Raw genomic sequence first — 40,403 nt, forward strand, 5'->3', positions numbered from 1 at the left:
ATCATTTTTATAAAGAAATTGATTTTTATCGATATCCCAGTGATATTATAACATCTAAATTGTAATAATTTGTGGGTTTATCGGAATGACTAAAGTGCATTTTTTGCACATTGCTTTTTTTTGTAAGCTCGTTCTCTTTAAAAATATTATTTAAATGTCTGGTTATTACCGATCTATCTCTGTTGAAAAGGTCTGAGAGTTGATTTTGATTCAGCCAAACATTATCATCTTTAAGATTAACTTCAATCTTTGATGAACCATCTGAAGTACTATATATAATTATTTCTCCGGATTCTTTCATGAACCGCTTATAACTTTAATCGTCTTTTTAACTTCCTCGGCAACGCGTCGTGCTTCATTCAAATCTTCATTCACAATAGTAACGTGGCCCATTTTTCTAAAAGGTCTGGTTTGTTTTTTGCCGTAAATGTGCGGTGTAACGCCATCAAAATCCATAATGGCTTCAATATTTTCATAAACCACATTGCCGCTATACCCTTCAGCACCTACTAAGTTAACCATAACCCCGCCTACTTTGCTGTCCGTTCTTCCTAATGGCAGATTTAAAATAGCCCTTAAATGCTGTTCGAATTGTGAGGTGTAACTTGCCTCAATGGTTTGATGTCCAGAATTATGGGGCCGTGGGGCAACTTCGTTTATCAATATCCCATCGTTTTGCGTTTGGAACATTTCAACAGCCAATAACCCAACATGATTAAAAGCCTTTGAAGTATTTAATGCTACTTCTACTGCTTTTTTTGCAACCCCATCTGAAATTCTAGCAGGACAAATTACGTATTCCACTTGGTTCGCTTCAGGGTGAAACTCCATCTCAACCACAGGAAACGTTTTTGTTTCACCTGATGCATTTCTTGCAACAATAACAGCCAATTCGTTTTTAAACGGAACAAACGTTTCTGCTATACATTCACCTTTTGGTAAACCTTCTAAATCTGAAAGTTTTCTAACTACTTTCACACCATTTCCATCATAACCAAATTGGGCAGCTTTCCAAACAAATGGAAATTCCAACCCACCATTATTAATGGCATCTTCAATTTCTGAAAGATATGCAAATCGCGAAAACGGTGCTGTTGGCAAATTATGGTCCACATAAAACAGTTTTTGGGTTGCTTTGTTTTGAATAATCCGTAAGGTTTTGGACGACGGATATACTTTTTTACCTTCCTTTTCAAGGGCTTCCAACGCATCAATATTCACGTTTTCAATTTCAATGGTCAGTATATCTACTTGTTTTCCAAAATTGTAAACCGCATCAAAATCCATTAAATCGCCCAAATGAAATTCATTACTGGCAATTTTACAAGGCGCTTCGTTACTGGCATCCAGAACACAGGTGTAAATATCAAACTTTCGGGTGTCGTTCAACAACATTTTGCCTAATTGTCCACCACCGAGAATACCAAGTTTAAAATTTGAAGAAAAATAATTCATAAGTTGTTGTTACTAAAAACTGTTTAATGATATGCAAAAATCAAGGCGCACCATTAAAAATATTAAGCCACGAATTTCACGAATACTTGAAAAATCCAAAGATTTTTCTATTCGTATGATCATTTTAGGACAATCATTTAACGAATTTTAAATGAGTTAAACTCATTTATTCGTGATAATTAGTGAAATTCGTGGCTAAAAATAGAGATATTGATTTTAATGCGTTTGTCCTGATACAAAAATACACTTAAATCTTAAATTAGTCTTGAATTCGTAAATCAAAAAATCGTAATTCGCCAATCTATTGATTATCTTTGCCCCTTTCAAAAATAACTGACTGTGATAAAGCTACACGACAAATATTTTAAACCATTTATTTCTTCACAAGAAATAGATGCCGCTATGCAGCGTTTGGCAACAGACATAGCTAACGATGTTGGCGACGAAATCCCCGTTTTTGTTGGTATTTTAAACGGCTCGTTTATGGTAGTAAGCGATTTTGCGAAAAAGTACCCAAAACCCTGTGAGGTAACCTTTATTAAACTGGCATCGTATGAAGGGGTTAAATCCACCGAAGACATTCAGCGTTTAATTGGCTTAACACAAGACTTAACGGGGCGCACCGTTGTTATTTTGGAAGACATTATCGATACAGGAAACACACTGGCAGAAGTACACCGTATTTTTGAAAACGAACAGGTAAAATCGTTAAAAATCGCCACCTTATTTTACAAACCAGAAGCGTACAAAAAAGATTTTAAATTACATTATATAGGTATCGAAATACCTAACAAATTTATAGTGGGCTATGGCTTGGATTATAACGGATTGGGACGGAATATACCCGAAGTCTATCAAATAAAAGAAACACAATACATGACAAATTTAGTACTTTTTGGACCTCCAGGAGCTGGTAAAGGAACGCAAGCAGAATTTTTAAAAACTAAATATAATCTGGTTCATATTTCCACGGGCGATGTTTTTAGATTTAACATTAAAAACGAAACGGCTTTGGGCATGTTGGCCAAATCGTATATGGATAAGGGCGAGTTGGTTCCAGACCAAGTAACTATTGACATGCTAAACGCAGAAGTTGAAAAAAATTCTGGTGCCAAAGGTTTTATTTTTGACGGCTTCCCACGCACCAACGCACAAGCCGAATCATTGGACAAATTGTTGGAAAGCAAAGATTCTGCTATTAGTGCCATGGTTGCTTTGGAAGTTGATGATGAAATTTTAGTGAAACGTCTTTTAAGCAGAGGAAAAACCAGTGGCCGTGTGGACGACGCAGACGAATCCATCATTAGAAACCGCATCAAAGAATATTACGATAAAACCGCTATTTTAAAAGATTACTATTCGGCACAAAATAAATATTATGGTGTTGATGGCGTTGGCAGTATCGATGAAATTACGCTGCGATTGGACGCGGTAATAAAAAACCTTTAAATCTTCACAAGAGTTTAAATATTAAACCCAAAAATGACCGAAGGCAATTTTGTTGATTATGTAAAAATGTTCGTTAGCTCCGGTAACGGAGGCAAAGGATCATCGCATTTACATCGTGAAAAATTTATTGAAAAAGGCGGTCCCGATGGGGGTGATGGTGGCCGTGGAGGCCATGTTATCCTTCGAGGGAACTCCAACCTTTGGACACTTCTTCATTTAAAATTCAAAAAACACATTCGTGCAGGCCATGGCGAGAGTGGTAGTAAAAGTAGAAGTTTTGGTGCCGATGGCGTGGATGAGTATGTAGATGTGCCTTTAGGAACCGTGGTTCGGGATACCGAAACCAACGATATTATTTTTGAAATTACCGAAGAAGGCGAAGAACGCATTATTGCCGAAGGTGGTAAAGGCGGCTTGGGCAACTGGCATTTTAGAACCCCAACCAACCAAACACCACGTTACTCACAACCGGGAATTCCGCTAGAGGAAAAACACATTACCTTAGAATTAAAAGTGCTTGCCGATGTTGGTTTGGTGGGCTTCCCGAATGCTGGAAAATCCACCCTTTTATCTGTCATTACTTCAGCAAAACCAAAAATTGCCGATTATGAGTTTACCACTTTGAAACCGAATCTGGGCATCGTAAAATACCGCGATTTCCAAACCTTTGTCATGGCCGATATTCCGGGAATTATTGAAGGCGCTGCCGAAGGTCGCGGACTCGGGCATTACTTTTTGCGCCACATTGAGCGGAATTCCATTCTGTTGTTTTTAATTCCTGCCGATGCGCCCGATATTAAAAAACAATACGATATCCTGTTGGACGAACTCCGTCGCTACAACCCGGAAATGCTCGATAAAGACCGCATCATCGCCATTTCAAAATGCGATATGCTGGACAATGAGCTAAAAGCAGAATTAAAAGAATTATTGGATAACGAGTTGCCAATTCCTTATTTATTTATTTCCTCGGTGGCGCAACAAGGCATCACGCAGTTAAAGGACACGCTTTGGAAAATGTTGAATAATTAGGGCGTTACCACAAGGGTCGGGCTATTCGTTACAATCTTTTGGTTTTTTGTCATTCCTGCGTAGGCAGGAATCCACAATCAAAGTTATAAGCTTGTTTTTTTATGTTCGGTGTCTTCCCAAAGTAAAACCAAAAGGATTTCCACTACTATCCCTAACGCAATTCCCAACAAACTTCATACTACTGGAACAATTTTTGATTAACTTTATAAAAAAAATTGGTACATGACAAAAACTTATTAACATCAAATTATTAAAAAAAGTTTCTTAAAATAATTCCTCCCCTTTTTTCAAGGGGAGAGCCTGTGCCGAATTTATTTCGGTATGCCGATAGGCGGAGGGATCAACTTTAATAGTTATTTTTATGATATAAGATTATTTTTGTCATGTAATAAAAAACAAAAAATTAAAGTTATGAGAATCTTCACATTCCTATTTTTAGCCATTCTAACAGTTTCATGTGCCCCAATTCGAGTTAACTACGATTTTGAGAAAGGTACCGACTTCAGCAAATACAAAACATATAGTTATTATGGCGACCTTCAAACAGGTTTGAGTGCGCTAGACACTAAACGGTTTTTAGATGCTTTCGATGCAAAAATGGCAGCCAAAGGTTTTACTTTTTCAGAAACCCCAGATTTTCTGGTAGATATTAAAAGCACTGAATACCAAGAAGCACAACGCAGTAACGTCGGCGTTGGTTTAGGTGGTGGCGGTGGCAACATGGGAGGTGGTATTTCCATAGGCTTGCCCATAGGGCAATCCAACATAAACCGTCAAATCACTATAGATTTTGTGGATGAGAAAGGAAAAGGTTTGATTTGGCAAGCGGTGAGCGAATCGAGTTTCAACCCGAATGCATCCCCCGAAAAACGCGAACAGGTTTTTAATGCCATAGCCGAAAAAGTGTTGACGGCATATCCACCGAAGCAGTGATAATCCAAAAACTTTATTATTATCCTAACAGAGTACATGCATCGGTTATCCCATTCATTTCGTAATTTTACAAAAAAGCAAAAACCATGACATCAATAAAAAACAAAGCAGCCTTAATTACAGGAGGCTCCAAAGGTATTGGCTACGGTATCGCCGAGGCCTTGATAAAGGAAGGCATTCATGTTGCAGTAACCAGCAGAAGTGCTGCAGGAGCACAAAAGGCGGCGGAGAAACTCAATTCCAAAGCACCATCGGGAGCAAAAGCCTTGGGTATTGAAGCCGATGTAAGAGATTATCAAAGTCAACAAAAAGCGGTTGAAAAAATTATAAATCATTTTGGACAATTGGATATTGTTATCGCAAATGCAGGTTTAGGGCATTTTGCCAACATTGAAGATTTAACCATACAACAATGGCAGGAAACCATTGACACTAATCTTACGGGCGTTTTTTATTCCATAAAGGCAAGTGTTGAAGCCTTAAAAAAGTCTAAAGGTTATTTTATTACCATATCCAGTTTGGCGGGCACCAATTTTTTTGCGAACGGTTCAGCCTACAATGCGAGCAAGTTTGGTTTAACCGGTTTTACACAAGCAGTAATGTTGGATTTACGCCAGCACGATATTAAAGTGAGCACCATTATGCCCGGTTCCGTTTCAACTTATTTTAATGGAAATATGCCCGATGAACAGGACTCCTGGAAAATCCAAATAGAAGATATTGGCGAGTTGGTAGTCGATTTGATTAAAATGAACCCAAGAACCTTGCCAAGTAAAATTGAAGTTCGGCCTACAATGCCGCCAAGTAAATAAATTATTGCGTTAGTTTTTTATAATTTTTTTACTGGCAATCCATAAATTACCACTGTAGAAATTAGTGATGTAAACGCCTTGGCTTAGGTAGCTTACGTCTATTTGTTGGGTTCCAAAATTAGAGAGCGTAACGCTTTTTACAAGTTTTCCTTCTAAACTTATTATGTCCATTTTAATAGGATTGTTTGAGGTAGTTTCCGTTGAAATGTTAAGGTAATGGGTTGCTGGATTGGGGTACATAGAGATGCTGTAATTAGCAACTTCGCCAGTAATGTCTGTAACTCCTAATATAGAATTATCAATCGTCCAAGTCACTGTATATACATGAAACGTATCGTGGTTATCGACTTTTAACATCGCAGTATCGTCATTTACCGTAACGGTTAGTGAATTCATTCCAGTAGTTAAATCAGTTTCTAAAACACTTACAACATCAACATCATTTGCAAAATTAGCGGTGTTAAGGGTCCAAGTGCTTTTTAAGGTATTCAGAACCGGTTTTATTAAATTCAAATGAAAATCGATTGGAAACGTTGGATTTGAAATACTATTTGAAGCTGGGGCATAAGCATCAATGGGCGAAACTAAACTATGTATTTTTTCAACGATCCCTTCTTTACAAACTGCACAAAAAGGATAACTTAAATAACGCATTTTGCAAGCTTGATGTGGTCTGTACCAACTGGCTGCAAAACCAGAATTATTATATTGGTAAGTACCAACACCATTGGTTCCCAACCAATTTTTCCATTTTACCAAACTTGGGCTGTTTTGTTGGGTCATGTTAATGGCTTCGCTAAAATAAATCTCATCAAGCGGAAAGTATTCATCTTTTAAGTTGAACATAGAATGTCCCAATTCGTGAATAGCAATTTCTGTAGAACTTACGCCATTGCTAACCCCTTTTGAAGCCATGGGAAATTCGCCTCCACTACCACCATAAATAGCGGAATTCACTAAAATAAGCGCTTGGTCGTAGGTTGGGAAATTATCGGCTAAAACGCTATTTATTTTAACTTCTGTATTATTCGCATAATTGCCATCTATTTCATAAAAAAGTAATCGGTGATAACCATACGAGTCAAAAGCAGCATTAAAATAAGTGTTTACCATTTTTATTGGAACAACGGGACTTAAAGTTGATTCTAAAGGTTCCATACTTGTTCCTGGATGGTCTGCACCACTGTCGTTAGATGGCACTTTTATAATATGGACATTAAAATAATTGGCATATTCTTTAAATGGCGACTGGCTAAACATAGCATTTACAAAGTTGATGGCATCCGTTTTAAATTGAGGTAATTCAGGGGTTTGATATCCTTCACTTAAAATTACCAAGTTGATTCTTTTATCATTATCACCAGAGTTTTTAATGGTCTCCGTATTAAAAATTTGGGCAGAAATATTTTGAAAACCAACCAATAAGATGATGTAAAGAAGCTGTTTCATTGTCAATCAATCTTCGTAATAATTAAAGTACGTGTATTTTGAAGCGAATCGATTATTTCTTTGATAGCAATAAACTTGGTTTGGCTGTGCAATTGCAATCTTAAAGAAAACGATGTTTTACTTAATTCTACTTTTTTGTTTTCAAAGATAAGGGAATCGTTAACAAATTCAATACGTCTGGATAATGGGTCTTTTATGGTAACCGATGTTATTTTGGTGGAATCCTTATCTAATTGAATACATTTTAAATCGCCAATTCCACCAATTTCAACATAATTATTATTGCTTTTTTGCTTTCCGTCCGTAATTTTTTTGTTTATGAATTGGATATTCTTTTTTCCGTTGTCTCCTTTGGAAATGGTGTAATTTAAAAAAACAAGTTTAGGGGGGCTTTCTTCATTAACAGTTTCAATATTTATGGTTTTTGTTGAATTACAAGCAAAAAGCATTGTTAAAATAATAGAAAGCATAGCTTTATGGAGTTTTTTTTTCATTACGTCATACATTTACTTATTGCTAATATTTATTCGCACCCCTTCACTATGGCTACTGAATTCTGGTGCATACATACTTTGAATGGTGGTGATGCCATTGCTCATATCACCTGCATTATTAACACGTAAATCGTATTCAAAAACATAAACCCCTTTTGGTAAATAATCGAAAAAGAAGTTGGTGGACGCATCTTTGGTGCTTTCATAATAACCCAAACCGTCTTGCCATTTGTACTCAGAAAGTACATTTATAGGTTCCAATCCAGCGGCGCGCATGTCTTTCATGTGAACGAATTCCATAGCTCTATCGCTGCGTAATTCGATGCGAACACGTACCAAATCGCCCACGTTTAAATGAGTTTCATCCCGATAGCTATCGGGAGTGATTTCTGAAATCTGCTCGCCCGTATCTGTATTCTTTTTAAGGAAGAGTTTTTTGTTTAATTTAAGCGGTGTTTCTGCCGATGTAATCTTATCCAAATCCTCAAAATATTGCCAGTACAAACCACCCCAAGCTATCCCGTTTCCTTTTTTGGTAAGCTGAACCGTTGCCATTTCCGGATTAATTTCTGAAGGATTCCAAGACGTTTTATAATACCCAGTTCCTGCTTCTACTTTCACGTTCTCCAATTTGGATGGCTCGATTTTCTGTCCGCCTAAAACCACATCAACGGCATCGGTTACTGATAACCAATCGCTCCCTTGAAGCAATAGTGCATATACTGCTTCGGTGGTGGCTTTAGTGGTTTTCCATTGGTTGGTTTGCTTGTTTTTTAGTAACCAGATTTTTAAATTATCGATGGTTTTGTCCCGATAGCTATCGGGGTTTTCAATTTCAGAAAAGGCTTCAATTAATAGCGCTTGCGTTTCAATAGGTGCTTGATACCAGTACCAAGAACTCGTGTTCTCTTTCCAATACATCCCTAATTCATCTGAAGTGATGCTGGTTTCTTTTAATGATTTTATGATTACAGACGACGTGATTTTATCATTATTTCTATTAGAAACCAACGCCATCAATCCTTTTGAATACAGTGAACGAGGCAACCAGTATTTTTGGATTTGTGTTTGATAGTATTGTGTGATGTCTTCAACTTCCTTAGATTTTTTAATCTCCGGATAAAAGCTTCGCATGTATAAATAGTGTAATTGGGTGTAGCTTAGATGGTCTTTGTTTAAATCGACTTTGGCATCGTATTTCCGAAGGTCTTTGTATTCTTGAATGAATTCAGTATCTAAATAGTTGATGGCTTTTTGAATCATTTTTGATTCTTCTTTGGTTTCCACTTTAAGCTGTTTTAAATGCCCAAAACCAGTGATAATATGTTGGGTAATATATCGGTTTTCTCGTCCACCATTAAACCACGCCCAAGCCCCAGAATTCATTTGATTGTTTTCCAGTTTGCGTTTTGCCGATTGCAATTCGTTGTTCATTTTATTCAAATCGAATAACAACCCGATGCGTTTTTTCTGTTCGGTTTCACTTTGTGCATCGCGCAACCAAGGTGTTTCTTGAATAAGGATGGATTTCAACTCTTCGTTCTTTTCAAGATTTGATATTAAAGCGTCTTGAGACGCCCATTGATTGAAAACTTCCTGAATTCGTGGGTTGCTATTGGCAATATGGCTTGCCAAGGCATTCGCATAAAAACGAGAAAACGTTTGCTCGTTACATTCATACGGATATTCCATTAAATACGGCAACGCCTGTACGGCATACCAAGCAGGGTTACTCGTCATTTCCAAAGTCAGTTTATGGTTTTTAAGCGTTGTGGACGTATTGTTTTTTAGTTTATCCAACGTAAAGGTTTTGGTTTCGTTGGAGCGAATCCACATCGGCAAGGTTTCAGTAACCAACATGCGGTTGCTTAAAACGGGAAGCGCGTTTTGTTCGCCATCGCTAAATGTGCCAGATTTTGCTATAATTTTGTATTGAACTGCATCGACGTTATCTGGGATTGTTAAACTCCAAGATACTTGTGTATTGCTTGAAGGTGCTACAATAAAAGCCCCCTCTAGCTCCCCCGAAGGGGGCGGACTGAGCAACTTTGCGGAGATGTCTTTTACTGAAATGGCATCTGTTAATATCAAAACCGCTTCTCCAGAAAGTTGTTTGTCCGTTAGGTTTGCAATTTTTGTGCTGATGGTTATTTCATCGCCCTGACGTAAAAATCGGGGCGCGTTGGGAATGACCATTAACTCTTTTTGAGTCACCGTTGTTAAGGTTTTAGTAGAGCTCTCCAAAGTTTTGGTATGTGCCAATAATTGCAGTTTCCATTGTGTTAAAGCTTCAGGCGTTGTAAAACTGAAACTGATATTGCCTTCTGCATCGGTTTGTAACTGCGGAAAGAAAAACGCGGTTTCATTTAGGTTTTTGCGAATTTGAACGGTATCGAAGTTTGGTTTTTCATTTATAACTCCAGAATTATTTGGCGTCGGAAGCGCATTTAAAGTTTCTTTCTTCATTTCACCATATCCAATTACTACCACTTCATCCAAACTTGCATTGTCACTAACTTTCGAAAAAGCAATTGTTTCCATGTCTTCTTCGATTGCAATTCCAGCAACTTGTCCTCTTAATGCTTTTGAAATACTTGCTGCACCTCTAATTCTTATGGAATTATTATATCCAAAATAAAACCCAAACCAATTCAACTGGTCGTATTGCTGTTGTGAATAATTATTATTTGTTCGATTATTGTAAACCCTAAAATTTCGCGTTCCAAAACTTTGGTTGGCATTGCTTCGGTTGGAAGTATAATATGTAGTTTTATCAATCGGATTAAAATCCCAAGCATGTGGTTTAAACTGGTCCAACGAGGCATCGTACATACTTGCCAATAATTCGGCAGATACTTTATCGCCCTGTGGTCCTTTAATTTTAAAGCTCCACGTTTCATCGGTTCCAGGCTGTAATTTATCTCTAAAAGTGGTGGTTTCAATATCCAAATCGGTTTTAGGATAAGGCACCAAAATCATGGAAGTACCCGATTGAAAACTATTGAAAGCAGCAAAACTATAATGTACGGCAAACCCGCCAACATCGTCATTACCAACAGGAATAGAAATGGTTTTTTTATTGTTATTAAGTTGAATGATTTCAGTTTTTACAACTTTATGATCCTTTTCAACCGTTACGGTAACATTCAAGTTTTCTGTTGCCGAAGCCAACGTAACCATAGCTGTTTCACCTACTTTATAAGTCGGTTTACTGGTTGTGATGCTAAATAATTGATTATCGGCTAAGGTGTTATCTTCTTCGCTATACAACGTGGTTTTAATTTCATCCTTTACCAATTGACCGAACTTATCCTTACTTTCCAAAATGATGATATATGCGCCCGATTCCCATTTTTTAATGTTTCCTAAAGCGAGTTCCTTTGATTTTTCGGTATCAAAAGGCTTTTCAAAAACCAATGCACCTTTTTCCCAATTGGCGGAAAGATGTTCGTTGGTATAGGCATCATGCGGAAATAAATTTTTAAAAGCTTCTTCGGTAAAATCCTGATAATCGGGTGCTGCCCAAGGTCTGGGTCTTAAAACCGAGTTCGGTGCTTGCAATTTGTAAATTTTCACAACGCCTTTAGCGGGAACAAATTCGCCATTTAGGTTTTTTGTATCGATGGCAATGGTATGTTCTTTGTTGTTTTTATCAAGTTTCTCGCCCAAAGTCATGGTAGCCACCAACGCATGGTACCCAACATTCACAATAGTTGTCGCGCTTCGGGTTTCGCCATTTAAATCGGTAACATCGGCAGTAATTTCATAGTTAAAAATAGGCAAACTGCTTTTATCGACGCTTTGGTCGGGTTGGGCTTTAAAGGTAATTTCAAAATTCCCCGAAGCGTCCGTTATGCTTTCGCCATGCGTTATTTCTTGGGGTTCGCTATAAATCCATGGACGGTACCAAAAATACCAACGTGGGTATTCTACTTTTCGGTGTACCCTATACACCACTTTGGCATCGGTAATGTTGCTGCCGGCATACGCCAATGCCGTGCCTTTAACGGTAACCGAATCATTCACTTTAAAAGTTTCGGTAACGGGATTGAATTTTGCTTCGAATTTTGGACGTTTGTATTCTTCAACAGAGAAATAATGTTCCAAATTAAAATCTTTTTTGTCGCCATCAAATTCTATGTGATATTCGCCATTTAATCCGCTATTGGGCAAAATAAATTCGCCAGAAACCGAACCAAATTCATTGGTTACAAATTTTAGTTTTTTTATTTCATCGTCATTTACATCATATAAAGTGGCATAAACAGGCTCGTTTGCCACTACTTCCGATTTTCCTTTTTCAGACTTTAATGCAATCGCTTTAAAATAAAGGGTTTGTCCGGGGCGGTAAATGCTGCGATCCGTAAATAAAAAAGCCTTGTATGTTGTTTCCTCTTTTTCGGATTTATAGTATTGGTTTACGTAATAATCGCCAAAATAAGCGGTATCATTAGCATAGGTTACTTTAGCGGAAAGATTTCTGTAACGGTCTGTATTTTTTTCTATTTTAACTTCGCCAAATTCGTTGGTTGTAACATTTTCAGTTGTTAAGCTTCGGCTGTTATTTTCATTATAGCTAAGTGCTACTTGTGCGTTTTTAATGGGTTTTCCATTGTTTCTGTCAATAATTTGCAGTGTTTTGTAATCTTCACTTTCCGTTTCAACCAAAGCCAAATCGGTGACTTGAATGGTGCTAAAGGCGAAGGTTTCCTCATTTTTTGGCGATGCAAGAATAATGTAGGTGCCATTATTTAATTGCGGCACTAAAACTTCGGTACTGTGGTTTTGGTAATCGTTTTCATTTCGAAGTGAGCTATCCCATTCCTTGGTAACCTCCAACTTTTTTATAAATGCCAATTGCTCGTCCTGTCTGTAGGTTTTATTGAATTTTTCTAATTGGTTCCGGGTTATTTTATAAATTTTAAATTGAATAAAATCCAAATTTTTATAGCTTACCAACAAACGGGCTTGTTGTTGAATGGGTAAAAAATCCTCGGTGGTAATTTGTAAAGATTGTTGTTCTATTTGCTGTTTTAAAACTTCACATTTTTCAGACCCTTTACTATTTGGAAATGTGGAAATAACGGTGTTGCAAATCTCAATGGCTTCTTTGGCTTTCCAACGGTTTTCAGTTTTATTGGATTGGTATAGGTTGCTTTGTTGGTAGTAAATCGTGGCAATTTCAAAATCGTATAATCCAGAAACTTCATGTTCTTTCAATTTTTCGCGTTCAGTTTTTAAAACTTTTAAAAGAAGTGCCTCCTTATTGCTAAAAGTCGCATTTTGGTTGACGAATTTTAAACGTTCAATATTCACATCTGCTAACGCAAAAGGTTCAGCGTTATTTATGTGAAATTGGATTAAATCCTGATAAATTTTTAACGCATTCAATTGAAGTGATGTGGAATCTTTTGAAGCAATTTTAAGTTTTGAAAACGTAACAGCATCCCCTAAAAAATCAGGATTGTCAATCTCAAATTTATAAGCAGGTTTGGTAATATTGGTTTCGCTGGTTTTATAGAAATCCAAGGCATTTTGGCTTAAAAAATCGAACAGCGTCGGTCGGTAGATCTTGGAATCTTTTTGAAGATTCAATATATCATCATACTTGCTCAACGGTTCCAATTGCAACTTGGACGCATTTTGTAGTGAGTTTTGGTAATGCACATGGATTTCATCGAACAGGGTTTGTAAATCCCAAGTCCTAAAATCTTTAGAGTCTATTTTTTCAGAAGTTTTGGTGCGGTTATAAAATTGCCATCTGTTTTGGTTAAAATACTGCCAATACAAATTAGCCAAAATACTTTCTAGGATGTTTTTTGTTGGAAACTGGCTAAGCTCTATTTGTTTGTTAAAGTCATCAATTATTTTTAATTGGGCATCTTCTTCCAAAACCAAAGCAAACTTGCTTTTAAAAAGCATTGTTTTAATAAGTTGAGGCGCATTTTTGTCTTTTTCCGCAAGTGCAGAAATCTGTTCTATCACCTTTAAGGCAGATTTTGGCAACCCTTCCATTTCGTGCTTTTCAACGGTTTTCCAAAGTGATTCGTAATTTGCCTCCTGGCCACTGCTTAAGTTAGAAAGCAAAATAATTGTTAAAAAAAATACTGTTTGTCTCATTTCGTTAAATTTGTCACTAAATTACTGTCAAAAGCTATTCCAAAAAACAATAAATGAGTGAATCGCTTATTTTGTTGAGGGAAATTAGTAATTTTTCGTTAAAAAGCAGCTATCCCGTTTGTTAACAAATAATGATATGAGACCACTTATATGCCTACTATTAGTTCCGCTATTATCATTTGGCCAAACTCCGCTAGATAGCATTAACTATTTTTTCAATCAAAAACAGTTTGACAAAGCAGAAACACAATTAACCTCCTATTTAAAAAAATATCCCAAAGATTTAAAAGCCATCGAACTTTTGGGCGATGCGTATGGGCATCAAGAAAAATGGGACCAAGCAATAGCTAATTATAAAGCATTGGTAGAAGCCGACCAAAAAAACGCCGAATACCATTATAAATATGGTGGTGCTATGGGCATGAAAGCTTTAAAAGCCAATAAATTTACGGCGTTGGGAATGATAGACGATATTAGGGATTCCTTTCGTAAAGCTGCCGAACTAGACCCTAATCATATTAATGTGCGATGGGCGTTGGTGGAGTATTATATGAAATTACCCGGTATTTTTGGCGGAAGCAAAAACATGGCATTAAAGTATGCCTATCAACTGGAACAACTCTCGAAAGTAGATGGCTATTTAGCAAAAGGCTATATTTATGAATACGATGAAGAACCGGAACTTGCCGAAAAATACTATAAATTGGCCATTAATCAAGGGGGTTCTTTATGGAGTTACGATAAATTGACCACTTTCTACGAAAAGCAAAAACAACCGGAAAAAGCCTTAGCAAATTTGGAAGATGCCAAAGAAAAGCATAAACGCAATGCGTTACATTACCAAATGGGCAAAATAGCTGCCGAATATAACATCGAGCTACAAAAGGGCGTACAGTGTTTACAAACGTACCTTAAAAATTACTCGCCCGAAGATGGTGTTCCCAAAGCATGGGCGCATTATAGATTGTCGCAAATTTATACACTTAAAAAAAATAAAGAAGCCGCCTTAAAGTACATCGATTTAGCACTTGCCGAATCACCAGACATGAACTCTTTTAAGCAGGAAAGGCAAAAAATATTGAAGCTTTGATAAGGTACAAAGTATTAAGTACTAAGTACAAAGTATTAAGTACTAAGTACAAAGAATAAAGAACAAAGAATATGGACTATGGACTATAGAACAAGGTATAAAAAAATAGAGCTGACACGACCGAGTAAAAGTTCCCCCTTTGGGGGCTAGGGGGCTTTTTATATAATCAACATGGCATCGCCATAACTATAAAATTTATACTTTTCCTTCACAGCTTCCTCGTATGCTTTTTTAATAAAATCATGACCAGCAAAAGCCGAAACCATCATTAAAAGTGTCGATTTTGGGGTATGGAAATTAGTAATCATACAGTTGGCAATACTAAAATCATAAGGAGGGAAAATAAATTTGTTGGTCCATCCCTCCACTTCGTTCAATTCCCCATTTGAAGACACAGAACTTTCAATAGCGCGCATGGCCGTAGTACCTACGGCACAAATACGTCTCTTTGTTTTAATAGCGTTATTGACTATTTCCACTGCTTTTTCTTCAATTTTAAGCTCTTCACTATCCATTTTATGTTTTGAAAGATCCTCAACTTCAACAGGATTAAAAGTGCCTAAACCAACGTGCAAAGTAACTTCGGCAAACTTAACACCTTTAATTTCCAAACGTTTTAATAAGTGCTTGGAAAAGTGAAGTCCGGCAGTTGGAGCTGCCACAGCACCTTCATTTTTTGCGTAAATGGTTTGGTAGCGCTCTTCATCTTCTGGCTGCACTTCTCTTTTAATGTATTTTGGAAGTGGCGTTTCGCCCAATTCGTTCAGTTTTCTACGGAATTCTTTGTAAGACCCATCATATAAAAAACGTAATGTACGTCCTCTTGAAGTGGTGTTATCAATAACCTCGGCAACCAAAGTATCGTCATCCCCAAAATATAATTTGTTGCCAATTCTTATTTTACGGGCAGGATCGACCAAAACATCCCAAAGACGTTGTTCCTCGTTCAATTCCCTTAATAAAAACACTTCTATTCTGGCACCTGTTTTCTCTTTGTTACCATATAATCTGGCAGGAAATACTTTGGTGTTATTTAGAATCAACACATCATCTTCCTTAAAATAGTCGATAATATCCTTGAACATTTTATGCTCAATGGTCTGCTTTTTTCTGTCTAAAACCATCAAACGGGATTCATCTCTATTTTCTGCTGGGTATTCTGCTAATAATTCTTCTGGTAAGTGGAAACCAAAGTGTGATAATTTCATTTGTTGTTTTTATTGTTTGTTATGGTCAAATGGTGCATTCAATAGAATATATCTGCTTTAAATTAAAACTACAATTATTGAATGGTTCATGTAAAAAAGTTTATTTGTCTATGGGTTTATTTGTTTATGAGTTAAAAACCAATACTTAAAATCACAAACGGTTGCAAATATACAATCTGCAGATAGGCGTTGTCAAGTAAATGGATGATTATTATTTGGTTATTTTAAAACCAATGGATTCTAGGTCGTCCCAAAAGGTTGGATACGATTTTGAAACCACCTCAGCATCTTCAATAACGATGGGTGTTTTTAGTGCTAATGGTGCAAATGCCATCGCCATTCTGTGGTCGTTGTATGTTTTAACAGGAACATATTCTTTAATGATGTTCGATGTTGCCAAATGCAACGATTTATCTGTTATATCTACTTGTCCACCTAATTTTTCAATTTCGGTTTTTAAGGCTACCAACCTATCGGTTTCTTTAATTTTTAAGGTATGGAGTCCTGTTAAGTCGCAAGGTATTCCTAAAGCAAAACAAGTGACCGCTATGGTTTGTGCGATATCGGGTGACGATTGAAGATTAACGATTAACGATTTTTGATTAACGAATGAAGATTTTCTCAGAATTATAGAATGATTTTCAAATGTTGTTTCAACCCCAAAATGCTTATAGATTTCCACTAAAGCAGAATCGCCTTGTAAAGAATTTTCTTTGTATGATGACAATGTAATTTCTGTTCCAACCTCACAAAGTGCAGCGATACTAAAATAGTAGGATGCCGAAGACCAATCGGATTCCACGGTTAATGTTGTTGGTTGTTGGTTGCTGGGATTTGGGATTTGGGATTTGGAATTTGATTTTACTGTAATTTTATTTCCAACAAAAGATGATTCTACCCCAATTTCGTCCAACAGACTTAAAGTCATGTTGACATAAGGCACCGAAGTAATCTCACCTTCTAGCGTTAATTCGAGACCATTTTCAAGCTTTGAAGCAATGAGCAGTAAAGCTGAAATGTATTGGCTACTTACATTGGCCTGTAACGATACTTTATTTTTGGTTAACTTTTTTCCTTTTATTTTGATTGGTGGAAATCCGCTATTCTCTACATACTCAATATCGGCACCAAGTTCTTGGAGTGCCTCCACCAAAATTTGGATGGGGCGTTCTTTCATTCGTTTTGAGCCTGTAAGCGTAACTTCCCGTCCTTCTTGAATAGAAAAATACGCCGTTAAAAAACGCATGGCGGTTCCTGCATGATGAATATCTACAATTTCGGAAGATGAACTTAAAGCATCCGTCATCAGCACACTATCATCAGAATTTGAAATATTTTCCAATTTAATTGACGGATAGAGGGCCTGCAACAAGAGTAGCCTATTGGATTCGGATTTTGAGCCGGTGATGTTGATTTTGGACTTGTTATTTACAGTTGAAGGTTTTAAAAGTAGATTCATTTTATTTGGTTTTAACCCTATTTTAACCCTATCAGAGTTTTGAACTCTTATAGGATTGTTTATTTTAATTTTTCGTTGTTATGGTGGCGATCGTGGTCGCGATTGGTTTTTAAATCCAGCTTTTTATCGAAAGCTTTTTGAAGGTCGATGCCCGTTTGGTTTGCCAAACATAACACTACAAACAACACATCGGCCAATTCTTCTCCCAGATCTTTATCTTTATCACTTTCCTTTTCGCTTTGCTCGCCATATCTGCGGGCAATAATACGCGCTACCTCGCCTACTTCTTCGGTAAGTTGTGCCATATTGGTAAGTTCGTTAAAATAACGTACACCGTGGTCTTTTATCCAGTTATCTACTGTTTTTTGTGCGTTTTTAATGTTCATTTTAGGTTTTTTATTTTTAATTTAACCCTTTTAACCCTATCAGAGTTTTGAACTCTGATTGGGTTAAAATTATTCACTCAATTATAAAATCAACAATCTCATTAAAATCTTGTGATTGATTGTGATACAGCTTAAAATTATCAATTCCCCGGTAAAAACCAATAACTTCATCTCTTTTTAACAAGGTTTTTTTATCTGAAATAATGGTTCCATAGGAACTCCAAGCATAAAGTTGCGGACTTATTACAAAGCCATGGTTTGCAGGATTATAATGGATCTAATGAATTAGATTTTGAAAATACTTTTCATTGGTCACGCGCTTTCTCTCAAAAGGTGTTTCAAATAAATTCCCTGTACGTTTATATCTTTTATTAATACCCTGTGTGTAGGCATTAAAAAGATGCGAAAACTGTTTTGAAGCATCAATTATTTTTGGTTTTTCCAGGGTCGAATAGGTTAATTCCGCTTCCTTTATCTCATGTTTGTCTTTTATGCGCAGCATTAAGTGAAAATGATTTTTCAACAAACACCATGCATAAGTATCGGCTATGGGGTTTATATATTTTGCATATAATCTTAAAAAATAATTGTAGCTTTCGGTCTCAAAAAAAACATAACAACTGTTGTTTCCTCTATTGTATATGTAATAATAATGACCAAAATCCAAACTATCTCTTTTTTCCATTTTTTTATTATTACTCAATTTTTTTTTCAATTAACCCTTCCAGGGTTTTAAACTCTTTTTTTAAAGCTAACCCTTCCAGAGTTTTAGACTCTGGAAGGGTTGAACTATTCTTTGTTTTTAGAATCGATTATAATGGTTACAGGACCATCATTTATTAATTCCACTTTCATATCGGCACCAAATTGACCGGTTTGTATTTTTCTTCCAGAATCTATTTCAAGTTGTTGAACAAAGCTTTCGTAAAGCGGCATGGCAACATCGGGTTTTGCCGCTTTGATGTAGCTGGGTCTATTCCCTTTTTTTGTAGAAGCGTGCAATGTAAACTGACTTACAACGATGGCTTCTCCTTTAATATCCAACAAGGATCTGTTCATGACGCCTTCATCATCTGCAAAAATGCGAAGGTTGGCAATTTTGTTGGTCAGCCAATTAATATCTTCTTGGGCATCGTCATCAACAACCCCTAAAAGAATCAAAAGTCCTTCTGAAATGGAAGCCACTTTTTTACCTTCAATGGTAACGCTTGCTTTTAAAACTCTTTGAACGATTACTTTCATGCCCCTAAATCCCCAAAGGGACTTTTATTATAGAACTGATTTAAACTTTTATTTTAAAAAATTTACAAGGTTTTGATCCCGATTGTTATCGGGACTTGCAGGTTAACCGAGTACTCATATCGAACCATTATGCTGAAGTTAATTTTTCCCCTTTGGGGAAATGCCCGAAGGGCAATGGGGCTTATTCCCAAGTATCTGTTCTATAATGGGCGTCTTCACCCTCCACAATTTGCAAATAACTTCTATATCTTGAAGCGGCTATCCCATCATGATCCAACGCTTGTTTTACAGCACAATCCGGTTCGTGCAAATGCAAGCAATTATTAAACTTACAATCTTGTTTTAATTTGAAAATTTCAGGAAAATAATCACCTATTTCTTCTTTATCCATATCAACCACACCAAATCCTTTAATACCAGGGGTGTCAATAATTTTGGCTCCAAAACTTAGATCGAACATTTCTGCAAACGTAGTGGTATGCTGCCCTTGACTGTGCTGTGTTGAAATTTCTTTTGTCTTTATATTTAAGGAAGGCTCTATGGTATTGACCAGAGTAGATTTTCCTACCCCAGAATGGCCAGAAAACATGCTTACCTTATTATGCATCAATGCTTTTACCTTATCAACATTTTTACCTGTTGTAGCCGAAACGCCTATACATTCATAACCAATTTTCCGGTATATGTGTGCTAAAAATTTCATTTCATTTAACGTTTCTTCATCGTAAGTATCCATTTTATTGAAAAGCAAAACAGTTTTTATGGAATACGCATGGGCGGTTACCAAAAACCGATCGATAAAACTGGTTAATGTGGGCGGATTGTTAATGGTTATCATTAAAAAAACCTGATCGATATTGGCAGCTATAATGTGGGTTTGCTTTGATAAGTTTACCGACTTCCGAACAATGTAATTGCTTCGGTCGTGAATGTTATGTATAACGCCAGACACCTGATTGTTATCGGTTTCCAACTCAAAATCCACATAATCGCCCACGGCGATCGGGTTGGTACTTTTAATGCCTTTTAAACGGAATTTCCCTTTAATACGGCACTCGTAAGTCTCGCCCAATTCGGTTTTTACGGTGTACCAGCTTCCTGTGGATTTATAAACGAGTCCTGTCATTCCATTAATTTAGAATAGTACAAATTAACAACTTTTCAATTTAACAAAAAATGTATATTAGCGAGATAATTCAAAAATCAACAACATGAAAAAATTATTATTAGTAATTGGATTCGGACTGGTTTTATCATTAGATTCTTTTTCACAAGTAGAATATAAAGTGATAACCAGCGTAGAATCCATTGTACCAAGCGGATTAGGACGTTCACGAATCGTGAGTGCCAATGAAAATAAAAATTATAAAGATTACACATCTACCCAAACAGAAGATGACAATAGCCGCAATAAATCGGACCGAAGTGACATTCGCGTTAAGGATTTTGACGAAACCAAGCTATTGAATTTTTATAATATTGGTGGCATTCGTTTTCAAAACATTGCAGCCAACGATGCTGTTATTACCTCTAAAATAAACACGATGGTGGAAGAAGGTTGGGACTTGGCTTTTGTAACCAGTGCTGTAGAAAGCGATGCCGGAAAAGACGACGGACAAGGTATTTTTATTACCCGTTATATTTTTAAAAGGAATAAACAACAGTAATATAAAAATTTAGGAAGCTGTCTAAAAAAATACAATGGCCTTTGTCTGGTCGAGCGCAGTCAAGACCTTTTTGATAGTCGAAAAGTTGAAGTTCTCGACTGCGCTACCATTGACAAGTATTTTATATATTTGTTTTTCAAATATTTAAATATCACTCAAATTTTAAAAACACCCCTAAAGTCCCCTCTAGGGGACAATCCATACTTTCAAATTTTCAGTTTCAAATTCTATTTAATTGTCAACAATATCGCTTGATAAATTTTTTTATCTGTTGCCTAGAACGGACAGGATATGTTACTTTTTAGACAGCTCCTCTAAATCTATCCGTTAATAATCTTTTCTTGATGATTAATAGATTCTTGATGGATTGCTTTAAACATTTTCAGAATAAACTCTTCACTCAGTCCTCTAGACTCTCCTTCCAAAACCATTTTACCTAAAATCTCGTTCCAACGTTTGCTTTGTAATACCGCAACGTTTTTCTGCTTCTTAAGAACTCCGATACTATCGGCAGATTTCATTCGCTTACCAAGCAAATCGATAATTTGATTATCAACCACATCAATTTGCGCTCTTAAATTATCAAGTTGTTTGTTATAATCAGCTTCCGGATCGGTTTCTTTTCTAATTTTCAAATCTTTCATAATTTGAACCAAGGCTTTTGGCGTTACTTGTTGTGAAGCATCACTCCATGCATTGTCTGGATCGAAGTGTGTTTCAATCATCAATCCATCAAAATTCAAATCCAATGCAGTTTGGGACACATCAAAAATCATATCCCGTTTCCCTGTAATATGCGACGGATCGTTAATTAAAGGAATGTCCGGGTATTTGTTTTGAAACTCAATGGCCAATTGCCATTCTGGATTGTTTCTGTATTTCGATTTTTCATACGTTGAAAACCCTCTGTGAATCGCTCCAATATTTTTCACGCCCGATTTGTAAATCCTTTCAATACCACCTAACCACAACGCCAAATCAGGGTTTACCGGATTTTTAATCAACACAGGTTTATCAGTTCCTTGCAACGCATCCGCTATTTCTTGCATGATAAACGGACTAACGGTAGAACGTGCTCCAATCCATAACATATCCACATCATGTTCCAAAGCAAGTTTAACATGCGCAGCATTCGCAACTTCGGTACAAATTTTCATACCCGTTTCAGCTTTTACTTTTTGCAACCATTTTAAGCCCAATGCACCAACGCCTTCAAACATTCCCGGACGCGTTCTTGGTTTCCAAATACCAGCTCTAAAATAACTGACATCCGTATTTTTTAGCTCGTGCGCTATTTTTAAAACTTGCTCTTCAGTTTCAGCACTACAAGGGCCTGCAATTACCAACGGATGACTTAAATTCAAATCATCCAACCACGTTCTCATTTCTTTTTTGTTTTCCATAATCTTTTGTAAAAATTCAAAAATCAAATTCCAAATCCCAAAACTTATATCGGGCTACCATTGGAATTTGGCATTTATTAATTGGTATTTATTTTTATATAACTTCTAATATTTAATATAATACTTTTAACTTTAATTTGGGCGTTCCCACAAGGGTCGGGCTTTGCGCTACAAGTCCTCGCTCGTACCTCGCTGTGGGCTTTCCACTTCAATCCCTAACGCAAGCAATCAGCTATTATTCAGCTTTTACTTTTTTTCTGCTACTTTAAATAATTCCTTTTAAAATATCCTTTATATGATTGGTTTCTTTCATTTCATTAAATATAGCATCAAAATCATCACTTTTCATTAAATCCTTAAAATGAGTTAGGTTTAAAATATACTCTTCCAAGGTTTCAATCACATTCTCTTTATTTTGCTTAAAAATGGGCGTCCACATTTCGGGCGAACTTTTTGCCAAACGCACCGTGGAGGCAAATCCACTTCCAGCCATATCAAAAATATCACGTTCGTTTTTTTCTTTATCAATCACCGTTTTACCCAACATAAACGAACTGATGTGCGATAAATGCGATACATACGCAATATGCTTATCGTGTGCCACCGGGTTCATATACCGAATACGCATCCCAATACTGGTGAACAACTCCAATGCTTTTTCCTGAAGCTTAAACGTGGTTTTTTCAACCTCGCAAACAATATTGGTTTTGCCGACAAACAAATCGCTAATGGCGGCACTAGGACCCGAATGCTCGGTCCCCGCAATAGGGTGCATCGCTAAAAAATTTCTGCGTTTCGGGTGGTTTTCTACCACTTTACAAATAGCTTCTTTGGTGGATCCTGCATCTACCACCAAACCGGTATCTGGTATCTTGTCCAAAATGGTTGGCAATAACTTTACGGTAGCATCCACTGGAATACAAACAATCACTAAATCAGCATGAACAAGATCGTCTAAAGTGGCTTTTTTATCAATCAATTTAAGTGATAAGGCTTCATTTAAAGTGGCTTCCTTTCTACTAATACCGTGAATCACCACTTCTGGATATTTCTTTTTAATATCAATAGCCAAACTACCGCCTATTAACCCAACTCCTATAATGTATATGTTTTTCATTCTCCTCTCCCTAACCCTCTCCGAAGGAGAGGGAACTATTACGGATTTTACTTTTTACTGTATTACTCTTTATTTTTTCTATTTTCTGCAACTGAATACTGCGACTGCAAACTCACTTCACCCGTGCAATAGCTTCTTCCAAAACCTCGGTGGAGGCACATAACGAAAACCGAATATAGCCTTCGCCTTTACTCCCAAAAATAGTTCCGGGCGTTATGAATATATGATTGTTTTTCAATATTAAATCAATATATTCTTCCGACTTAACAAATGGTGGCAGTTTTGCCCAAACAAAAAGTCCCGTTGCATTTTGGTCATACGTGCAATTTAATGCATCAGCCAATTGCCATACCAAATCCCTGCGTTGTTTATACACATTATTTAAGGTGACAAACCACATTTTTGAACATTTTAAGGCTTCAACCGCTCCTTTCTGGATGCCGTAAAACATCCCAGAATCCATATTGCTTTTTACCTTCAAAATATTATTGATGTGTTTACTATCGCCAATCACCATACCTACACGCCATCCTGCCATATTAAAGGTTTTGCTTAACGAATTCAATTCCAAACAAACTTCTTTTGCGCCTTCAACCTCTAAAATACTCCTCTGGTTATCATTTAAAACAAAGCTATACGGATTGTCGTTAACAATTAAAATACTATGTTTTTTACCAAACGCCACCAACTCTTCAAAAACATACTTACTTGGTTGCGCACCAGTTGGCATGTGCGGGTAATTGACCCACATCAGTTTTACTTTGCTTAAATCCAATTTCTCTAAAGCCTTAAAATCCGGCATCCAGTTGTTGGCTTCATCAAGCTCATAAAAAACAGGTTTTGCACCTACTAAATTGGTTACCGATTGGTAGGTTGGATACCCTGGATTTGGTATTAAAACCTCATCCCCTTCATTCAAATATGCCATCGAAATATGCATAATCCCTTCCTTACTTCCCATTAATGGTAAAATTTCGGTGGACGGACTTAAATTCACATTAAAATGTTCTTTGTAAAACCAAGCCATGGCTTCGCGCAACTCGGGCAAGCCTTGGTAACTTTGGTATTTATGGGCACTTGGGTTTGAAAACCCCGCATTCAAAGCATCAATCACTTTTTGTGGCGGTTGCATATCTGGGCTACCAATACCTAAATTAATAATGGGCTTGCCACTTGCAATAAGAAGGTTTACCTCTCTCAATTTTTTTGAGAAGTAGTATTCTTCAACGGTGTTTAATCTGTTCGCTGCTTCAATCATTTTTTGGCATTTTTATATTCGCCCAAAACTTTAAATCCTTGTGCCATAATATCTATAATGGATTTTGCTTTTTTAAATTCCTCATAAGTTTCAAAAGTAACATCCACAAAAAAGGCATACTTCCAAGGTGTTTCAACAATGGGCAACGACTGTATTTTTGTTAAATTGAGTTTGCAATCGCTCATCACATTCAAAATAGCCGCTAAACTGCCTCGTTTATGGTCGGCTTCAAACCGAACCGATGCCTTGTTTATTTGGTTTTCCGGCACTTCGGAATTGTTGCGCTTTACAATTACAAAACGGGTTTCATTATGTTTTATGGTCTGGATGCTACGTGCCAAAATATCCAACTCAAAAATTTCGGCAGCAATAGTACTCGCAATAGCCCCTACGTTTTTTAGTTGTTTTTCCTGAATGCGTTGCGCTACTTCGGCGGTATCCTTATCTTCAATCAACTTAATATGCGGATGCAGTTTAAAAAATTCCATACACTGTAATAACGCCATGGGGTGCGAATACACTTCCTTGATTTCCTTAATGTTCTGATTGGGCAATGCCATTAAATTGTGCTGGATATCCAAATAATGTTCGCCTACAATGTGCAGCCCAAATTTGTTGATCAACGCGTAATTCGGGATGATAGAACCCGCAATGGAATTCTCCAAAGCCATGATAGCAGCATCACACTCTTTGGTAATTAAAGAATCGACTACGCGGTCGAATGTTAAACATTCTATAGCGTCAACAGGCTTGTCAAAAAATTGCTGTGACACAATATGATGAAAAGATCCTTTTACGCCCTGTATGGCCACTGTTTTTATCATATACAAAAAAAAGTCCCGATTTTCATCGAGACTTAGTATTAAAATTTATGCTTATAAATTATACATACAAGGTCTCGTTTTTTCTAATAAAGAAAAAATAAAATCCGCTAAAATATGTATAAGTTGCTGTTGCCTTCATAATTATGTGGCTAAAGTAATTAATATTTCAAGAAATCAAAACAGGATAAAACCTTTTTTTCATATTTATTAAAAGTTTTAAATATTTTACAGCAAAACTTACATTACATTGGATAATCATTATTTTTGGATAAATAATTTTAAACATGTCGATACAGGTAGAAGGTATTTCGAAACTTTACGGAAACCAAAAAGCATTGAACAACATCTCTTTTAAGGTGGAGAAACCAGAAATTGTTGGGTTTTTAGGACCCAATGGAGCCGGGAAATCCACTATGATGAAAATTTTAACAACGTATCTTGACGCCAACGAAGGTTTGGCCAAAGTAAATGGCTTTGATGTGAGTGGCGATAAGCAACACGTACAGCAAAGTGTTGGCTATTTGCCCGAGCATAACCCGTTGTATTTAGACATGTATGTTAAGGAATATCTAGCCTTTAACGCCGATATTTATAAGGTAGGGAAACAACGTATTGAAGAGGTTATTGAGCTTACCGGGTTAACTGCCGAAGCCCATAAAAAAATAGGACAGCTCTCCAAAGGGTTTCGCCAGCGTGTTGGGTTGGCAAATGCGATGTTGCACGATCCTGAGGTTTTAATTTTAGATGAACCTACCACTGGCTTGGACCCGAATCAATTGGTGGAAATTAGAAACCTCATCAAATCCATTGGTAAAACTAAAACGGTATTTCTTTCCACACATATTATGCAGGAAGTAGAAGCCATGTGCGACCGTGTGATTATTATTAACAAAGGAGAAATTGTAGCGGATAAAAAATTAACGGAACTACGCGAAAGCAAAGAACAAACGGTAATTGTGGAGTTCGATTACCGGGTTGAAGATGTGTTTTTATTAAAACTACCAAAAGCAAAAACCGTTGTGAATACGCATAATTTTGTTTATGAAATTACATTTGCCACTGCCGAAGATATGCGCTCGCATGTGTTTGACTTTGCGCACGACAATAAATTAAAAATTTTACAGCTCAACCAAAAAAATGCGAGTTTGGAGGCGCTTTTTAGGGAGTTGACTTTGAAGTAATGGTGGGTTTTTAGTTGTGATTTTTTCATTATTAAGCCCATTAATTATAATTACAGCAACATCTTGTTTAGAAAAATAAAACTGTGAATAAAATTTGTGAAAACACATTCAAAAAATTTAATTTTAAAGGTTGTACTTCCTGTAACGATTATTTCTTTCGAGATTTTCACTAAATGGTAGTATGTTGCACCAGTTGATGCACCAGATTCTGTAATGATTGGATTTCCTTTACCCTATTTTTGTGAAGGTTGGCACACCTCAGGTTCTGAACAATTTTTCATCTTAGAATTTTTATTTGATTTCTTTTTATATTTCATGTTTTGGCTTCTAATAATTTATTTGATTAATGGATTTATAGTGAAAATTCAGTTCAGTAAAATATTTAGAGTTACATTACTTGTAATTGCATTTTTACTTTTATTAACTAATGGAATTTTCACTTTTATGCCAGAAAACGTTTTTTCAATAAAAAGAGAATTCGGAATAGAAATAAAAGAAAGTCAATATAAGTTTATTTGGCAAAATATTTTAAGACCAGAATTAAGATAAAAAATCCGGGTAATAAATACGATGTGGAATTTGCCAACTGAGGTAATTATCATATTGAAAATTAAATATTATCTGATAAGTGCTTTAAATAGCTGATAGGCTGCGTTAGGGATTACCCATACATTTTATTGTTGATTTGGAAATCGTGAATGCTTCGCTTTTGAAGCGGTATCCTTTTTAAAACTTAGGAAAACGAACTTTGGACAGAACTGAAAATTGGCAGATTGCTTTGTCGTGCCTCCGCCTTGACGTTTTAAAAAGATATAACGGAAAGCCCGACCTCCCGATAGCTATCGGGATGGTAACGCCCAAAATTGTATTGAAAATATGACCAAAATCATCTTTACTAAAATATCTAGACGGTAATTTTGCAGCATCATATTTTAAATTATTAACAAAACCGCATTGTTTTTCGTTAAAAACATCTTAATCGATTATCTTTGCTACACTACAAAAACAAGACATGAGTAAAGGAATTTATGTGGCTACCATTGAACCTAACAGCGGAAAATCTGTGGTTGTTTTGGGTTTAATGCGCATGCTTTTAGGGAAAACGGCGAAAGTTGGTTATTTCAGACCCATTATTGAAGATTTGGATTCGGGCGAAATGGATAACCATATCAGTACGGTTTTATCGCATTTTGAGATTGATATCAATTATAAAAAAACATACGCTTTTACCAGAAATGAGGTACTTGATTTGTACAATCAAGGAAAATCGGGTGATGCGATTGACGAAATCATTAAAAAATACAAATACCTTGAAGAACGTTTTGATTTTGTTTTGGTTGAAGGCACGGACTTTTCGCACGAAAACTCCAGTATTGAACTGGATTTGAATATTTTAATTTCAAAAAATTTAGGTCTTCCGGTTATTATCGTGATGCAGGGAGATAAAAAAGATAATAAGGAAATTGCTGATAGCGTTCAATTGGCGTATGATACTTTTAGAAATTCTGTGGATGTGCTGTCGATAATGACCAATAAAGTAGACCCAAAAGAAGTTTCAACCTTAAAAACGCTTTTGCAGAAACGCATCCATATTGATACGGATATTACGGTTATCCCTAAAATACATTCGCTATCCAGCCCAACGGTTAAAGAGGTTATTAAATTACTGGACGGGAAAGTGCTTTTTGGAAAAGACATGCTAAACAATCTTATTGATAATTTTAGCGTGGGCGCTATGCAATTGCGCAATTACCTAACGCATTTAAAAGAGAACGGTTTAGTTATTACGCCTGGTGATAGAGCCGATATTATTTTAGGGGCTTTACAGGCCAACATCTCTAAAAATTATCCGAAGATTTCTGGGATTATTTTAACAGGTGGACTGATTCCCGAAGAACCTATTTTAAAACTTATTGAAGGTCTTTCTAGCGTGGTCCCCATAGTCAGCGTTAAGGATGGCACGTATTCCGTTACCAATCACATTGGAAGTATAAAGTCTAAAATATACGCTGAAAATACCGAGAAAATTGAAACGTCCATCTCTACGTTTGATATACATGTGGACACCGATAAATTGGCAGACCATTTAATTACGTTTCAATCGGACATATTTACACCCAGAATGTTTCAGTACAATTTATTGCAACGTGCGCTTAAAAATAAAAAACACATTGTGTTGCCCGAAGGTTATGATGAACGTATATTACAAGCCGCAGCACGATTGATAAATGCACAGGTTGTTGATTTAACGCTTATTGGCGAAGAAAGCAAGATTAAAGAACGCATTGAAAAATTCGATATCCCTTTAGATATCAACGATATAAATATTGTATATCCGCCAACTTCACCACACTTTGATGATTATGTAAATACGTATTATGAATTGAGAAAACATAAAAACGTTAATTTGGAAATGGCACGGGACGCCATGTCGGACGTGTCGTATTACGGCACCATGATGATTTATAAAGGGCATGCCGATGGTATGGTCTCTGGCGCGGTGAACACCACACAACACACTCTGCTTCCGGCATTGCAGTTTATAAAAACGAAGCCAGGGGTAAACATCGTATCGTCCATTTTCTTTATGTGTTTGGAAGATCGGATTTCTGTTTTTGGAGATTGCGCCATCAACCCAAACCCCAATGCTAAGGAATTGGCAGAAATTGCCATTTCATCGGCACAAACCGCGAAAGGATTTGGCATTGAACCAAAAATCGCTATGTTATCCTATTCGTCTGGAGCTTCCGGAAAAGGCGCTGATGTTGAAAAAGTGAGGGAAGCTACCGAAATAGTTAAAGTCCAAGAGCCAACCTTAAAAATTGAAGGCCCAATCCAATACGATGCTGCTGTAGATATGCGGATAGGAAAAAGCAAATTGCCAGGTTCTGAAGTTGCTGGTCGTGCAAGTGTATTGATTTTTCCAGATTTGAATACGGGCAACAATACCTACAAAGCGGTACAAAGAGAAACAGGAGCATTGGCAATCGGACCCGTTTTACAAGGATTGAACAAACCTGTTAACGACCTAAGTAGGGGCTGTACCGCAGACGATATTTACAGCACCGTTATTATAACCGCCATTCAAGCACAAGACATTTAAAACATGCAAGTACTTATATTAAACTCTGGGAGTTCGTCCCTAAAGTTTCAGTTATTTTCAATGCCCCAAGAAACCATTCTGTGTTCGGGCATCATAGAGCGCATAGGGATGGACGATGCCCTTTTCAAATTTAAAACGGAGAAAAATTCCATTGAATTTGAATCCAAAATTTTAAACCACAAAGCGGGATTAAAATTAGTGGCCGAACATCTTTTGGATAAAAATACAGGCATTATAAAAGCTCCCGAAGACATCGCTATTGTGGGTCACCGTGTAGTACATGGCGGTATTTATTTTAGTAACACCACCGAAATAACACAAGAAGTTAAGGATAAAATAAAAGAGCTGTCTTCTTTGGCACCACTACACAATCCTGCGAATTTGGAAGGTATTGAAGTTGCCGAAGATATATTTCCTACCGCCAAACAAGTGGCTGTTTTCGATACGGCATTCCTTCAATCCATTCCGGAAGTCGCTTATAAATACGCCATTCCTAATGAGTTTTTAACCAAACACCACATTCGGGTGTATGGTTTCCATGGCACAAGCCATAAATACGTTTCAGAAAAAGCGATTGATTTTTTAGGTAAAAAGGAATCGAAAATCATTACCATCCATCTAGGCAATGGCTGTAGTATGACCGCTGTTAAAAATGGTAAAAGTGTGGACCATTCCATGGGATTTTCGCCGTTGGGAGGTTTGATTATGGGCACGCGTTCTGGCGATATTGACCCAGCCCTTACCTTCTATTTAGCCGAAAAACTAAACTACGATTTAAACGATATCAATACCATGTTGCTTAAAAAAAGTGGGATGTTGGGACTTACGGGCTTTAGCGATTTGAGGGATATTGAAAGTGAAGCGGCGAAAGGAAACAAAGATTGCATATTGGCTTTACAAATGAATGCGTATCGCATAAAAAAATACATTGGTAGTTATGCCGCCATTTTAAACGGATTGGATGCTATTGTTTTTACAGCTGGTATTGGCGAAAATTCAAACTATATGCGCCAATTAATTTGTGAAGATCTAAACTTTTTAGGCATTCAACTAGATATGGATAAAAACAATAAGCGTTCCAAAGACATTCGAGCGATAAATAAGGAAGGTTCCAAAACCAAAATCTTGGTAGTGCCAACCAATGAAGAATTGGAAATTGCCAAACAGGCGGTAGATTTAATTAAAAATTAACTTTCCTTTATAGAGCTGTTCAACATTTACAATGGGCGGATGTGTTATAGCAATAACATTCCCCGTACCGGATATGGCACCTATTAGGGATTGCTGCGGATTTACAATGATATCGTTTGAGCTTCGATTCCAAAATACCACATTTTGGGCCATCAGATTTTGCGCTTCAAAGCGCGACGTACCTGCTGCCAAGGTTATATTTAAGTCGGTTGTTTTTCCTGATACAAAACAGTTTGAGATGTTATTGAATACAGCGCTGAAAGAGTTGTTGTCTATTTGCAGTCTGAAATTTCCGTTGGTAAAAGTATCTGGAGCATTATAATCTTCCGCTAAAATAGTTAAGCTTGGGTATGTTAAAACCCCATCCGAACGCACCTCGTATTGTGTGGAGCTCCGTATTTCGGTTATATTTGGTGCTGTAACATATACTTTGGTTATTCCATAAGTGCGTACATAATTGCAGCTATTGTTATCGGTAAGAATCAATTTTCCGTCAACAACAATAGCTTTTACATCATTTAACAAATTTTTACCGGTTTCAACAACAACTTTTTGTTCCACACCTTCTTTAATGATGAGTTCAATATCCCGATTCACTAAAATTTTATCAAAAACTGGTACTGAAACTTCCTGCTCAATGACGGTTCCCGTAGTTTGAAAACAATCGCCTGCATTTTCACTATTACAGGAAAATAGTAGAATTAAAATAAATATGTTTAATAGTTTTTTCATTTTTTTTGTCATTCCTGAGGATGTAGAAATCTGTTTTTATGTTTTTAGTTTTTCATCATGAGATTCCTGCTTGCGCAGGAATTTACAAGCGAACGCCAATACCAATTTCTACCGCTTCAGCTTTTGCCCCATGCGATTTCAGCGTTATAGCACCAAACCATTTTTCGTTTATATAACGTTTTAAGCCCAATCTCAAATAGGTTCTTCCTTCAAAATCAAACGGATAATACACATAATACCCTATCTGCGTTTCTAAAGATGTTTTATTGATAAACAATTCATGGCCTACAAAAACCCCCACACGTTTATAATCTTCATTTCCCGACACATTTTCCTCAGGAAACGACACGCTTTTGTAATAAATAAGCTCTTTCAAAAAGTTTGAAAAAAACACATCGGATCCAAATTGTAGCGCACTTTTAACATTGATACGCTTATCGGCATACGCAGAAACTATATAAAATGGAAACTGACCACTACCAACTACATCGCTTTCATTAACACCGCCTCTAAAAACTACATTGTATTTTATGGGTTGGGTGAATGTCTCTTTTTCGCCATCGGCAATCGTGGTGATATAAGCTGGTTCCTCATCCTCTAAATTATAAATAACCCCCAAATTTAAAGTAATGGAATTTACGCTGGCATTGGGCGCCTTTACATTCGCATTGGAATAATGGATTAAAGAAACCCCGGCCTGCAACCCGAAGTTATCGATAATGCGCTCCTTTTTATAATTAAGCATCATCATGGTGCTGCTTAAAAGATGCGTACCAAAAGCGATATTTCTATAGTTGGCTTCTTTATCGTATGGTTTTGGCGTGTACCCAATGCCTTGACCGATTCTGAACATGACATTCCGATTAAAAAAATAGAAATTATAATGCGCGTAAAGCGATGTATTGTTTCCCAACACCTCATTTTTAAGGTCTTGATAGATAAATGTAAAACCATAATCGGGATAATTATAACGCTGTTCCCAATCGTTAAACCCATACGTTTTTTTGTTCCAACTTAAAATAACACCTTCCGGATGCCCGTTTATTAAATGCAGAATATCATTATTGTGCAATGCGATGTTTCCTTTGAAATAGTTAACATCTACGTAAGAGGTCTGTTGTTTTTCTTGTGAAAAACCAAATAGTGTTGATACTAAAAAAGTGTAGGTTAAAAATGGCTTCATGAAGGGTTAGCTGTTAGGCAAAAATAACGGAATATTTAAAACAACTGTGATGCAATCGCTTTTATATTATCACTTTTTCCCATAGAGTAGTAATGTAGCACTGGCACACCAGCCGCTTTTAATTCTTTGGATTGCTGGATGGCGAACTCAATACCAACCTGCCTAACCGCAGCGTTGTCTTTACAACCCTCAACGGCATCAATTAAATCTTGCGGTAAATCTATTTTAAAAACCTGTGGTAATATTTGTAAATGGCGCTTTACGGCTATGGGTTTAATTCCCGGAATAATGGGTACATTTATACCTAGTGCTCTTGCTTTATCTACAAACCCAAAAAACTTAGTGTTATCAAAAAACATTTGGGTAACTATATAATCGGCACCTGCATCCACTTTCTCTTTTAAGCGTTTTAAATCGGTTACTAACGAAGGCGCTTCCATGTGTTTTTCAGGGTATCCCGCAACCCCAATGCAAAAATCGGAATTATGCTCCACCACCACATCATCATGCAAATACTTCCCTCTGTTTAAAGCAGCTATTTGCGCTACCAATTCGCTGGCAAAACAATTGCCCCCTTCTACAGGTTTAAAATAAGCTTCATCTTTCATGGAATCGCCACGTAAAGCCATCACATTATCGAGTCCTAAATAATGGCAATCCACCAAAACATATTCGGTTTCCTCTTTTGTAAAACCACCACAAAGCAAATGCGGAATGGCATCAACGCCATATTTATGCATAATAGATGCGCAAATTCCCACCGTTCCCGGGCGCATACGGGTAATGCGTTTATCTAAAAGTCCGTTGCCCTTATCAATATAAACATACTCTTCCCTAGAGGTTGTTACATCAATAAAAGGCGGATTAAATTCCATCAGCGGGTCTATATTGTTATATAGATCCTGAATATTTTTACCTTTTTGCGGTGGAATAACTTCAAAAGAAAACAATGTTTTCCCGTTTGCTTTTTTTATGTGATCTGTTACTTTCATGAGCCTCCCAAACCCCTCCAAAGTAGGGGCTTTAAACAAGTATTTTAAATTTCTGTCTTTAGGATTTAAACAATACATCCCAAAGGGACTTTTTAATTGTTAATCCTATTATTATTTTGGGCGTTACTACTCGCTTATACCTACAAGGTTTTTAGAAACCTTGCAGGAAACGCTCGCAGTCGCGCTTTCCGCTATATCTTTTTTTCGTGCCTCAAAAAAGGATGCCGCTTCAAATGCGAAGCATTCACGATTTCAGATTTATCAAAATAAAATGCATGAGTAATCGCTAACGCAAATTAAAGCAATAACTTTTTAACGGCTTCATAATCTTCTTCATATTCCCAATAAATCCATCTCCCATCAACATAATCGGTTAAAATATATTTTTCACTAACCGATTTTATTCTCCTACCCTAACCCCTCCGAAGGAGGGGAACCAAAACCGCAATCGCTCTTCACCTAGCCTTTTTTGATCGCTAAATATGTCTTTTCATATTGTTTTTTTACCAGACCTCACAGGTTTTGAAAACCTGTGAGGTCTAAACTGCTCATTGGCTCCTCCCCTTCGGGGAGGCTGGGTGGGGATTACTCCTCCGCAATCACTGGATGCAACCACTTTCTAGCCTTCTCCTTAGTGATGCCTTTTCTAACCGCATAATCGGTTAGCTGGTCATTCGTAATTTTTCCTAAGCCAAAATATTTTGCTTCTGGGTTTCCAAAATAATAGCCCGAAACCGCGGCGGCTGGCCACATGGCCAAACTTTCGGTTAGTGTGACGCCAATAATTTTTTCAACATCCAACAGACTCCAAATGGTTTCCTTTTCCAAATGGTCTGGACATGCGGGATACCCCGGCGCCGGACGAATACCTTTATAACTTTCTTTTATTAAATCGTCGTTTGTTAGGTTTTCATCTGTAGTATAGCCCCAATGCTTCGTTCGTATTTGTTTATGTAAATACTCCGCTAAGGCTTCTGCAAATCTATCGGCAATGGCTTGTGCCATTATCGCACTATAATCGTCTTCTTTAGCTTTATAACTATCGGCCAGTTCTTGTGCGCCAAAAATAGCAACGCAAAACGCACCCATATAATCGGTTTTCCAAGTTTCCTTTGGCGCAATAAAATCGGCTAAAGCAATGTTAGGAATCCCTTCTCTTTTACTTAATTGCTGACGCAACGTTCTAAAAACGGCTATTTCCTTTCCTTTTTTCTGAATGGAAATATCATCATCATGAATCGTATTTGCTTCAAACAATCCGAAAATCGCTCTTGGTTTTAATAATTGCTTCGCAATAATGTCTTCAACCATGTCTTGAGCTTCTTTGTAAATAATGGTTGCTTGCTCACCAACAACTTCATCAGTTAAAATATCTGGGAACTTACCATGTAACTCCCAACTTCTAAAAAACGGGCTCCAATCTATAAAAGGCTCTAATTCTTTTAAGCTTAATTGCTTTAAAACTTGAATACCCAATTCGTTTGGCTTTACAATTTCAGATGTTTCCCAATCTATCTTATATTTTCTTTTTCGGGCTTCATTAATTGAAATATATGATTTCTCTTTGCCACGTTTTAAAAACTTTTTGCGAAACTCATCGTAATCCTTTTTTAAATTTGCCACATAGTCGTTGGCGCTTTTCTTGTTCAATAAATCGCCAACCACTGTTACCGCTCTCGATGCATCGTTCACATGAACCACCGCATTTTTATATTGTGGATCAATCTTAACAGCGGTATGTGCTTTTGATGTGGTGGCACCTCCAATAAGTAATGGCAGCGTAAAATTTAGGCGTTCCATTTCTTTTGCCATATACACCATTTCATCTAAAGACGGGGTAATTAACCCAGACAAACCTATAACATCTACATTATGCGCTTTTGCCTCGGCAATAATTTTTTCAGGTGGTACCATGACCCCTAAATCGACAATTTCGTAATTATTGCATGCCAAAACAACACTCACAATATTTTTACCAATATCGTGCACATCACCTTTTACCGTTGCCATCAATACTTTACCTATGGCCTGTTGAAACTCTCCTTTTTCAGCTTCAATAAACGGATTTAAATACCCCACTGCTTTTTTCATAACCCGTGCCGATTTTACCACTTGGGGCAAGAACATTTTTCCTGCTCCAAACAAATCGCCGACCACGTTCATCCCAATCATTAAATGTCCTTCAATAACATCAATAGGTTTTTCGGCCAGTAATCTGGCTGCTTCAACGTCTTCAATAATAAAGGCATCAATACCTTTAACCAAAGCGTGCGTTATTCTATCTTGAATCGGGTTTTCCCGCCAAGATAAATCGACCCCTTTTTCAACTTTAGACCCTTTTACGGTTTCGGCAAAGTCCAATAATCGTTCGGTGGCATCATCACGCCTGTCTAAAATAACGTCTTCTACGCGCTCTAATAAATCCTTTGGAATATCGTCATAAACCTCTAAAAGTGATGGGTTTACAATCCCCATATTCATACCCGCTTGAATGGCATAATATAAAAACACCGAGTGCATTGCTTCGCGCACGCCATCATTTCCTCGAAACGAAAACGACACGTTACTTACGCCACCACTTACACTAACATTGGGTAAATTTTGTCGAACCCAACGTGTAGCTTCAATAAAATCGATGGCATTTCTTTTGTGTTCATCCATTCCCGTTGCTACAGGAAATATGTTTAAATCGAAAATAATATCTTCTGATGGAAAGCCTACTTTATTGACTAAAATATCATACGACCGCTTTGAAATTTCAATCCGTCTTTCATAATTATCAGCTTGCCCAACTTCATCAAACGCCATAATTACCACGGCAGCTCCGTAGCGTTTTACAAGTTTCGCTTCCGCAATAAATTTTTCTTCTCCTTCTTTTAAGGAAATGGAATTCACCACACACTTCCCTTGTACTACTTTAAGACCCGCTTCAATAATCTCCCATTTAGAACTATCAATCATGATAGGCACACGCGAAATATCAGGTTCGGCAGCAATTAAATTTAGAAAACGTACCATAGATTCCTTGCCATCTATGAGGCCGTCGTCCATATTAATATCAATAATCTGTGCGCCGCCATCTACTTGATGACGTGCCACTGCTAAAGCTTCATCAAATTTTTCTTCTTTAATCAATCGTAAAAACATACGCGAACCAGCCACATTGGTACGTTCACCAACGTTTATAAAATTGCTGTTTTCGTTTAAAACCAAAGGTTCTAAACCAGAAAGTTTCATGTATTTTTTTTGGTTTATTTTCATTTTTTATCTCTTTTAGACCTACAAGGTTTTGAATCCCGATAGCTATCGGGGCTTGCAGGTCTTACATCCACATAATCAATTATTTATAATGCTCTACTATTGGAAATGGTTCATAAAAATGATGCAATAATTTTTTCCATTCTTGATATTCTTCGGGTTTTCTAAATCCGATTTCATGATCTTCAATGGTTTCCCAATTCACTAACAATATATATTTATCTTCCTTTTCCAAACATTTCTTCAATTCATGGGATATATAACCTTTCATTGAAGAAATTATCTTTTGAGCTTCTTGAAAATTCTTTTCAAAATCTAAAGAAAGACCAGTTTTTATGTTTAAAGTTGCTACTTCTAGAATCATGATTACTGTTTTGGTTTAGACCTGTCAGGTTTTAAAAACCTGACAGGTCTATTGAGACTATGCTTCGACTGCGCTCAACGTGTCAGCTTTCCTAGGTTTATATTTTGCAGCAATATTTGCAATGACTTTTATATGTTCTGGGGTGGTACCGCAGCATCCGCCAATAATATTTATCAAATCTTTCTTTAAGTATTCTTCAATTTGCTCGCCCATTTCTTCGGGCGATTCATCATATTCCCCAAAAGCATTTGGTAATCCCGCATTTGGGTGCGCTGAAATAGCAAAATCAGTTTTATTGGCAATGGCTTCTAAATGCGGTTGCAATAAATTAGCTCCCAAAGCACAGTTAAATCCAATAGATAATAATGGGATATGCGATACCGAAATTAAAAAGGCTTCGGCCGTTTGACCTGATAATGTTCTACCAGATGCATCCGTTATTGTACCACTAAGCATGGTTGGGATTTCAATCTTCCTTTCATCCTTAACTTCTTCAATAGCGAATAATGCTGCTTTGGCATTCAAGGTATCAAAAACGGTTTCAACTAAAAGCAAATCAACTCCACCGTCAATTAACGCTTCAACCTGTTGTTTGTAAGCAATACGCAACCCATCAAAAGTTACGGCTCTATAACCTGGGTCGTTTACATCGGGCGACATACTTGCAGTACGGTTTGTGGGCCCGATAGAACCTGCAACGAAACGTGGTTTATTTGGTTCACGCTTTGTAAATTCATCAGCAACTTCTTTGGCTATTTTAGCGGATTGAAAATTCAGTTCATACACCAAATCTTCCATTTGATAATCTGCCATAGCAATGGTTGTCCCCGAAAATGTATTGGTTTCTACAATATCGGCGCCTGCTTCAAAATATTTTCCATGTATGGTTTTAATGGCTTCGGGCTGTGTAAGCGACAACAAATCGTTGTTGCCTTGCAATGGCGTTGGGTAGTCCTTAAAACGTTCGCCCCTAAAATCTTCTTCAGTAAATTTATATTGCTGAAGCATCGTTCCCATAGCACCATCTAGCACTAAAATACGGTCTTGTAAAGCTTTATGTATGTTTGACATTTTTGATGTTTTTTTATCTAAATGTCATCAAGAAAAGTAAAAGAAATACTTTTCGTTATCTTTCCAATATTCCTTAAGAATACGCGTAGAACGTAGCACCTTTCCTGAAAATTCGGGAGGTTGCCAAGGTTTCAACGGGTCTATTCCCTCTACCTTTCTTGATAACACTATAATACGTTTATGAACTCGTGTGCAAAAATACTAACTATATTTTTGTTATCCATACTCCACAAGGTCTTTTTTAGCTTGCAGAAATAATTAAGACTTTATTTAATACCTACCAGGTTTTTAAAACATAAGTGTTCGGAAGTTGAAAATTTTTGATAAACCGTTCCCCTCCTTGGAGGGGCTAGGGGTGGGTTTTATATTTTTCATCTCATTTACAAAATGTTTCTATTAATTTACCCACCCCTAACCCCTCCCAAGAGGGGAAATAAAACGTGTTTAATTTCAAATTAAAAGGTTTTTATCCTTTTTTTGTCAATATTTTGTCTTCAGACCTCACAGGTTTTTAAAACCTCTGTGAGGTCTTGAAAACTTTATAAATAAGCCCAGACCATCATTGTTACTCCTGATAACCTCACTGATGTCTATTTTAATTTCGGATTTGGTGAATATAAATATTTAAGGCGGCATCCTTTTTTGAGGCACGAAAAAAAGATAGAGCCAAAAGCAGGAAGAAACCCCAATAAACAAACCATGAGATAGGGTACAAATTTTTATTACTTTTGAAACATGCAGAAAAAGATTAAAACCATTATTGCACTGTCGTTAATTCCGCAATATTTTTTGGTAAAATGGGCAGCCCATTATCCTGAGTTTATAGAAAGGTATTACAGCAATGGTTTTTACCAATATGTTTCCAAACTTTTTAGATATACTTTGGGTTGGATACCGTTTTCGTTTGGCGATTTGGTATATGCCATCGCTATTGTTTATATTTTAAGATGGATTTATTTAAACCGAAAACGCTTGCGGAAAGATACCGTACAGTGGGCTGTTGATGTGGTAAGTGCGGTGGCAATTGTTTATTTCGCGTTCCATTTATTTTGGGGACTGAACTATTACCGCTTGCCGCTACATAGAAGTCTGGGTTTGGAAGCAGATTATACTACGGAGCAGTTAATTAACGTTACGAAAAATTTGATTGAGAAATCGAACGGCATATATACGGAAATAGCTGGAAACGATACGTTAAAGATTGATATTACGCATAGCAAAAATGACATTTTGGATATGGCTCCTTTGGGATATGCTAATTTAAAAAACACCTTTCCAAAATTAGAATACCACCCAAAAAGTGCCAAAAAATCGTTGTTCAGCTATCCGTTAACCTATATGGGTTTTAGTGGTTATTTAAACCCGCTGACCAACGAAGCGCAGGTTGATGGGTTGATTCCCGTTTACTTGTTTCCAACCACAACATCACACGAAATGGCGCACCAATTGGGGTATGCCGCCGAAAATGAGGCCAACTTTATTGGGTGTTTGGCCGCTATAAATCACGACGATATTTATTTTAAATACTCAGGTTACACCTTTGCGTTACGCTTTTGCCTAAACGAAATAGCGAGACGCGATGAAGTGTTGTTTGACGAACTTTACCAAACCGTGAATAAAGGCATACTGAACAATTACAAAGAAGCGCGCGATTTTTGGGATGCCCATGACAACCCCTTGGAACCTGTGTTTAAAATGACTTATAGTTCGTTTCTTAAGGCCAATAAGCAAACGAAAGGGATGGATAGTTACAGCTATGTGGTGGCGCTTTTGGTTAATTATTTTGAAAATAAATCCATTGAGTAGGGATTTAAAAAATAATAGCCACGAATGTACCAATTTAGATAAAATAGAGTAAAAATCACACCTTCTTAGAAGGTGGCTTTGGATAACCCCCATAGGGGGCGACAGAGACATTGGTCAAAAATCA

General features: G+C 36.9%; 31 protein-coding genes and 1 riboswitch. Of the genes, 10 read left to right on the top strand and 21 right to left on the bottom strand.

All coding sequences use genetic code 11. The annotated features are described in order from the left end of the window. Positions 1-25: 25 nt before the first annotated feature. The gene (locus ACU1LP_RS02610; RefSeq protein ID WP_445735479.1) at positions 26-301 is read right to left on the bottom strand and encodes a virulence protein; all 276 of its coding nucleotides are present in this window, start codon (positions 299-301) and stop codon (positions 26-28) included. Continuing rightward, positions 298-1,455: a 5-(carboxyamino)imidazole ribonucleotide synthase gene (locus tag ACU1LP_RS02615; protein WP_445735480.1), complete on the bottom strand. Its 1,158-nt coding sequence runs from the start codon at positions 1,453-1,455 to the stop codon at positions 298-300. The genes ACU1LP_RS02610 and ACU1LP_RS02615 overlap by 4 nt, the downstream gene beginning before the upstream one ends. A gap of 339 nt (positions 1,456-1,794) precedes the next feature. Here ACU1LP_RS02615 and ACU1LP_RS02620 point away from each other — a divergent pair, with 339 nt between their 5' ends. From ACU1LP_RS02620 to ACU1LP_RS02635, 4 genes are all read left to right on the top strand, one after another. Beyond that, positions 1,795-2,904, top strand: coding sequence for an adenylate kinase (locus ACU1LP_RS02620; RefSeq protein WP_445735481.1), 1,110 nt, complete (start codon positions 1,795-1,797; stop codon positions 2,902-2,904). 33 nt (positions 2,905-2,937) lie between these two features. Further along, positions 2,938-3,936, top strand: a complete 999-nt coding sequence (gene obgE, locus ACU1LP_RS02625) for a GTPase ObgE (protein WP_445731543.1) — start codon at positions 2,938-2,940, stop codon at positions 3,934-3,936. A gap of 411 nt (positions 3,937-4,347) precedes the next feature. Next, positions 4,348-4,869, top strand: coding sequence for a DUF4136 domain-containing protein (locus tag ACU1LP_RS02630; protein ID WP_445735482.1), 522 nt, complete (start codon positions 4,348-4,350; stop codon positions 4,867-4,869). Between the two features lie 86 nt (positions 4,870-4,955). Next, positions 4,956-5,681, top strand: coding sequence for an SDR family oxidoreductase (locus ACU1LP_RS02635; protein ID WP_445735483.1), 726 nt, complete (start codon positions 4,956-4,958; stop codon positions 5,679-5,681). A 9-nt stretch (positions 5,682-5,690) separates the two neighbouring features. On the opposite strand, the gene ACU1LP_RS02640 is transcribed toward ACU1LP_RS02635, so the two are convergent. The 3 genes from ACU1LP_RS02640 to ACU1LP_RS02650 are packed head-to-tail and all read right to left on the bottom strand — an operon-like array spanning position 5,691 to position 13,744. Beyond that, positions 5,691-7,130 carry a M64 family metallopeptidase gene (locus ACU1LP_RS02640; protein WP_445735484.1) on the bottom strand — a complete coding sequence of 480 codons (1,440 nt, stop codon included), beginning with the start codon at positions 7,128-7,130 and terminating at the stop codon, positions 5,691-5,693. Between the two features lie 2 nt (positions 7,131-7,132). Beyond that, the gene (locus tag ACU1LP_RS02645) at positions 7,133-7,624 is read right to left on the bottom strand and encodes a hypothetical protein (RefSeq protein ID WP_445731539.1); all 492 of its coding nucleotides are present in this window, start codon (positions 7,622-7,624) and stop codon (positions 7,133-7,135) included. Positions 7,625-7,636: 12 nt separating this feature from the next. Continuing rightward, positions 7,637-13,744, bottom strand: coding sequence for an alpha-2-macroglobulin family protein (locus ACU1LP_RS02650; protein WP_445735485.1), 6,108 nt, complete (start codon positions 13,742-13,744; stop codon positions 7,637-7,639). Positions 13,745-13,880: 136 nt separating this feature from the next. On the opposite strand from ACU1LP_RS02650, the gene ACU1LP_RS02655 reads away from it, so the two are divergent. Beyond that, positions 13,881-14,834, top strand: a complete 954-nt coding sequence (locus ACU1LP_RS02655) for a tetratricopeptide repeat protein (protein WP_445735486.1) — start codon at positions 13,881-13,883, stop codon at positions 14,832-14,834. Positions 14,835-14,992: 158 nt separating this feature from the next. Here the strand turns inward: ACU1LP_RS02655 and queA are convergent, their stop codons facing one another. The 6 genes from queA to rsgA all read right to left on the bottom strand — a co-directional run bounded on the left by queA (position 14,993) and on the right by rsgA (position 20,255). Further along, positions 14,993-16,042 (bottom strand): tRNA preQ1(34) S-adenosylmethionine ribosyltransferase-isomerase QueA, encoded by a 1,050-nt coding sequence (queA, locus tag ACU1LP_RS02660; protein WP_445731536.1) that lies wholly within the window; start codon positions 16,040-16,042, stop codon positions 14,993-14,995. Between the two features lie 211 nt (positions 16,043-16,253). Then, a complete protein-coding gene (locus ACU1LP_RS02665; protein ID WP_445731535.1) occupies positions 16,254-17,501 on the bottom strand; it encodes a 3-phosphoshikimate 1-carboxyvinyltransferase in 1,248 nt (415 codons plus the stop codon). A gap of 59 nt (positions 17,502-17,560) precedes the next feature. Beyond that, entirely contained in the window at positions 17,561-17,887 is a 327-nt protein-coding gene (locus tag ACU1LP_RS02670) for a nucleotide pyrophosphohydrolase (protein ID WP_445731534.1), read from the bottom strand. Between the two features lie 277 nt (positions 17,888-18,164). Further along, positions 18,165-18,572: a transposase gene (locus tag ACU1LP_RS02675; RefSeq protein ID WP_445731533.1), complete on the bottom strand. Its 408-nt coding sequence runs from the start codon at positions 18,570-18,572 to the stop codon at positions 18,165-18,167. Between the two features lie 104 nt (positions 18,573-18,676). After that, the gene (dtd, locus tag ACU1LP_RS02680; RefSeq protein ID WP_445731532.1) at positions 18,677-19,129 is read right to left on the bottom strand and encodes a D-aminoacyl-tRNA deacylase; all 453 of its coding nucleotides are present in this window, start codon (positions 19,127-19,129) and stop codon (positions 18,677-18,679) included. Positions 19,130-19,310: 181 nt separating this feature from the next. Beyond that, positions 19,311-20,255, bottom strand: coding sequence for a ribosome small subunit-dependent GTPase A (gene rsgA / locus ACU1LP_RS02685; RefSeq protein WP_445731531.1), 945 nt, complete (start codon positions 20,253-20,255; stop codon positions 19,311-19,313). A gap of 85 nt (positions 20,256-20,340) precedes the next feature. On the opposite strand from rsgA, the gene ACU1LP_RS02690 reads away from it, so the two are divergent. After that, complete coding sequence (locus tag ACU1LP_RS02690) at positions 20,341-20,796, top strand: hypothetical protein (RefSeq protein WP_445735487.1); 456 nt, start codon at positions 20,341-20,343, stop codon at positions 20,794-20,796. A gap of 320 nt (positions 20,797-21,116) precedes the next feature. Here the strand turns inward: ACU1LP_RS02690 and ACU1LP_RS02695 are convergent, their stop codons facing one another. From ACU1LP_RS02695 to ACU1LP_RS02710, 4 genes are all read right to left on the bottom strand, one after another. Then, positions 21,117-22,199: a chorismate mutase gene (locus ACU1LP_RS02695; protein WP_445731529.1), complete on the bottom strand. Its 1,083-nt coding sequence runs from the start codon at positions 22,197-22,199 to the stop codon at positions 21,117-21,119. A gap of 265 nt (positions 22,200-22,464) precedes the next feature. Further along, the gene (locus ACU1LP_RS02700; RefSeq protein WP_445735488.1) at positions 22,465-23,316 is read right to left on the bottom strand and encodes a prephenate dehydrogenase; all 852 of its coding nucleotides are present in this window, start codon (positions 23,314-23,316) and stop codon (positions 22,465-22,467) included. Between the two features lie 112 nt (positions 23,317-23,428). Beyond that, positions 23,429-24,574, bottom strand: a complete 1,146-nt coding sequence (locus ACU1LP_RS02705; protein ID WP_445731527.1) for a pyridoxal phosphate-dependent aminotransferase — start codon at positions 24,572-24,574, stop codon at positions 23,429-23,431. After that, positions 24,571-25,398, bottom strand: a complete 828-nt coding sequence (locus ACU1LP_RS02710; RefSeq protein WP_445735489.1) for a prephenate dehydratase — start codon at positions 25,396-25,398, stop codon at positions 24,571-24,573. Before ACU1LP_RS02710 ends, ACU1LP_RS02705 begins: the two co-directional genes overlap by 4 nt. Positions 25,399-25,682: 284 nt before the next feature. Between ACU1LP_RS02710 and gldA the strand changes: the two genes are divergently transcribed. The 3 genes from gldA (at position 25,683) to ACU1LP_RS02725 (ending at position 30,873) form a co-directional block, all read left to right on the top strand. After that, positions 25,683-26,579, top strand: a complete 897-nt coding sequence (gene gldA / locus ACU1LP_RS02715; protein WP_445735490.1) for a gliding motility-associated ABC transporter ATP-binding subunit GldA — start codon at positions 25,683-25,685, stop codon at positions 26,577-26,579. A 1,012-nt stretch (positions 26,580-27,591) separates the two neighbouring features. Continuing rightward, positions 27,592-29,682 carry a phosphate acetyltransferase gene (gene pta / locus ACU1LP_RS02720; protein WP_445735491.1) on the top strand — a complete coding sequence of 697 codons (2,091 nt, stop codon included), beginning with the start codon at positions 27,592-27,594 and terminating at the stop codon, positions 29,680-29,682. Positions 29,683-29,685: 3 nt separating this feature from the next. Then, on the top strand, positions 29,686-30,873 hold the full coding sequence (locus ACU1LP_RS02725; RefSeq protein ID WP_445732319.1) for an acetate/propionate family kinase: 1,188 nt from the start codon (positions 29,686-29,688) through the stop codon (positions 30,871-30,873). On the opposite strand, the gene ACU1LP_RS02730 is transcribed toward ACU1LP_RS02725, so the two are convergent. The 6 genes from ACU1LP_RS02730 to ACU1LP_RS02755 all read right to left on the bottom strand — a co-directional run bounded on the left by ACU1LP_RS02730 (position 30,859) and on the right by ACU1LP_RS02755 (position 38,473). Further along, positions 30,859-31,605 carry a head GIN domain-containing protein gene (locus ACU1LP_RS02730; protein WP_445732318.1) on the bottom strand — a complete coding sequence of 249 codons (747 nt, stop codon included), beginning with the start codon at positions 31,603-31,605 and terminating at the stop codon, positions 30,859-30,861. The genes ACU1LP_RS02725 and ACU1LP_RS02730 overlap by 15 nt on opposite strands. A gap of 82 nt (positions 31,606-31,687) precedes the next feature. Continuing rightward, complete coding sequence (locus ACU1LP_RS02735) at positions 31,688-32,788, bottom strand: acyloxyacyl hydrolase (protein WP_445735492.1); 1,101 nt, start codon at positions 32,786-32,788, stop codon at positions 31,688-31,690. A 35-nt stretch (positions 32,789-32,823) separates the two neighbouring features. After that, entirely contained in the window at positions 32,824-33,780 is a 957-nt protein-coding gene (gene metF / locus ACU1LP_RS02740; RefSeq protein WP_445732321.1) for a methylenetetrahydrofolate reductase [NAD(P)H], read from the bottom strand. A gap of 585 nt (positions 33,781-34,365) precedes the next feature. Beyond that, entirely contained in the window at positions 34,366-37,041 is a 2,676-nt protein-coding gene (gene metH, locus ACU1LP_RS02745; protein ID WP_445735493.1) for a methionine synthase, read from the bottom strand. A 79-nt stretch (positions 37,042-37,120) separates the two neighbouring features. Next, positions 37,121-37,402 carry an antibiotic biosynthesis monooxygenase family protein gene (locus ACU1LP_RS02750; RefSeq protein WP_445732314.1) on the bottom strand — a complete coding sequence of 94 codons (282 nt, stop codon included), beginning with the start codon at positions 37,400-37,402 and terminating at the stop codon, positions 37,121-37,123. 57 nt (positions 37,403-37,459) lie between these two features. After that, the gene (locus ACU1LP_RS02755; protein ID WP_445732313.1) at positions 37,460-38,473 is read right to left on the bottom strand and encodes a homocysteine S-methyltransferase family protein; all 1,014 of its coding nucleotides are present in this window, start codon (positions 38,471-38,473) and stop codon (positions 37,460-37,462) included. A 52-nt stretch (positions 38,474-38,525) separates the two neighbouring features. Continuing rightward, a riboswitch (SAM riboswitch) is annotated at positions 38,526-38,641 on the bottom strand. Positions 38,642-39,208: 567 nt separating this feature from the next. On the opposite strand from ACU1LP_RS02755, the gene ACU1LP_RS02760 reads away from it, so the two are divergent. Further along, a complete protein-coding gene (locus ACU1LP_RS02760; protein ID WP_445733727.1) occupies positions 39,209-40,279 on the top strand; it encodes a DUF3810 domain-containing protein in 1,071 nt (356 codons plus the stop codon). Positions 40,280-40,403: the final 124 nt, after the last annotated feature.

This window comes from Mariniflexile sp., from assembly GCF_052728615.1.

Excerpts from the sequence above, each read along its gene's own strand:
- ACU1LP_RS02710 (WP_445735489.1), bottom strand. The coding sequence starts at position 25,398 with ATGATAAAAACAGTGGCCATACAGGGCGTAAAAGGATCTTTTCATCAT.
- ACU1LP_RS02630 (WP_445735482.1), top strand. The coding sequence starts at position 4,348 with ATGAGAATCTTCACATTCCTATTTTTAGCCATTCTAACAGTTTCATGT.
- ACU1LP_RS02675 (WP_445731533.1), bottom strand. The coding sequence starts at position 18,572 with ATGGAAAAAAGAGATAGTTTGGATTTTGGTCATTATTATTACATATAC.
- dtd (WP_445731532.1), bottom strand. The coding sequence starts at position 19,129 with ATGAAAGTAATCGTTCAAAGAGTTTTAAAAGCAAGCGTTACCATTGAA.
- ACU1LP_RS02750 (WP_445732314.1), bottom strand. The coding sequence starts at position 37,402 with ATGATTCTAGAAGTAGCAACTTTAAACATAAAAACTGGTCTTTCTTTA.
- ACU1LP_RS02615 (WP_445735480.1), bottom strand. The coding sequence starts at position 1,455 with ATGAATTATTTTTCTTCAAATTTTAAACTTGGTATTCTCGGTGGTGGA.
- metF (WP_445732321.1), bottom strand. The coding sequence starts at position 33,780 with ATGAAAGTAACAGATCACATAAAAAAAGCAAACGGGAAAACATTGTTT.
- ACU1LP_RS02690 (WP_445735487.1), top strand. The coding sequence starts at position 20,341 with ATGAAAAAATTATTATTAGTAATTGGATTCGGACTGGTTTTATCATTA.
- pta (WP_445735491.1), top strand. The coding sequence starts at position 27,592 with ATGAGTAAAGGAATTTATGTGGCTACCATTGAACCTAACAGCGGAAAA.
- ACU1LP_RS02700 (WP_445735488.1), bottom strand. The coding sequence starts at position 23,316 with ATGAAAAACATATACATTATAGGAGTTGGGTTAATAGGCGGTAGTTTG.
- ACU1LP_RS02635 (WP_445735483.1), top strand. The coding sequence starts at position 4,956 with ATGACATCAATAAAAAACAAAGCAGCCTTAATTACAGGAGGCTCCAAA.
- queA (WP_445731536.1), bottom strand. The coding sequence starts at position 16,042 with ATGAAATTATCACACTTTGGTTTCCACTTACCAGAAGAATTATTAGCA.
- obgE (WP_445731543.1), top strand. The coding sequence starts at position 2,938 with ATGACCGAAGGCAATTTTGTTGATTATGTAAAAATGTTCGTTAGCTCC.
- ACU1LP_RS02640 (WP_445735484.1), bottom strand. The coding sequence starts at position 7,130 with ATGAAACAGCTTCTTTACATCATCTTATTGGTTGGTTTTCAAAATATT.
- gldA (WP_445735490.1), top strand. The coding sequence starts at position 25,683 with ATGTCGATACAGGTAGAAGGTATTTCGAAACTTTACGGAAACCAAAAA.
- ACU1LP_RS02730 (WP_445732318.1), bottom strand. The coding sequence starts at position 31,605 with ATGAAAAAACTATTAAACATATTTATTTTAATTCTACTATTTTCCTGT.
- ACU1LP_RS02735 (WP_445735492.1), bottom strand. The coding sequence starts at position 32,788 with ATGAAGCCATTTTTAACCTACACTTTTTTAGTATCAACACTATTTGGT.
- ACU1LP_RS02670 (WP_445731534.1), bottom strand. The coding sequence starts at position 17,887 with ATGAACATTAAAAACGCACAAAAAACAGTAGATAACTGGATAAAAGAC.
- metH (WP_445735493.1), bottom strand. The coding sequence starts at position 37,041 with ATGAAAATAAACCAAAAAAAATACATGAAACTTTCTGGTTTAGAACCT.
- ACU1LP_RS02705 (WP_445731527.1), bottom strand. The coding sequence starts at position 24,574 with ATGATTGAAGCAGCGAACAGATTAAACACCGTTGAAGAATACTACTTC.
- ACU1LP_RS02760 (WP_445733727.1), top strand. The coding sequence starts at position 39,209 with ATGCAGAAAAAGATTAAAACCATTATTGCACTGTCGTTAATTCCGCAA.
- ACU1LP_RS02665 (WP_445731535.1), bottom strand. The coding sequence starts at position 17,501 with ATGAATCTACTTTTAAAACCTTCAACTGTAAATAACAAGTCCAAAATC.
- ACU1LP_RS02645 (WP_445731539.1), bottom strand. The coding sequence starts at position 7,624 with ATGAAAAAAAAACTCCATAAAGCTATGCTTTCTATTATTTTAACAATG.
- ACU1LP_RS02695 (WP_445731529.1), bottom strand. The coding sequence starts at position 22,199 with ATGGAAAACAAAAAAGAAATGAGAACGTGGTTGGATGATTTGAATTTA.
- ACU1LP_RS02650 (WP_445735485.1), bottom strand. The coding sequence starts at position 13,744 with ATGAGACAAACAGTATTTTTTTTAACAATTATTTTGCTTTCTAACTTA.
- ACU1LP_RS02755 (WP_445732313.1), bottom strand. The coding sequence starts at position 38,473 with ATGTCAAACATACATAAAGCTTTACAAGACCGTATTTTAGTGCTAGAT.
- ACU1LP_RS02610 (WP_445735479.1), bottom strand. The coding sequence starts at position 301 with ATGAAAGAATCCGGAGAAATAATTATATATAGTACTTCAGATGGTTCA.
- ACU1LP_RS02655 (WP_445735486.1), top strand. The coding sequence starts at position 13,881 with ATGAGACCACTTATATGCCTACTATTAGTTCCGCTATTATCATTTGGC.
- ACU1LP_RS02725 (WP_445732319.1), top strand. The coding sequence starts at position 29,686 with ATGCAAGTACTTATATTAAACTCTGGGAGTTCGTCCCTAAAGTTTCAG.
- rsgA (WP_445731531.1), bottom strand. The coding sequence starts at position 20,255 with ATGACAGGACTCGTTTATAAATCCACAGGAAGCTGGTACACCGTAAAA.